Source organism: Slackia sp. CM382 (genome assembly GCF_000293015.1).
GTDB lineage: Bacteria > Actinomycetota > Coriobacteriia > Coriobacteriales > Eggerthellaceae > Slackia > Slackia exigua.
This window is the reverse complement of the sequence record NZ_ALNO01000001.1, coordinates 1-56855: the sequence shown is the minus strand read 5'-3', so window position 1 is coordinate 56855 and position 56855 is coordinate 1. Positions and strand designations below refer to the sequence as shown.

Below are 56855 nucleotides of genomic sequence, written 5' to 3'. Positions count from 1 at the left end.
GCCAGGCCGAAGAACAGGGAGAAAATCCCTGTGACCAGTATCTTGGCAACGAAGAGCTTCCGCAGGGAGACGGGCACCGCCAGAAGGGATTTCATCGTTCCTGCCTCGTATTCTCGGTTGACCAGATACCCGCCGAACAGCGTGAACGCGGCAGGGAAGACCAGCGTCGTATTGTTGAAGACCAGCACGTAGTTCAGCAGATCGAAATCCATGGCATCGTCGGCGCTATCGCCCAGATACATTTGGAAAACGGAATACCCTACGGAGATTAACACCGCGACGAGGCCGATCAGCAGGACCGGGTTCCTCTTGATCTTGGCGAATTCGCAACGAATCATCCTGATCATCATCGCACCGCCTCCTTACGTCCGTACAGAGCGGAGGCGACTGCCGCCATGACCGTGCCCATGCAGAAGAGGATCAGGAACGCTTCGCCGACCGGCAGGCCGGGAACGAGAAGCGATGCGGAATTCTGTTCCAAGGAAAAAAGATGCAGGAACCAGCGGAAGATCACGATGCGAGGCAGGAACGGCACGATCCCGATCGAAACGCTCATGCCCGAAGCATAGGAATTCACCAGAAGGAATCCCGCGATCGCGTAGAACAGGGACGAGAGCATGGCGAAAACCTTGGCTCGACGGAGCAAGCAGAACAGCAGAACCAACGGCAGCGCATCGAAGAACGACATGATTCCGGCCACCAGGCTGCAACGCAGATAGATCGAGATTCCCTGCCCGCCTCCGAGGACGATTCCGCCCAAGGCGGTTGCCAGCAGCTCGATGGCGGAGTAGGCGACGGACAGGCAAAGCAGTAAAAACAGCTTCGCATAGAAGAGCTTCCGTTTGGAAACCGGGATCGTCAGAATGTTCTTGAACGTGTCGCTATCCTGCTCCGCAGAAAGCAGCATCACACCCAATATGCCGAGGATGCAGGGCTTGAAAAGCAGGTCGCTATAGAGAAACACGAAGCGATAGAGCATCTCGAAGCCGTTTCCGTCGCTGAAAACATACGCAGTCAGAACGAAGGGGAACAAGACGGCCAGCGCCAGTGTCGCCTGTACGAACTTCAGCCGTTTCAGCTTCAAGAATTCGCATTGGATGAGCCTAAGCAATCCCCTCGCCTCCCGTCACCCGCTTGAAGTAATCTCCGAGCGTTTCCTCGCAGGTGTGGGCTTCGGACACCTCCAGCCCGCTTCCGACGTATGCGGAGACGATCTTTCCTACAGGCAGATCGAGGTTGTACAGTCGGAGGGCGTGGTCGTCCTGAACGGCAAAGCGCGTCTCGTGGAACACGTCTTCCAAGATCCGCGCTGCCTGCGCGGCGTCCGAAACGACGAAATGAACGTGTCGGCTGCTCTTTTGTTCCAGAGCTGCAAAGGTTTCCTCCTCCAGCAGCACGCCTTGATCGATGATTCCTATGTCGTCCGCAAGCAGCGCGACTTCAGAAAGGATATGGCTGGACAAAAGGATCGTCTTGCCCCTCTTGTCGCACAGCTCTCGGATGAACGCGCGTACTTCCGCGATTCCGATGGGGTCGAGACCGTTGATGGGTTCGTCCAAGATCAAAAGCTCCGGGTCGTGCATGACGGCCAGTGCGATTGCAAGGCGCTGTTTCATGCCGAGGGAGTATTGGGAGAACAGCTTCTTATCCTTATGCGGCAGGCCGACAAGATCGAGCGCATCCTGAATGGCATGGGCGTTGGGGACGCCTCGCAGCAATGCGAAGATGCGCAGGTTTTCCGTTCCGGTCAGATTCGGGTAAAAGCCGGGCGACTCGATCATGCTGCCGATGCGGGGAAGCGTCCGCTTTTCATTCCCGCGCAACGGCTTTCCCCACAGCAAGACTTCTCCCGAGGTAGGATCGGTCAGCCCGAGCAGCATTTTCATCGTCGTGGTCTTGCCTGCGCCGTTTCTTCCCAAAAGGCCGTAAATTCGGCCTTTCCGCACGTGGATATTCAAGTCCGCCACGCTTTTCTGCGCGCCGTACTGCTTCGTCAGGTGCTTCGTTTCGACGATGAATTCGCTCATGTGAACTCGCTTAGAAAGGGGATCTCTGCGTTCGTGCCACGCTTTATTACAGCAGTCCGACCTTGCATTAACCTTGCAGCAAGCTTGCACGAACCTTGCAATTTCAAGACCGGTCGATCGGAGACCGGCCGAAGGGGATGCTTATTTCGCAAGAAGGGGCAAGGTCAGGACGAACGTCGTGCCCCGACCCAAACTGCTTTCGGCATCGAGCCGGCCGTTCATGTTTTCCGCCAGATGATAGGCGATCGACAGACCAAGGCCGCTTCCTTTCCCGTTCCGGCTCCTGTCGCAGGTGTAGAGGCGGGAAAAGACCTGCTTCAAGTCTGTTTTCGCTATGCCGATACCGTTATCGGTCACGGAAAGCCGCATGGCATCGTCTTGTTTTGTCAGACGCACGCGCATGGCGCTTGCTTGACTGTGCGTGATGACGTTGTGCATCAGATTGTTGATGATTCGCATATAGCCGTCAGGGGCGACATCGACCATGACGGGCTCATCCGGTATATCCATCGAGTATTCGATGCGCTGATCCTCTAGAAGAGGAATCCAGTCGATCAGAATGCCGCGCGTCAGTTCCGTCGCCTCAACGTGCTGCATTTCCATGGTGAAGTCACCCGAATTGAGCTTGAACCAGTCGAACAGCACATCGACGTATCCTTTGAGGCCATAGGCTTTCCGTCGGGCCGTTTCGATGTATTCCTCCCGCTCGGTCCCGGTGACGATGCCTGCATGCACTGCGTCCAGATATCCGATCAGCGTCGTCAAAGGCGTCCTTACGTCATGGGAAAGGCTCGTCATGAGCTGCTTGCTCGCCTCCTCTGCATGTCGAAAGGTCGCGATGCGGTCCTCGTAGGCACTGATGATGTCGTTGATCTCGTAGACGAGCGGGGAGAGGAGCTGGCCGGAATCAGCGAGAAGGCGACGGTTCCCGTTCCCGCTCCTTACGTCGGCCAAGGCTTCGGCGATCTCTTCGATCTGCCGTCGTTCTTCATGCAGGGCAAGGACGGCAGACACGACGGACGTCGCGGCAACGGCCAAGAGGATGACGACGAGAGTTTCCATAGGAAGGATCACACCTCTTTGTTGAGGCGGTAGCCGATGCCCTTCACCGTCTGTATGTACTTCGGATTTCCAGGGTCGACTTCCAGCTTTTTACGCAGGCGGCTGATGACGGCCATGACGTTGCTATCGTCGTACGCGTACGGCTCGCCCCATACTTCTTCGTAGATCTGCTGTTTCGTCAAAATACGCCCTTGGTTTCTCGCGCAATGCAGCAGAATGCCGAATTCCTTCGGGGGAAGTTCGAACGTTCCGTTTTCTGTTGTGACGGAGCGGGCGTCAAGGTCGATCGTCAAGCCGTCGTAGAAAAGCGTCCGTGCATCTTCCTCGCCTTGGTTGAACCTTGTGTAGCGGCGGACGAGGGAGGTGATGCGCGCCAGCAGTTCTTCCATGATGAAAGGTTTCGTCAGGTAGTCGTCGGCACCGTTTCGCAAACCGCGCACTTTCGAGATGCTGTCATCTTTCGCCGTGAGCATCAGAACGGGAACGCTGCTTTCCTTCCTGATGCGTTCCAGCGTTTCGAATCCGTTGAAACCAGGCATCATCACGTCTAGAACGACGAGCTGATATTCGTTTTCCTTCAGCATTTCAAGCCCGGTGCGGCCTGAATGGCAGCAATCGGCGTCCATATCTTCCTGCGAAACGGCACGGCGAATCAGAGCGCAAAGCTCCCGGTCATCATCAACCACTAAAACCCTGTTCATTTCGTCGCCTCCGCTTGCGCCTTGCCTTGCCGCATATGATCGGGGCACGTGTCCGGGCGCGATTCGTCGTTGCCGACGACGAGCAGAGGATCGGCGCAGCCGCTTGCGTCCGCTCCGGCAGACATTCCTGCATCGCATTCAAGATTCACGACGCCGCCCTTGCCACGCAGCTTGAATGTCTGCTTGTTCAGCGCCGTCGGGGCGAGCAGCACCTCTTCCATCGTCGTGCCCATGCTATGGCTCCTGTCCGTCGATCTTGCAGCTGCATGGCATCATACTCGGCTGCATCCGTCATAAGCGCCACCAATTCCAGCTTGCAATTCTTATTCGTCTATCAGGCCCGAGGCGCCTCTCGTGATAAGCAGTCCCATCAAGTGCGTCATCTCGTCGATGTCGGCCTCGCACCCATGCGCCACCCAGCTGCAGATGAGCCCGATCACTCCCGAGGCGATATACGATTCGGCCAGGTGTCCCGCATCCTGCTTGAAAGAGCCGAGGTTTTTGGACAGGGCGGTAATGACATGCCGTCGGATGAGCTCGTCGGCTTTATCGACGAAACCGGGTTCTATGCAGTCGACAAGGAATATACGTACCTCGATCCTGTGTTGCACGATGAATTCGAGCGCGTCTCGCGCCATCGGGAATCGCAGAGGGTCTTCGCATGTGGCCAGCGCTTGGCTCAAGATCGCATCGAGCTGCGCGATAAGGTCGTTTCCGATGGACTCGGCGAGCTCGAAGACATCATGGTAGTGCGTGTAGAACGTGCCGCGGGAGACGCCGCTCTTTTCCGCGAGCTCGTTCACGGTGATCCGTCGCAGCGGCTTCGTCGTTGCAAGTTCTAAGAAGGACCGCTGCAATGCGGCTTTCGTTCGCTGCGCGCCTCTGTTGTTCCTATGATTCATCGTACTTTCCTGAACAATATATTCACATCTGTCAAAAATTTGACGGATGACAATCAAATGATCATTGCATGAACGGGGCTTGGTCGATACGGTTAATGGTATCTAACAATATACAGCTGTCAAATATATGAAACGAGCCGGAAGATATGGCTGAAACCAACGGCATCACGGAAATCGACGGACGACGTGCGGCGCTCACGATCGCGAAGGCGGTCGCCGTGGCGCTCGTCGTAGGGCTTTTCTCGGCGTTCTACTGCTGGGGCTTCTGGGATCCGGCAGGTGCCATGAAGCACGTTCCCGTCGGTATCGTCAATCTTGACGAAGGAGCCGTCGCAAACGGTGAAGACGTGAATCTCGGGGCGGATATCACGCGTCATGCCGTTGAAGGCGATGCGGCGAATTTCGTGGAGCTGGATGCGGACGCTCTCGATGAGGGCGTCGAGAACTCGGGCTGCCTGTTGGTATTCGAGATTCCGGAACGCTTCTCTCGGGATGTGATGTCAGGCACGGATGGGGTGCCGAAAGTCGCCGACCTGGAGGTCTATAAGAACGTCCGCTACAACTACATCTTCTCGCAGTTCTCATCCTCGGTGGAGAAGGAATTCGAGAACGAGATCGACGCCGCCATCGTGAACGCTTATGTGGGCGGGGCCTATGCCGGTCTCGAGCGGGCGCGCAACGGTTTCGAGGACGCGTCGGACGGCGCCGAACGGCTCGCATCCGGAGGGGATGGCCTCGGCATCGGCTTGTCGAGCCTGGAAGAGGGGGCAGGCTCGGCGGCCGAGGGCGCTGGAAGCGTCGCATCGGGCGTGCACGATCTCGCCGAAGGCGCCTCGGTTCTTGACGTAGGTGCGCAATCCCTTGCGGACGGCACGGAATACCTGGCGGACAGCACGCAGGCTATGCCGGGCAAAACGGATCGGCTTGCGTCCGGCGCATCTTCTGCCGCCCAGGCCGGTTTGGAAGATTTCGCGTCGGGGTCAAGGACGTTGGCGGATTCCAGCGACGTGCTCGTCTCTGGAATTCAGCAGGCGAACGATGGAGTGCAGTCCGTTGCGCAGGGCGCAGGCTCGATGAATCAGGGCGCATCGACGTTGAGCGGGGGTGCCGGTGCGCTTGCAGCTGCGCTTCCGCAGATACGCGATGGCGCGGCATCCGCCGAAGACGGTGCCGAGCGGCTTGCATCGGGCGCTTCCGAACTCGTCTCGGCAACCGCGGCCGGTGCGGACGGGCTTTCCGGCAGCCTTGCCGTGGATTCCAGCGACATGGGCGCCTACGTTGCCGATCCCACGAATGCGAGGGTGGAGAAATACGGTGCCCTTGATTACTACGGACAAGGCTTCGCGCCGTTATTCATGACGACCTCTCTTTGGCTCGGCGCGCTGATGATATTCTTCGTGATCGAACCGCTGTGTCCGAAGCAGAGGGGCGCCGGACGGCTCCGTACGGTCCTCGGCAGGATTCCTTCGTACCTCGCCGCCTGCGCCCTCGAGGCCGCAACCGTCACGGCGGCCGCCTTCCTCATCGGCGTTCCTTCCATGTATTCCACATCGCCGTTTCTGCTCTTCGGATACGCGCTGTCGGTAAGCGTCTGCTTCATGCTGATCATGCAGTTCCTCAACATGACGCTCGGCGTCGCCGGCAAGGCTCTTGCGGTGCTCGTCCTGATACTGCAGCTTGCGTGCTCGGGCGGCACGCTGCCGGTCGAGCTGGGACGCGGATTCCTTGCCTCGATGAAGCCGTTCATGCCGTTCACGTATGCGATCGACGGCTTTCGTGAAACGATAACCTATGCGAATCCGTCGGTTATCCTGGGTGACCTCGGGATTCTCGCCGCAGCGGGCATGATCTTCCTTATGCTTTCACTCGCGACATGGGATTTCGCCGAAAAGAGGCGTGTTGTCGAGACGGCGCAGTTCGTGGCATGGAACGCATGATCGCAGGTGCCCGTGCGGATACGTCCGCTACGTGCTTGGAAGAAACGAGGATGCCGCTCGCGCAGATGAAGGCATACGCCGACCTGCGCGAGCGGATCGACTATTCCTGATCCTTGCGGAACTCGCGGATCATCCTGGCAAGGCCGCTGAAGTCCAGGTGCACATGCTCCTTGTCGTTGTCGACATGGATGCCGTCCCAGCCCACGTGGACTTCTTCGCCCTTCTTGGAATCGCGGACGTGCACGCCTTGCGAGAAGCTGATGTCGACGTAATCCTGCTCGGGGTTTTCAGGGCGTTGCCAAGCGGGCTCCTTCTCCGCGGCATCGGGCGTCTCTTCGGCTTTTCGAGGATCACCGCCGGCAACGCCCGCGTTCTCGCCGCCGTCGGATCGGTCCTCGGTTTTTCCGGATGCTCCGTCGGTCGAATTCGTTTTCCCGGCGTCTTCCTCGGCGTCGTTCGTCCTTATAGTCCCTTTCGTCGTTTCAGCGGCCGTTTTCTCGGGATCGGCGAACAGCAGCTCGTCGACCGTCACTCCGTAGAGCATGGCGAGCGCGATAAGGTTGTCGGTGTCGGGGGATGATTCGGCGCATTCCCACTTCGACACCGCCTGGCGCGATACGCTGATCTTGGCGGCAACCTGCTCCTGGGAAAGCCCGGATGCGCGACGGTATTCGTAGAGCCTCTTCGCTATTTCGATCTTCATGAGGGGGACCTTTCTCTGTCATGGTCGGCATGAACCTTGCAGCTGCATGGCACCATGCTCGGTCTCGTCCATCGCGAGCGCCACCAATTCCAGCTTGCAATTCGTGTCCGCAACCGATAGTTGCGCTCAAGAATCGATAGAGCGCGCTTCCATTCGACCGGTCCCATGCGTTCGCCCGTGCGGTCGCCGCTTCTTGCCGTCGTCCGGCATTCGTTGGCGTTTCGCCTTGGCTTATGCCGTCTCCTTCGATTCGACATCGGTTTCGTCCATGACGGGCCGCGTCTTCCAGATGTCGGTGATGCGGGTGCCGTTTTTCTTGATCAGATATATGAGCGCCGCAATTGCGACCACCTGCACCAGGATGGCCATTATAGAGCCTTCGAGCCCGAAGCCCGTCGTATAGGCAAGACCATCGCGAGCCGAGGCCGCGTCCAGCTTGAAAATCGAGTAGGGGAGTACATTCCCGCTGTTGGGAAGCCCGAGGACGATGCTTTGAAGGTAATTCCACGCCGTATGGGCCGCCATGGACATCCAGATGCTGTCGAAGTAGTAGACCAGGAGGGAGAACAAGATCCCGCAGACCATGATGTCCACGATAGACAGTACGGTCACTCCTGGGTTCAGAAGGTGGAACGCCGCGAATATCGCTGCGTTCCCGACGATCGCGACCACCGGCCTCTTGTATTTGTTCAGCAGCTTCTGGTACAGGTATCCTCTGCAGACCAGCTCTTCCGCCGACGACTGGACGAACACGCATACGAGAAGGATCAGCGCGTAGGCTATGTTGAACGAGCTGAAGTCAAGAGAGATGCTTCCGAGCATGCACGCCGCGAACGCGCAGAATCCGTTGAGCGCCGCGCCGAGGGCGAAGCCGATCATCAGGTTCCTGAAGCTGTTTCCCGCCGATCTTCTGTCGATGGCTTTCCAGATCGGCTTGTTGGCCTTGCGCAGAAACCAGAGGAGCGCGACGAGCCATACTCCGATGGATGCCAGATACGCTTGTCCGGTTGCAAGCCAATCAGGAAGCAACCCCATCATGGTCGAAGCGATTTCCTGCGCGTCCGTCATTCCGACGATTTCGTCTCCATAGGCCAACCCGGCGTAGATTCCTACGAAAGCTCCCGTGAGCAGCCCGCCGATCAAGCCGCCGATCCCTGTCAGGAAGACGCTGCCGACCAGGTAGCCGAACCAGCTGTCCGCTATGCTCTTAAGCGCTTTTTTCATCAACGACCCTCCGTTGCGCATCTACTCCGATTCCCCCGCTTTCGTACCTGTCGCCTCGAGAGGTGTTTGGCGGTTGACGGTCGAACACTATGCGGCACCCTTTGGTGTTGATGGAGAACATCGAGCGAATGAACATAATTTCGCTTTTTCTCGGACTCTCCTCGCCGGAGAGCTTCGCATCATGCCAAGCATCTTGCATAGGCGAGGAAAGCTGCCGATATCATGGGCGCCGTGCTCGTTGGAAGAGATGGCTGGGCCGTCATCGAGGAGATTCTCCGCTCCATGGTATTTCCGGATATGTCAGGCGTGCGTTCGTGCCGTCGTACGTATCGCACATCCTCAACCCAGCGCAACGGGTTCGGCCTCAGAGCGATAGGAACATCCGGTGCACGCGAGCATCCTCGTCGAGTTCGGGATGGAAGGACGTTCCGATTTGATTGCGCCAGCGCACGCCGACGATGTTCCCGTCGACGCGGGCGAGCACGTCGCATCCGTCGCGCGTCTCCACGACGAACGGGGCTCGTATGAACGTCATCGGAATGGCGCCTGCATCGTCGAAATCGGCCCTGGTCCTGAAGCTTCCGAGCTGACGTCCGTATGCGTTGCGCCTGACCGTGACCGGAAGCGTCCCAAGCCAGGTAGCGTTGTGCTGGCCGTCCACGACGCTTCCATCCCCATTGATGCCGTCTATGCGCTCGGCCATGAGTATCAGGCCGGCGCAGGTTCCGAGCGTCGGCATGCCGGCCTCGATCATGTCGCGCAGAGGCTCCAGCATGCCGAGTTCTCGCAGCATCCGGCCCTGAGCCGTGCTCTCTCCTCCCGGCAATACCAGACGATCGAATCCTTTATGCAGGTCGGACGCTTGTCTGAGCTCGATGCATTCCACGCCGAGCTCAGACAGCATGCGTTCGTGCTCGGCGAAGGCGCCTTGCACCGCAAGGATCCCGACGCGTTCGGCACCCATCACCGGCCGCGTTCTTCCATGATGAGCTCTATTTCATCCGCATTGATGCCCACCATGGCCTCGCCGAGACCTGACGAGAGCTCCGCGATCAGCTTGGCGTCCTCGTAGTTCGCGACGGCTTTCACGATCGCATCGGCGCGCTTCGCAGGATCCCCGCTCTTGAAGATGCCGCTTCCGACGAAGACGCCTTCTGCACCGAGCTGCATCATCAGCGCGGCATCCGCAGGCGTGGCGACGCCGCCGGCCGCGAAGTTGACGACGGGAAGGCGGCCGCTTTCATGCACGCCGCGGATAAGCTCCACAGGTACTCCCAGGCGCTTGGCCTCTTCGAACAGCTCATCGTCACGCAACGACCGCACATGCCTGATCTGGGAGTTGATGAGCCTCATGTGACGTACGGCTTGCACGACGTCGCCTGTGCCCGGTTCTCCCTTCGTACGGATCATCGTCGCGCCCTCGGCTATGCGGCGCAGCGCCTCGCCGAGGTCGCGCGCCCCGCAGACGAACGGAACGTCGAATGCGGTCTTGTCGATGTGGTAGGCATCGTCGGCAGGCGAGAGGACCTCCGATTCGTCGATGTAGTCGATGTCGATGGCTTGGAGGATCTGCGCTTCCACGAAATGGCCGATGCGGACCTTGGCCATGACGGGAATGCTCACGGCCTTCTGGATTCCCTTGATCATCTCGGGATCGCTCATGCGCGAGACGCCGCCGGCCGCGCGGATGTCCGCGGGGATGCGTTCGAGCGCCATGACCGCGCACGCACCGGCCTTCTCCGCCACGCGCGCCTGTTCCGGCGTCGTCACATCCATGATGACGCCGCCTTTGAGCATCTGGGCGAGCTCTCTGTTGAGTTTGATCCTGTCGACGTTCATGAGGCATCTCCTTCGTCCGAGCCATGGTTTCGGCGAAGCATAGTGCTTCATTGAATATGGCGGAATATTCAATGAATGCAAAAATGATAATGTCAGAATATAGTCAGAACAGTTACTTCGATATGATCAGAAGGAGGGGCGTCGTGCGCATCTACGATCTTGCGGATCGCGGGAACTTGAGTCTGTACGAAAGTCTCTACCGCCATATCCGCGATGACATCCTTGCCGGGAATCTGTTGCCGGACGATCGCCTTCCTTCGAAACGAAGCCTGGCGGCCGACCTCGGCGTGAGCGTGATAACCGTCGAAGGCGCCTATCGCCAGCTGCAAGCCGAAGGATACATCGTATCTCGCGAACGCAGCGGATACTACGTGCGCAGCATCGCGACGCGCCCTCATGCGACAAGGCCCGCATCGTCGCGTGCCGTGACGTCCCGTCCGACCTTCGCCGTCGCGGATTTCTCGTCGGCGCCCGCATGCTCCGACCGATCGTTCGCCCGGCTTTGGGAGAAGACGCTTCGCGACGTCATCGCGCATGAATCCGAGCAGGACCTGTTCGCGCGACAGCCGCCCCAGGGATCGCAGAGGCTGAGGGAATGCATCGCGTCATGGCTCGCGCGTGCTCGTGGCATCACGACCGGTCCGGACAGGATCGTCGTCGCTGCCGGCGCTCCGATGCTCTACGGGCTTGTGGCGTTGATGCGGGGGCGGCGGGGACGCGCCGGGGCCGTTGCGCTCGAATCGCCCGGATACGGGATGATCAAGGGCATCTACGAAACGATGGGCTGGCGCGTTGCGCCGATGCCGCTCGATGCCGAGGGCATCGATTGCTCCATGCTCGAGAAGAGCGCGGCATCCCTGGTCCACGTCATGCCTTCGCACCAGTTCCCCACGGGGCGCGTGACCACGGTATCGCGGCGTTACGAGCTCTTAAGATGGGCATCGCAGGCAGGCGATCGGTACATCGTCGAAGATGACTACGACTGGGAGTTCAGGCTTTCGGGCAAACCGATCCCGTCGCTCAGCAGCATCGATGCCGAGGGCAAGGTCATCTATCTCAGCACGTTCTCGAAGAGCCTGAGTCCGTCGCTGCGCATCGCGTTCGGCGTGTTCCCCAGCGAGCTGGATGAGGATCTCGAACGCGTGCTGGGCTGTTTCGCATCGACGGTCGGGACCATCGACCAGATCGCGCTCGCCCGTCTCATGGAGTCGGGGGGATACGAACGTCATGTCGGCAGGTATCGCACCAAGGCCCGCGCGGCGCGCGATTGCCTGATCGGTGCGTTTCGCGAAAGCCCGATCGCAGGCCGGCTTTCGTACGAGGAATGCGATTCGGGCCTGCACTTCGTGCTCTGCGTGGACACGCCCGCCCGTGCCGAGGACATCGCGAGACGTGCGGCCGAGCGGGGTGTCGGATTGGCGCCGCTCGAACGGTATGATCTGGGAGGCATGATGGCTTCGGATGGCCGCGTCCGCTTCGTGATGCAGTATGACGGCATCGAGTGCGAAACGCTTATGCGCGCAGCCGTCATCGTTTGCGAATCGATAGAGCGCGCTGAACGGCGGCAGGCGAAATAGCAGCAGGTCGAGCAACGGCAGGCAAACCGATGGCAAGCAAGCCGATGGCAAGCAGGTCGATGTCAGGCAAACCGATGGCAGGCAAACCGATGGCAGGCAAACCAACGGAAAGCATGCCGGCGTCAAGCGGGCCAACGATAGGTCGAGTCGCTGAATGACGGTACGTCGGGCTGCCGAATCGGCCATCTCCGCCGAACCGCTTCGGCGGGCGCCGGCTCGCGGAATATCTCGTTGACAACCTGGGTTCGCTGAATATACTAGCGGTATATACTAGTGGTATATTCGAGGAAGAGCCTATGGAACGCACAGAAACCCAGATGAAGATCCTAGAGGTCGGGAAGCGGGAATTCCTTGAGAAAGGCTTCAAGGATGCGTCTCTGAACAGGATCGTCGCCGAAGCGGGGTTCACGAAGGGCGCATTCTACGGATATTACCCGGACAAAGCGGCCCTCTTCGAGGACATCGTCCGAGAGGCGGCGGATGGGCTCGTGGATCGATTCAAAGCCGCGCAGGACGCCCATTTCGACTTGATTCCCGAAGAGAGGACGAAAGAGAGCCTTGCCCTGTCCACGCAGTATCTGCGCTCGTTCGTGGAATACCTGTACGCCCACTTCGACGAGTTCAGGCTGATCCTGTGCTGCGCGGACGGTACGAAATACGCTTCCTTCCTCCATGACCTCGTAGATAGGGAGGTGGAGAAAACGGAGTCGTATTACAAGGCTCTTCGCGAAAAAGGGAAGCTGAGCGGACGGATGTCCCGGCAGCTGCACCATATGATCACGAGCGCCTACTTCGCGGCTGTGTGCGAACCCATCGTCCACGCCATGCCGAAGGATGAGGCCATGCAGTACATCGAGGAGCTCGCGAAATTCTTCAATGCCGGCTGGGAGGGCCTTCTTCGCTTGGAATAGGCATCCTCTGGAAGGGACGCTGCTCGAAAAGGGGAGTCTGCCGAAAGGTTTTCACCTAGGGCGAGGATCCCTCGAAGGAGTCCTCGACTAAAGCGGGATGGCTTCGACGGGAGCATCGTCCGATGGGGATATCCCTTCTTTTTTCACTACGAGTTAGCTGAATCTTACAAACCAACGTATCGTTTGGAGGCGAATCATGAGCAAGACGGGTTCGGAGAAGCTGGAGACGAGGGACTTCATTTCCGTCGGCATCTTCTCCCTGATCTATGCCGTGGTGGCGTTCGTGGTCGGCGGCGTGGCGCAGATGACGCCCGTCACGTTTCCGTTCATGCCGATGATCGTGGCCCTGTTCACGGGAACGGTCTTCATGCTGTATGTGGCCAAGATCCCGAAGAGGGGCGCGCTTTCCATCCTCGGCGTCATCGCCGCGATCCTGCTGTTCGTCACGGGCATGTTCTGGATGATGTCCGCGTTCTTCCTGGTATTCGGAATCGTGGCGGACGGAATCTGCGCATCGGGAGGCTTCAGGTCGTTCAGGAAGAACCTGGCTGCCTATTGCGTGATGGCGCTTGCGCCTCTCGGCGCGTATGTTCCCATGGTCGTCATGCCGGAGCAGTTCGATGCCTTCATGCGGAGCAAAGGGGATGTTGCCTCTTTCGAGGGAATCATCCATGCCATCGGGGGAACGTGGTGGATCCTTCCCGCGCTGGTCGTCGGGACCGTCGTCTGCGCGCTGATCGGAGGATTCATCGGAAAGAAGCTTTTGAGGAAGCATTTCGAGAAGGCGGGGATCGCATAGATGGGGCTCGATCCGCGCACGAAGCTCCTGATTCTGGCGATCACGAGCGTTTCCGTCTTTCTGAACAGGAGCATCGCCGTCGAATGCGCGTATGCAGGCATTCCTCTTCTGATGCTTGCGGCGTCGGGGCAGCCGAAGAAGGCTGTGCGGTACGGCTTGTTCTTCGTCCTGCTTCTAGCGGTGCAGCTGTGCGCGGTGCCCCATCTTCCGGTGGCGGCCGGCGGGATCGTCTACATGTTCGCCGTGTACATCCGAAAGCTTCTGCCCTGCTTCATGCTGGGAAGCTATCTGATCTCCACAACGCGCGTGAGCACGTTTTTGGCTGCTCTCGCGAAGCTTCGGCTGCCCGAAGGCCTGACGATCGCCCTTGCCGTCACGCTCCGGTTCCTTCCCACCCTGGCTGAGGAATGGGCCACCATCCGAGACGCCATGGCGCTTCGCGGCATATCGGCCTCGGTAGGCGGGGTGCTCCGTCATCCTGCGCAGACGACGGAGCACGTGTACGTTCCTCTGCTTGTGTCCGCATCGAGGATATCCGACGAGATCACGCAGGCCGCGATCACGCGCGGCATCGAGCATGCGCACGAGAGGACTTGTTTGGAAGAGCCTTCCTTTTCCGCCGTCGATGCGGCAGCGGTCCTTGTCTACGCGGCCTTGGTCGCAGGCATGGTCTTCGCGAACGTCAAGGGGGTGTTCTGATGATAGAGATGCAGGATGTCTCTTTCGAGTATCGGGCGGCCTTCTCCGAGGAAGGGAAAGAAGATGGCCTGGGCCGCGCGAAGGACGGCAGAGGCGGCGGAAGCGGCAAGAACGATGGAAGCGGCAGGGGCGGCGTGCGCGGATTGTCCCTTCGCATAGATCGTGGCGAATGCGTTTTGCTCTGCGGCGCATCGGGCTGCGGGAAGACGACGGTCGCCCGGCTCGTGAACGGGTTGATTCCCCATTTCTTCGAAGGAAAGATCGCGGGAACCGTATGCGTGGACGGCATGGATTCCCAAGAAACGGAGATCGCCACGCTCTCCGATGCGGTGGGAACCGTGTTCCAGAATCCCCGGACCCAGTTCTTCAACGCCGATGTCGACAGCGAGATCGTGTTCGGATTGGAAAACAGGGGAATCGCGCGGGCGCAGCTTTGCGCTCGACTGGATGATGTCACCGAAGAGCTGCACCTCCAGGCGCTGAGGGGAAGAAGCGTGTTCGAGCTTTCCGGCGGGGAGAAGCAGAAAGTCGCATTCTCCAGCGTCTATGCCTCCGATCCGGATGTGCTGGTCTTCGACGAACCGTCCTCCAACCTGGACATGAAGTCCATCGATGAGCTTGCCAAGCTCATGCGGACGGCGAAGGGGAAGGGAAAGACGATCCTTATCGCAGAGCATCGCATCTGGTATCTGATGGACATCGTGGATCGCGTGATCTATCTGCAGGATGGGGCGGTCGTTTCGGACATGCCCATCGAAGGCTTCAGGAGGCTTTCGGAACGCGACATGCGCAGCAGGGGTTTGCGTTCCCGGAACCTTGCCGCCTTGCAACCCGAGGCGACGGTGCGCCCGAGCGTTTCCGGCAATGTCCTTTCCCTTGAAAACGTGAGCATCCGGCTTGGCGGCAACGAGGTATTGAAAAGCATCTCGTTCCAGGCGAACGCCGGCGAGATCGTCGCGATCGCGGGGGCGAACGGAGCGGGGAAGACGACGCTTGCGCGGGCGATCTGCGGGCTTGCGAACGATGCTTCGGGAACCGTGCGGTGGAACGGGCGCCCCTTGAACCGTCGCGCGCGCCGCAAGAAGTCTTACCTGGTCATGCAGGACGTCGGTCACCAGCTCTTCTCCGACAGCGTGATGGAGGAATGCCGTCTGGGCATCAAGGATCCCGATAGAGACGGCATCGAATCGGCGCTTCGCAGGGTCGATCTGCTGGCGTGCAAGGATCGCCACCCTCTTTCCCTATCGGGGGGACAGATGCAGCGGCTCGCCGTCGCGGTCAGCGAGGTCTGCGGGAAGGATCTGCTGGTTTTCGATGAGCCTACCAGCGGCCTGGATCTTCGAAGCATGGAGGAGGTCGGCGGGCTGGTGCGGGTTCTTGCGGATCAAGGAAAGATTCTTCTGGTCATCACCCATGACATCGAATTCATGATGCGCATCTGCACCCGCATCCTCGTTCTTGAGAACGGACGCGTGGCCGCGGATCTGTCGGGTGGAAAACGAGCTCTGATCGTCGATCTGATGCGAGGTGGGAAACGATGAGCAATGCAGGACAGAGTGCGGCATCCATCCTGATGGGCTTCGCGCGGCCGTGCAAGGGGATGCTTGCGGGATCGGTCGTGCTGGCGGTGCTCGGGGCGCTGTGCAGCATGGTTCCGTACATCGCCGCGTCGCGGGGCATCATCATGGTCTGCAGCGAAGATTACGACTTCAGCGTATTCGCGCTGCTTGCGGGAATCGCGCTTGCCGGATATCTGGGACAGGTGTGGCTCGGCACGTTCTCTACGATGAAAAGCCACGAGGCCGCCTTCACGATTCTGGGGAATATCCGCACGGCGATCACGGGAAAGCTTTCCCGCGTTCCTATGGGGACGATCCTCGACACGCCTTCCGGCACGTTCAAGACCATTGCGGTCGATACCGTCGAGAAGCTCGAGCTGCCGCTGGCCCACATGGTGCCGGAATTGACCGCCAACACCCTGATCCCCGCCATGATGCTTGCGTACCTGTTCGTCCTCGATTGGAGGATAGCCCTGATATCCCTTGCGACCATCCCGGTCGGGATTTTCTGCTACATGGGAATGCTGAAGGACTACGAGCGCCGGTATGCGAGAGTGCTGACGGCGGGGAAGCGCATGGATGCCGCGACGGTGGAATACATCGGCGGCATCGAAGTGGTGAAGACCTTCAACCAGGGGGATCGTTCGTACAAGAAGTACGCGGACGCTGTGGCCGAGAACAGGGCGTCGAAGGAGACGTGGTTCAGGCAGACCAACGGTTACTACGTGGTGGGGCTTTCCATTCTGACGGCAACGCTCACGGGCGTCCTGCCGCTGGGAAGCTGGCTGTTCATGAACGGGAACATAGAGGCGGGAACGTTCATCACCTGCATCGTCCTTGCGCTCGGTCTGGTGAAGCCTCTGATCCAGGCGCTTCAGTACACCGATAGCCTTGCTATGGTGGATTCCACCGTGAAGGAGGTCAAGGCCCTGCTCGACCTTCCCGAGCTATCAAGGCCGGATGAAAAGGCACCGCTGGTCGATACGCACGTCTCCTTCGAAGACGTCACCTTCCGATACGAGGGCGCGCCTTCCGGCGATGGAGAAGGGGACGGCTCAAAGCACGACGGCACGGAGGTGCTGCACGGCGTTTCCTTCGATTGCCCCAAGGGCGGCATGACCGCGATCGTCGGGCCTTCCGGCTCCGGCAAATCCACGATCGCGCGACTGATCGCCTCGTTCTGGGAGGCGGAGCGCGGCTTCGTCCGCATCGGTGGCGTGGACGTGCGGAAGATGCCGCTGTCGCAGGTGATGGAGCTCGTTTCCTATGTGTCGCAGGACAACTTCCTGTTTCATCTTTCCGTTCGGGAGAACATCCGCATCGGCAAGCCGGATGCGACGGATGCGGAGGTCGAGGATGCGGCGCGAAAGGCGAGCTGCCATGATTTCATCCTCTCTCTTCCGAAGGGATACGACACGTTGGCGGGCGATGCGGGAAGCCATCTTTCCGGAGGCGAGCGCCAACGCATCGCGATCGCGCGGGCGATTTTGAAGAACAGCCCGATCGTCGTGCTCGATGAGGCGACCGCATTCACCGACCCGGAGAACGAGGCCGCGATACAGGCGTCCATCGCTAAGCTCGTGGCGGGAAAGACCTTGATCGTGATCGCCCACAGGCTTTCCACCATCGTCGATGCGGACAAGATCCTCGTGATCGATCGGGGCCGCGTCGCCGCCGAAGGGACGCATGAGGAGCTGGTTGCGGAAAGCCCGCTGTACGGGCAGCTCTGGAATGCCCACGTCGCGAGTCGCGATACCGCAGAGGAGGTGGCGTGATGATACGTCTGTTCCAAAGGCTGCTCGCGTTTGCGGGTAACCAGAAAGGCCGGCTCATACGATCGTTTCTCGCGTATCTCGTCAGCTCGTTTTTCGAGATGCTTCCCATCATGGCGATTCTCGTCGTGCTTTCAGGCATTTTGGCGTCGCTTGATGGCGGCGCTATGCCTGCAGACGCGATCTGGATCTCGCTCGGCATCATGCTGGTCTCTATCGCCGGCAGGATCGCGTTCGTAGGTCTGTCTGCGAACGCGAGGACGCTCGGCAGCTTCGCGTTCGGCGCCGAGAAACGCATGGAGATCGGCGAGCGTCTGAAGAAGGCGCCGATGGGGTATTTCAACGAGAACAGGCTGGGCGATATCACGGCGGCCGTGACCACCACGCTGGGCGACCTTGAGCAGCAGTCCGTCGCGATCATGGAACACATCGCCGGGGGATTCATCCATGCCGTCGTGATCGGCACGTGGCTTCTGGTCTACGAATGGCGCATCGGGCTTCTTTCCCTTGCAGGGCTTGCCGTGGCGCTCATCGTGTACGCCTTCATCGGCAAGGTCGGCACGAAATACGCGCCCCGCAGACAGGCGGCTCAGGCGGGCCTGGTCACGTCCATGCTCGAATACGTTCAGGGCATGGGGGTCGTGAAGGCTTTCGGCCTGGCAGGCAGGTCCGAGAAGGCCGTGGACGCCGCGATCGGAGAGAGCAGGGATGCGAATACCGTTTTGGAAAAGGCGTTCTCGAAGATGACGGCGCTCTATCAGACCGTGTTCAAGTTCGCCCGCGCGGCGATTCTCGTCTTTGCTCCCTACCTCCTGATCGGAGGGGAGATCACGGCTGAGAAGTGCCTTCTTCTGCTCGTGGCGAGCTTCATGATCTATGCCACCGTCGAAGTGGCGGGCAGCATGTCGTCCGTCGCCCGCGCGGTCGAGGCATCGCTTGACAGGTTGGATGTCGTGACCCATATGCCGTCTTTGGACGAGGGCGGCGCGAATTTGGATCCCGATACGTTCACCATTGAAGTCAAGGACGTTTCCTTCGGATACGACCGCACGGAGATCCTGCATCATATCGACCTGACCGTGCCGGAGAGAAGCACCTGCGCCATCGTCGGGCCGTCGGGTTCCGGCAAGACCACCCTGTGTTCTCTGATTGCTCGCTTCTGGGATGTGGATGCAGGAAAGATCCTGGTAGGCGGCAGGGACGTGCGGGAGTATACGAGTGATAGCCTCCTGAAGAACTTCGCCATCGTGTTCCAGAACGTCTATCTGTTCGAAGACACCGTTGCGAACAACATCTGCTTCGGACGGCCGGAGGCGACGGAAGAAGAGATGATCGCTGCCGCGAAGAAGGCCTGCTGCCATGATTTCATCATGGCGCTTCCCGACGGTTACCGGACGCATATCGGCGAAGGAGGGTCGAGCCTTTCAGGCGGCGAGCGTCAGCGCATCTCCATCGCTCGCGCCATTCTGAAGGACGCTCCTATCGTCATCCTGGACGAGGCGACGGCAAGCGTCGATCCGGAAAACGAACAGGAGCTTCAAAAGGCGATTGCCGAACTGACCAAGGACAAGACGATACTCATGATCGCGCATCGCCTGGCTACGGTGCGCATGGCGGACCAGATCGTCGTGCTCGACGGCGGCAGCATCGTGCAGCGGGGCACGCACGACGAGCTGATGGCGGAAGAAGGGATATACCGGCGATTCGTCGGCATGAGAAGCCGGGCCATCGGCTGGCGCCTCGCACGAGGGGGAGTGTGAGATCAAGGACTTCTGCCACACCATCGCGTTTCTCTGGCAGATTCATCCCTTTTACGAAGGCAATACCCGCACCGTCGCCGTGTTCTCGGAGCTCTACTTGAACAATCTGGGGTTCCAGGTAACCAACGATCCGTTTGCGAAGCATGCGCGCTACTATCGCGACGCGTTGGCGCGTGCGATGTACAGAAACGCGCCTGCGGGTGTTTTCCCTGACGAGCGCTTTCTTGTTTCATTTTATAAGAGGCTTATAGGGCGGGAGGCCGATGAGCTCGACCGCAAGAAGATGATCTGCACGCAGCTTTTCGAGAATCCTTCGTTGCTCAGGAACATCGATTCTGAAGAAGCGCTGCATTCGAAGAAGTGAGACACGCCGGGTTCTTCAACAGCGCGACATCTTCGACGCTTATCCTGGAAACGAGCACCCGCCATGCGATGGTCGCAGAGCGGGTGCTGCATCCGTGGGATGCACAGACGTCTTCCGAGCCGGAAAGGCACCGATGCGCGATATGCGGCTTGTCGGCTCAGCCCTGCACGTCCAATTCTTCTCCGGCGTGCATGACATATGTCTCGAACTTCACGTTCGGCATGCATGCTGCCAGGTCGTCCCGAATCCGCTCGAGCGCTTCCAGGCGGTATTCGGCGGATGTTTCGGCGTTGCCCTGGATGATGAAGATGGCGTTCTTCGTCGCATCGTCGAACTTGTAGTTCTCGCCGTCGCGAACGTCCAGCCATGCCATGATTCCTTTCGCGTCCCGATAGACGTAGTCCGTCTCGGCCACGTGCTTCTCGGTGGAAAGGATCGGAAGGAAGGAGTCTTCCTCTTTGTTGATGGTGAATTCTATTCGTTCGTCGACCTTGTCGAGGTCATGTCCGCCTATGGCTAGACGCGAGCGCAGCGATTCGACGTTGTAGATGTCGATGACGCTGTTGATGTGCGGAATGGAGCCGCGGTGTTGGATATTGCGGATGAGCGCGGGAACGGTGGGAGGGTTCTTCTTGACGCTTCGCTTCACGCGTTTCAGCAGGTCCGTGTAACCTCGGACGACCGGAAGGTCGAGCACGTCGTCCATGGTGCAGCCCAACGCCCAATCTTCCATGTCCTTCTGCTTTTTCAGGAACGAATCGGGCAGGGGAGCGTTCGGGTCCACGTCTCTCGCGATGCCGATCACGACGCTTTCGATGCCGAGTTTTGCGATGCTTTTGTCGACCAGCAGTTTCATGGCGACCTCCTTCATCGGTGTCTGCATTCAATGGTATCGAACGGTCGCGAATTTCGCCAGGGGCGCATGCCTCGCCGTAGTTCACGCAGGCATACGTCGCGTTCAGCTTCATCTCTGGATTTCCAGGCCGGAATCAACTCGGGATCCTTTCCCTCATGCGGTCTTGCATCCGCTGTTTTCTTGACGGCTTTCATTCTGCTCGCGATGGCGCAACGGGGAAAGCAGGCATAATACTGTGCCGCAGGTACCTTTCGATAACCTTCGTGCATCGTCTGGAGTGTAGAACTATGCGATGATATATCCGAATTCGGTACCGGCAGGCAGGTGGTTGGATGACCCTCGAAAACAGATTGGGCATAATGGACGACGTGAAGCTTGCCCACGAAGAAGAGCGCCTCTCTAAAACGGCAGCGCTGCTGATGTATCGCGACGGCGCGCTCGATACGCTGGAATCTGGTACGGTTCATGCGCTGACGAGCATTCATAGGGCTTTGTTCTGCACGATCTATGACTTTGCGGGCAAGATTCGTACCGTGAATCTTGCCAAAGGCAGCTTCCGTTTCGCCTCTGCTCTTTATCTCGGTTCGGCGTTGAAAAGCATTGAGAAGATGCCGCAGGATGGTTTCGAGCGCATTCTCGAAAAATACGTTGAGATGAACGTGGCGCACCCCTTTCGCGAGGGGAATGGGAGGTCGGGTCGTATATGGCTCGACCATATGCTGCGGCGCAACCTGGGATTCACCGTTGATTGGAGCAAAATCGATCGCGAAGACTACCTGCTTGCCATGGAACGCAGCCCGGTGCGCGATGTGGAGATAAAGGCACTGGTGCGCGAGGCCCTATCCGATCGGCTCGACAGCTTCACGTTGCTCGCACGCGGCATCGATGCGTCGTACGCATACGAGGGCTATGCCGCCTATCGCGCAGAGGATCTGGTGAAGGGCATTCGTCCGAGCGCCGATCGCGGTGCAAAGTGAATTCGAACACGTCTGCTGCCGTCAGCTCTTCCTCTGCAATTGTCTGAAATAGCCCGCGGTCTTCCGACCTTTAGCGTTTCTTTAGAAACCCCGTCCAGACTGAGAAGCAAGACGTTGGACGGCGGAAGAGAGGAAGCTCCATGGCGGAATGCGTTTTGGAAACGCGCGGGCTCGTCAAGCGGTTCGGGCGGGGCGGCAACGCCCAGACGGCGGTGGACCATGTGTCCCTCCATGTCGAAGAGGGAAAGGTCTACGGCCTGCTCGGCCCGAACGGTGCGGGCAAGTCGACCACGCTCAAGATGATCACGGGGATGCTGCATCCGACGGAGGGGCAGATGCTGTTCGAGGGGCGTCCGTGGACGCGAGACGACCTCTACCGCATCGGTTCGCTCGTCGAGCAGGCGCCTCTCTATCCGAATCTGACCGCACGAGAGAATCTGCGCGTGCGCACCACGCTGCTGGGGCTGTCGGAGGCACGCATAGACGAGGCGCTCGCGACGGTGGGTCTTGCGGATACGGGATCCAAGCGCGCCGGAAGGTTTTCGATGGGTATGAAGCAGCGTCTGGGCATTGCGCTGGCCTTGCTGGCCCATCCGCGTCTGCTGATTCTGGACGAGCCGACCAACGGGCTCGATCCCATCGGCATCGAAGATCTACGCGGTCTTATCCGAAGCTTTCCCGCACAGGGCATCACGGTGCTGCTGTCGAGCCATATCCTCGGCGAGGTGCAGCATACGGCCGATGTCGTCGGCATCATCGTCGGCGGCAGGCTCGCCTACGAGGATGCGCTGCATGAGGGCGAGGATCTGGAAGCGCTCTTCATGGACGTGTGCCGGAAGGAGGCCGGACGATGAAGGAGACGAAGCGCGCGGCCGAGGCGACGGCCATGTCAGGGGCGCAGCATGCGGCAGCGCTATCGTGCGGGATGACGCCGCGGCATGAACCGGCAATGCCATGTGCGACAGGGACCGACGAGAAACCCGTTCCCATGCGCGGATCCTTCGTTCGCGCTCTGCGCGCGGAAGCGTTGAAATCGAAGCATGCCGCACCGCTGCGCCTGGCTATCGTCTTGGCGCTGCCCTTTCCGCTGCTGGCGGTCCTCGGGGCTCTGCTCGCCCCGCAGGCGGGCCTTACGTATGCGCCGTGGAACTACTGGTATGCGCTGCTGATGCCGGTCGCGATCACGCTTGCCGCCGCATCGGTGGCGCGGGCCGATGCACGCTTAGGCAACCGCGCCTTGCTTTCGAGCGGCGTGCCGCTGCGCCAGGCGTGGGGCGCCAAGGTCGTCTGGTGTCTGATTCTCTCGGCGCTGTCGAACCTCGTCGTCTTCGCCGTGTATGCTGCAGCGTCGATCGCAGCGCCGCAGGGTGCGGCGAGCATGCCGGCGATGCTGGCCGCGGCGCTTGCGCTCGTCGTCGCAAGTTCGTGGATGGTCCCGACGACGCTCTTCCTCACGATGCGCGCAGGGATGCTCGCAGGCGTTTTCGTGCCGCTGGCGGTGCAGATCGCCTTGGCTTTCAGCTGGTCGGTCGTGCCGTTCTGGCCCGCATGCCCGCCTTCGGCCACCATCATGCTGCCGACGGCCTTCCTTCCGGTCCTGCCAAGCGGCGAGCCCGTCGGCGTCGGCATGGATATCGTCGAAACGGTATCCCAAGGAGATGCTATCGCGCTTGCGCTCGGCATCGCATGTGCGCTCACGGCAGTGCTCGTCGTTGCCGGCGCGTCATGGTTCGAGAAATCGGAGGAGCGGCGATGACGGGACGCGCGACGGATCATGCGGACGATATCCGTAACGCGAGCGGAGGCGAAGGCGAGGATGCGCGGGCATCTGGGCCGAGCATGACGTTTCCGCGTTCCTTGCGCGCAGAGACGCTGCGCCTGCGCCGGTCGTTCCTTGTGCCTCTGCATCTGATATGCGCCTTGGCGGCGGGGGCGGCGTGTGGGGCGTACTTCGCCACAGCTCCCTGGGATGCATCGATGGGTACCGACGCCTTCGTGCAGCTGCTGGGCGCCATGATGCCGCTTATGGCGGGCATCGTCTGCGGCTTAGACGTGGATGCCGAGTGGGAGGCGACCTGTTTTTCAGGCATGCTCGCCGTTCCGTCGAGGCGAAAGGCGATTGCTGCACGGCTCTGCACGCTCTGGCTTATGGGGACGTTCGCCCTCGTGCTTGCCGCAGCCGCGTTCGCCGTGCCCCTCATCCTGGTTGGGCGACAGGCATTGGGGCCGACCGCCTGGACGGGTGCCGTCGTCGGCCTCGCCTTCGGCAGCATCCCGCTCTATCTTGTCCTCTACGTCGCTGCGCTACGATGGGGCCGCAATGCGGCGATCGTTGCCGGCGCGGCAGGACTCATGCTCTCGTTCTTCTCGATGGGAGGGCTCGCGCACGGTCTCATGACCGGTGAGCTCACTGCCGCCGGTGCGAATGCGTTGTCGTATCTGCCGACCAGCTGGCCGGCGCTTCTGGGATCATTGCCTATCGAGCTTTCGATCGCTGGCGGATCTGCAGGTTCGTTGGATGCTGCGGCTCATGTCGCAGGCGCGATCTGGCCGCTCGCAGGCTTATGCGCTGTCGCGACCGTTCTGCTTGCAGGCGGGCTGGCGGCATGGATTTCCCGTTTCGAGCCTGCTCGGCATGGAGAATGAAAAGATGGCTGCCCGGGATCTGATATATCATGGCGACGCCTATGGAAACGATAGGATGCCTTGGAAGGGGTCTGCAAGACGCACGCGAGGAGGCGAAAGGCATGGCGCGGATTCTCGTGGTCGATGACGATGCGGCGATCACCGACCTGCTGTCCCGCGTGCTTGCGCGCGACGGACATGCCGTCGATGCCGCGAACGACCCGGTTTCCGTGCTTGGCCTCGCTTTGTCACGGTACGATCTTATTCTCTGCGATGTGATGATGCCCGGTATGGACGGCTTCGAGCTGGTAGGCCGCATCCGGCATCTGGTAGACGCTCCGATCCTCTTCCTCACTGCGAAGGTGGCTGAGGAAGATGCTGTGTTCGGATTGGGCCTCGGTGCCGACGACTATATCCGCAAACCGTTCGGCATCGTCGAGCTTCGTGCGAAGGTCGGCGCGCATGTGCGTCGGGAAGAAAGGGTGCGCACCCATATGCTCGCCTTGGGCGACGTTCGCGTCGATCTCGATGCACGCGAGCTTTCCGCGCATGGTTCGCCTGTGCCGCTCACGCCTACCGAGTATGCCGTGTGCGAGCTCCTCGCCATGCATCGCGGCCAGGTGCTTTCGCGTGAGCAGATTCGCGAGCGCGCGTTCGGCTGGGCTTCGGACGCGGGCGACGATGCGATTTCCATGCACGTGAGCAACGCCCGCGCGAAGCTCCGTCGGGCGAACGTCGATCCTATAGAGACCGTGCGTGGGATGGGGTATAAGTGGCAGGCGTAGGGCATGCGCGCCGACGCGTGAGGATCCCTCTGTTCCTGGTGGTGTCCCGCTACTTCCTCTACGTGCTCGTCGGCGCGCTTCTCGCCGTGGGCATTCCGACGGGCGCCTTCGCTTGGCAGATGGCTTCCGATGCCGTATCGGTCGCGAACTACGGCGACACCCACCTGGGCGAGGTGGAAGATATGCTCGCCGGCCAGGCTTCCTTCGACGCCGATGCCATTCCCTCGGCGTATCGCTACGCCCGCTTCGGCGCGGACGGCTCTCTTCTGGCAACCGACATGCCTGTCGGTCAGCTTGATACCGCGCATGCCGTCGCGGTTTCGCGCGAGGCGTTCGATGCCTCGTATCCTTCCTACGATGCGGTCGGTCTTGCAGATGGCGGGTGCTGCGTGCTTTCCTACGATATCGTGCCTCAGTGGGTCGACAAGGGCATGCGCGACGCCTTGCCGAATCCTCAGGACCTGTTTCTCTGGACCGTGCTGGTCGCGCTGGTCCTTGTGATCATGTTCATCGCCCTGCGTGCCGGACGCGTGCTCACGCGCAAGATGGATCCCTTGACCCGATCGGCCCAAGCCGTCGGCAGGCAGGATTTGGATACGCCTGCAGGTAGCAGCGATGTGGCCGAGATCGACGATGTGCTGCGCGCGATGGAAGCGATGCGGATTTCGTTGAAAGACGCGCGCGAGGCGCAGCAGGCGACCGAACGGCAGGCTCGGGAGCAGGTCGCCGCGCTTGCTCACGACCTCAAGACGCCCCTTACGGTGGCGATCGGCAACGCGGAGCTGCTTGCCGAGGATGCGGCTTCGGGTATGCTCGGTGCGGATCAAGCCGCGTGCGCGCAGGCGATACGGGAGGCCGCGCATTCCATGGATGGCTTCGTGACCAGAATTGTGGAAGCATCTCGCGGACGGGCGGACGAATTGCATCTCGAATCCGTGAATCCCTGGGTTCTTGCCGATAGCGTGGAACGCGCGGCGAAGAGGGTCGTCGCAGCGCGCGGCTTCGCCTTCGAAACCGCGAGGACACGCGCGTTCCACGATGCATGCATCGCGATGCGCGAAGGGGAGGGGGCGCTGCCGCTCTGGGATGCGGATGCCCTTGAGCGCGCCGCGCTCAATCTGGTAGGCAATGCCTGCGACCATGCATATGGCGGCCGCGTGGTCCTTGCGTTTTCGTACGACGTCGCATCGCAAACCGTCTACATCGCTATCGAGGACGACGGGGCCGGCCTTTCGTCTGAGGCTCTCGCGCACGGGACCGAGCGGTTCTTCCGCGGGGATGCATCGCGGGCAAATGTTGGCGGCGTCGGCGGTGGCGGCACTCATTTCGGGTTGGGACTTTCCATCGCCGCCGATATCGCCTCCGCGCATGGCGGCAGGCTGGAGCTTGCCAATCGTACGGACGATGCGGGCGATATCTTGGGGGCACGCGCGACGATCGCGCTTCCTCTCATTGCGCCGCCTGCATAGCATCGGCTGCACATCGGCAAGAGCTTAGAGACGGGAGATAGAGAGAGACATACTTCCAGGTGAATCAAGAAAAAGGCTCAATGCGTAGAGCGATCGTCATCCTTCGTAGATTGTGCTGCGGTGTCCGACGGAGAACACCTCGATGACGAGCCGGTCGTCTTGGATGACGCATAGGATGCGATAGCTCCCGACGCGGTAGCGCCATTCGCCCGCGCGATCGGCCGTGAGGCCTTTTCCATGGACGCGTGGGTCTTCGCATCCTTCAAGGTTCTTGTCGATCCAGGAAACGATGAGTCGCGCATCGAAACGATCCATCTTCTTCAGCTGCTTCAAGGCGGCTGACGTGTATTCAACGCGATAGGCCATTTACAGTCCCAGTTCGGAAAGAATCCGATCGTGGGCGTAGCGCGTTCCATCATCCTCGGCTATCGCCGAGCGAAGAGCCTTCAGGTCTTCCTGGTCCTCGATTTTCTCGAAGACGGCATCGCGGATGAAATCGGAAATGGTTTTGCCTTCGAACATGGCGTACTTGCGAACGACGGCGGCGTCGGCGTCATCTATGCGCATGGTTAATGTGGACATGGCATCCTCTTTCATTTCGTTGAATACAATGTATTCTAGCATGTGCCATGAGCGGGTTCAATCGCTTCAACCCGAACGCCGAGGTGCTCGATGGGAACGATGAGCCCATTCCCGGCCTGTTCGCCGCGAGCGAGGTTGCGGGTCATAAGATGGGAACGAACCGCCTGGGCTCCACGTCTATGGCCGATATCTACACCTTCGGACGCGTCGCCGGCGACAATGCGGCCGACTACGTCGGGTAGGAATCGGCTTCTGATATGAAATCCCCCGCATGCCGATTGCGGTTGCGCTTCGGTTCTTGACATCGGCTTTCGACGATGGTCGCGCCTCGGTGCCCTGGAATTCCTCCTCAGGGTTCGAGGCGCAATCCCGTCTCTCGAGCCGACTATCCTAGAAGGATGAAAGCACGCATGAAACGAGGGATGTCGTGAACCCTATCGCGAACGAAGCTGCATTGCATGCGAGGGAAAGGATATAAGGCCTGTCCGAAAGCCTGGCGTACCGGTAGATGCCGCCTTCTGCCACAACGGCCGCCGTCTCAAGGACGATGAGCATCGTGGCGAACGCGAATTCGGAATCGAAGGCGACGCCGGCGACGATCGTCGCAAGCACAAGGGGCGGATTCGTGACGACCTGCGCTAATGCGACCACGGCGATATGCCACGCGCCGCGCACGTGGAATACGGCGAGAGCGACGGCGAGCTCGACGACGATAGTCAGCGCAAGGCAGGAGAGGAACGTTGCCGCGATCGCCCACGAGGATCCTGTCATGCCCGAGCCTCTGCCTGGGGGGTCGCGGCCTGCGCGTCAGGCTCGTCCTGAATGCCGCGTGCGAGCCGAAGCGCAGGCAGGAGACAGGCGAGAGAGGCGATCGCGAGGACGCTCAAGGCCATCGGCCCGTCGACATCGAATCCGATCAATGCCGGCAGCGCGCCGATCGCAAGTGAGAACGATGCGATTCCGAAGGCGATTCCCTTGGAAGCGGGCATGAGATTCGCGAGAGAGATGAGCGTAATGGGCATGGTGAAATTGAAGAGGAACGCCGCAAGCATGCCGATAGCGGGGAATGCCGCTGCGAAGGGAAAGAGGGCTGCCGAACCCGTAAGAGATGCGATCGAGGCGGCGGCAAGCCCGCGGCGATCGGCCAGCACGCCTCCTGCCGCCTTTCCTGCGACAATGCCTGTGACCAGCCCGGCTGCGAGCGCGATGTCTACCTTCCAAGGGAACGCCATTTCCATGCCCGCATAGCTGCGAAGCGCAACGGTGGCGGCGAGCAGCGCGCAGGCGCCGATGAAGCGAACGGACGGCCGAGGGAGCCCGAACGGCTCGTTGCGCACGTTCCATATGCGTCGATTCATGCGATCGACGGAGGCGATCGCGAAGATGCATCCGACGGGCAGCGCGGCCAGCACGGGCGTGAGACTCGCGTGCGATACGGCCATGAGGCCTCCGAGGAAGACTCCTGCCGCCCCTGTCGAAACGAAGGCTCCGGGAAGCGTCGCCTTTCCTTGGGCGACGTTCAGCACGTCAAGGCCGCCTGCGCAGTGGAACAGCGCGTTTCCGACCGCGACGAGTGCCACCGCCGCCAAGGCCGCAGGTACGTGCGGCGCGGCCGAGACGAACGTGCCTGCTGCCACCAACCCGCAGGCGACCATGGCGGCGCGTGCATTGCGATCCGCGAGATCGACCAGCGCGCCGAAGGGGAGCTGAAGGCAGAAGGCGAGCAGATCGTAGGCGACGACGGCCGCAACCACGCCTTCCGCTCCCTCGATGCCGAGTGCGCGCGATACGGCGCCGAGCATGGTTGCTATGCAGGCGAGGTCGATGACGAAGTGGGAAACTCCGTAGACCGCGGTTATCGACACGCGTGCCGAATCGCTCGTCATTTTCGTTCGTTCAGAATGATCACGATCGCAACGAGCGCAACGATCGAGGCGATGACGACGGGCACGGCTATTCCCGCAATGAGCGCGATATCGAAGAATCCCGACGGCGTGGGATACGAGGGAATCGGCGCGATGTCGGCGAACGCATACGAAGGCATGGCGCACGCGCATGCGATCGCGGCAGCAAGGGCGAATCCGGTCTTCTTCGGGTCCATAATGCCTCCAATCTTCCTGGCGCGAGGATGCATTTGTGTCGCTCGGCGAAGCCGGTGTGCGACATGCACGCCATGGGGCTTTCGGCGGCTGCCGAGGCCAGTCGCGCAACGGACGGAACGTTCGTTCGCTGCGCGGGCTTCCTTCATGCGCGCGGGCACCGGCCCTTGGGTCGAGCTAGTAGAGCTTCGCGCCTGCGGGTATCGCATCGTCGACCATGAGCAGGTTCAGGCGTTCTTCGCCCTTCACCTCATGGATCGCCGAGAGCAGCATGCCGCACGAGTCGATGCCCATCATCGAGCGCGCAGGCAGGTTCACGATGGCGATGAGCGTCTTGCCGACGAGCTCTTCGGGTTCGTAGTACATGTGAATGCCCGAAAGGATCACACGGTCGGTGCCGGTGCCGTCGTCGAGCACGAACTTGAGGAGCTTCTTGCTCTTGCGGACGGCTTCGCATTCCTTCACCTTGACGGCGCGGAAGTCGGACCTGCTGAAGGTTTCGAAGTCGACCTCTTCGTCGGCGAGGGGTTCCGTCTCGACGGCCTCTGCGTTGTTCGCGGCCCCTGCATTCGTGACGGTGCCGACCTTGGATTCTGCCTCGGTATTCGTGGGCGCTTTGTCATGCATGACGCGGTCGGTTGCAGCGGTTGCGATTTCGTTGATCGGGGAATCGATGGGTTCTTCGGACATGGCGACGTCTCCAATCGTTGAATGCGGACATGTGTCTTGCCCTGATTCTACCTGATGGAATCGGCGGGCGCACCTCGATGCCGCTGGTTTTGCAAGAGCGACGGTCGATGCGGGCATCGCATGCGAGAGCTCCTGCGCATGGCGTTGCAGAACGGCTCAGCGATTCCGTAGCATCGCATGTTGGGCCTGCGTATTCGCGCACGATCATGAAATGCATGCCGCGCAGCTCGTCTAGACGCTTCCTCCGAAGGCTATCACGAGCGAGATGACGAGGGGAATCAGCGCGAGCCCGGCGATGAGCCCCTTCATCTCGAAGGCGTCGTTCAAAATCTCCCTCCAATTCGCCTTCTCGCCATCGGCCTTGACGCGTTTCGTCGTGCCGTCGGGCAGCACCCGGTAGAGGATAGGACGATCGTAGACTTCCATATGGAAGAACTTCATGATGAATGCGGGTGTGGTGGGGATGGAGATGCAGAGCCACACGACGATGCCGCCCAGCCACATGCCCGATGTATCGAAGCCTGCGAATAGGAACCCAAGGAGCAGCGGGAGCGTGTTCCAGAGCGCGATGAGCGCCACCCATTTCGCGATGCGTGCGGGCGGGTAGAAACGTATGCGCACGGGTTCTTCCAGGCCGCCGATGCGTTCGAAGAACAGGGGATCGGGATCGGGGCGTGATTCGCCCGCGCCCCAGACAAGCGTTCCCCCTTGTCGTTCAATTACTGAATCTTTGCTGGTGAACAGCAGGTTCCATTCGCTTTCGAGGCCGCGGTTCCGACTATACGCGGTGAGCGCCATGGCGGCTATGACGGCCGTGATGCCGGTCGCTATACTTGCCGTGTTCGCAGGATCCGAGGTGCCCGCAAGGAGAAAGGCGACCGCGAATGCGAGGATGCCGCAGATCGCGGTGGCGATTATCGGCGGGACGAACCAAGGCATGCTTCGACCTATGCGCTGCGAGAGCACCGCTACCTTCCCTGTTTGGCCGTTGATTGCGACATCGCATGCCTTGCTGTGCAGCACATAGGCCGGCAGCAGCGCCGGCATGATGAGCATACTGCTGATGTCGGCGTTCATGCTCACGGCCTTCGATTGCATGACCTTCTCTACCATGGGGCGGTACCCCTGCTCGACCTCTCGTTTGACGCGCCCTTCGAGCCGATCCTTCTGAAGATCTTGCAGTTTGACGCGCTGGCCGGCCACGTAGCCGAAGTCGAACGGGGCGCATTCCGTCCAGTCGAAAGGCTCCATGGCATCAAGCAGCTCGTTTTTCATCTGCTGCGATGTGTTGACGGCGATACCGTTGGCGAATCCGCGGCAGACGTAATCACGCGACGAATCGATCCTGTGCGCGGTACAGGATATACCGCCGCGCACAAGCTGGTAGGGGAGATAGTATCCGGCGAGCTTCTCGATGTTCTTCCTGATGCCGTCCGTTTCGGGTTTGCATCTTGCATTCTCTTCGCACCAGCGTTCGAGCCGTGCGCGTGCCTCGTCGAGCGTGATTTTGAAGCCGATGACGACCTCGGGGAAGCTGTCATCGTCGAGAAATTCGCTCCGTACGGGCTTGCCGCCGCAGAAACTGCAGGCGGCAAGGGCCTCGCCTTCGGGAACGACCACTTTGGCCGCGCAATTCGGGCAGGTGTAGGTCGCCTGCGCAAGATCTCGGGCATTTTCGCGGAACTGCACCTGACGAGCATCTCTCCATCCTTTGGCCTGCGCCTTCGCGCCTTTTACGCTCGTGGTGCCGCCGCAGTAGGGGCAGCGGTAGCTCTGGGTGACGATGTCGTAGTTCGCCGCGCCTCCGCACGACTCGCAATGCACGGTAAGCGGGTTTTCCTCGTAGGCAACAGCCATGGGGCACCTCGTTTCCTCGTAGGACGGCATGCGCTCGATCCGGTTCTGACCCCGCAAGTCGCAGACGATAGGGGTTCGGTTCGCGAGCGCGCGAGCGATAGTGTTCGCTTCCTCAGGTCCTGGCCGCCAACTTCGCTCGGTCCGCGAGCGCGCAGGCGATAGAGGATCGGTTCGTTTGCGGCCTTCGACTTGAGAGATCGTAGGGTAGACACGGATTCGGTTCGCTTTCAGACCGCACGACCGAGAAGCGACGTGAGCTCGGTTCGTTTTCGACCCAAAAGAACCATAGCAGAGCACGGAAGCGCAGGAAATACCCGCGCATCCTGTCATGGTCGGCCGCATGCGGGAAGCCTTGCTCATGTGCGTTGCCGTTGCGTTCAGGGGGGGGGTCGGGATGTTCGGATTAACCGCTTCTCAAACTGCAATGAGTTCTCCTGCTGTTTTTGCCAGAAATCGCGAGCTTTGCGAATTTACAAAGCTATTTCGTGTCCAACTGCCAGAAATTGTGAGCTTAGAGGGGTTTGAACGCGATTCGCGTTGGAAACTCTGTCGCGCTCCGTGAATGATGATGCAATATATAGTGTGTCAAGACGTAATAACACTATATAGTGAGCTCATCATGGCCTCTTTCATGGAAGGCGACTTGCAAAATGCCACTAAGCGTAGATATTTTGTCAGAAGAATCCGATTGGGCTTACAAGGAGGGTTCAATTGGTTTCCGCATTCGTCCTCGCGGGACTCCCATGAATGCCTTCGCGCGAAGAGCGAAGACCGAAGAACTAAAAGCGAAGGGCGAAGACCGGAGACTGGAGAATGAAGAGCGAAGGCCGGAGAGCGAAGAACGGAGAGCAAAGACCGAAGACCGAGAGCTAAAAGCAGAAGGTGAAGACCCAAGACCCGAGACCCAAGACCCGAGACCCAAGACCCGAGACCCAAGACCCGAGACCCAATACCCGAGACCTCCTGGAGGAGCATGCAGGCACTGAGGCCCTTACACCCGAAACCTCTATAATGCTGCCATGGGCGCATTCTCCGACAAGGCATTCGACATCGTGCGACGCATTCCGCGCGGACGCGTCATGTCCTACGGCGCTGTCGCGCGTGCGATCGGCGAGCCTCGCAAGTCCCGCTTCGTGGGCTACGCGATGCGCAACAATCCTGATCCGGATATCTATCCCTGCCACCGCGTCGTCTTCAAAGACGGCGCGATTTGCGATTCGTATGTCTTCGGCGGTCCCGAGGTGCAAAAACGCCTGCTCGAGCAGGAGGGCGTACCCTTTCTCGATGATACGCACGTCGATATGGCGAAGTGCGCCTGGACTCCTGGGGAAGACACCTTCGGCCGTCCGACCGATATCGACTGGGAACGCGAGATAGGGGACTGATTTCGTCGAGCCACGCATCCCATCATGTCGGCTTCGTCGTTTGGGCCGCGCGCTGGATGGCCGTGCTGCCGCATTCCAGGTGTCGGGTCGTTCGTGGCGAACCGCATCAATATCCTCCCTCTGGGGGGATGCCGTTTTCCTGCGAATCCGACCTGCGCTGCGATAGCCTCCACGTCGCCTGCGAGTCAGTCTATCTCCAAGAGCCGGCAAGGGACCGGCTGGAAAAGGGATAGAGGAGGAAACGATGGCGAAGCTATCTCGGAGAAGCTTTCTTTCAGGGAGCATGATCGCGGCGGCCGGAGGCGCAAGCCTGCTTCTGGGCGCGTGCGCATCGGACGGCGGCGCGGCCAAGACCCCGCAGAGCGGCCAGATCGCAGGATCGGGCTCGTCGACGGGCAAAGGCGGCGAGCTGAACGTCGAATGCGTGCTCGAAGACGGCAAGCTTCTGCATATCAACGTCTTGAAATCGCAAGAATCCGCCGGTGTCGGCACCGAGGCCATCGATGTGCTCAACAGTCTTATCGTGGACGATCAGACGCTCAACGTGGATGCCGTTTCGGGCGCGACGCTTTCGAGCCGCGCGTTCGTCCTGGCTACCGCCGATGCGCTCAAGCAGGCGGGCGAAGACGCCGACGAATGGAAGGCGCGTGCCAAAGCCGTGCCTGCCCTGCCCGACAGCATTCCGACCGATGTCGATGTCGTCGTGGTGGGCGCCGGCGGCGCCGGATATGCCGCAGCGCTGACGGCCGCCCGCAACGGATCGTCGGTCGTCATGATCGAGAAGCTCGGCATCACGGGCGGCGACACCATTCTTTCGGGCGGTGCCATTTCCGTTCCGAATAACTATTTCCAGCGCCGCGACGGCATCGAGGATAGCGTCGAAAAGCTGGCCGAAGACATGCTCGTGGGCGGCGACAACATCGGCGATCCCGAGCTCGTGCAGGTCATCGCCGAGGGCGCCTACGACGCCATGGAATGGCTCACCTTCGAGGCCGACGTGGCATGGCAGCCGTACCAGCAGTTCTTCGGCGGGCACTCCGTTGCTCGCTCCCTCGTGCCGTACGGCCAGGAGGGCAGCGAGATCATCGTGAAGCTCGACAAGCGCTGCAAGGAGGTCGACGGGCTGACCATCGTGCGCAATATGAAGGCCGAAGAGCTCGTCGTCGAAGGCGGCGCCGTGACCGGCGTCAAGGCGACGCACACGCTGTCCGGCGATCCGTATACGTTCAAAGCGAAGCACGTGATCCTGGCGACCGGCGGCTTCGGCTCGAATGTCGAGATGCGCGTGAAGTACAACCCCAAGATGGACGAGAGCATCCTGTCCACCGACAGCGTGGGCGCGACGGGCGACGGCATCTCGATGGCCGAGGCGATCGGCGCGAACCTCATCGACATGCAGTACATCCAGACGTATCCGACCTGCGATGTCGAGACCGGCGGCCTTCTGTACACAGGCAATATGCGCCTCAACCAGAACGCCATCTGCGTCAACAAGGAAGGCAAGCGCTACGTCGAGGAGCTCGAGCGCCGCGACGTCATATCCGAAGCCACGACGCAGCAGACCGACGGCGTCGGCTACATGGTCTTCACGCAGGAACAGGTCGACAAGACCGGCGTGTTCAATGCGAATAAGAGCGAGGTCGAAAACCTCCTGGCACGCGAGAAGATGGTCAAGGGAGACACGCTCGAGGAAGCTTGCAAGCCCTTCGGCATCGACGAGGCCGAGCTTCAGAAGACCATCGATACCTGGAACGGCTACTGCGCCGCCGGCAAGGACGACGACTTCAACTACCGCGGAACCCTCAATCCGATCAACGAAGGCCCTTACTACGTGATCGTCTTCAAGCCCTCGGTCCATTACACCATGGGCGGCCTGCACATCAATCCGCAGGCTCAGGTGCTCGACGACGCGGGCGAACCCATTTCCGGCTTGATGGCGATCGGCGAAGTGGCCGGCCATAAGATGGGCGACAACCGTCTCGGCTCGTGTTCGATCGCCGATGCGTTCGTCTTCGGCCGCCGCGCCGGCGAAGCCGTTTCGAAATAAGGCATCCTGCCGCGCATGGCTGTCGCAACCCCTCCTCCATGCGCGGCGTATGCTGCAGCCGTTCCTGCGCGTGCGTGCTCGGCATCGGTCGAGCCGGATCGGCCGCCTCGCCCGCCTTCATGCGATCCCCTCCCGCGTGAAGGCGGGTTTTTAGGTCTTGTTCCACCCCTCCGCATGAAGACGGGATTTTTTCAGGCTCTATTCCAAGCTCTCGAGAAGCTCGAGCAACGATTGGCGGTTCGATGTCTTCGTCTTCTCGTAGATATGCCCTAGATGGGTCTTCACCGTGCTCTTCGAGATGAAGAGCTTCTTTTCTATATAGGGGCTGGAATATCCGCCGGCCCAGTAGCCGAGGATCTCGGCCTCGCGCGGCGTGAGCCCGTAGCGCCTGACGGCGAGCGCGACGTGGTCGCGTGGTTTCGCCCGGTCTTGCACGGAAGCGTCCGGAGTTGAGAAGAATCCTCGGGAGGGGAGTCCTACGGCGAGGAGCAACGCCATCATGAGCGCGAGGAGCACCACGATGCTGAGCGTCTGGCCGGTAGGCGCGATCAGGGATGCGGATTGCCCGGCCACGCTGCCGAGCCATTGGGCGCAACGCAGCATGGCCAGAATGAACAGGGCGGATACCTGATCCTGCGCGAATGAGCGTACCAGCATGAACCACACCACGTACTTGATCGTCTCCGATCCGACGAGCGCGATGCAGAACGCGGCGCCCCCTGAGAACGGATCGAGCTCCGGAGGAATGAGCGCGGCTATGACCATGAGGGGAAATGCGACATAGAAGGTGAGGGAGGCATTCTTTTGATGCAGGCAGTAGGCGAGGAGCACGGCGACGAGGCTCGCAAGCGCGGGCACGCCGGCGGACAATGCCGAGGATAGAACGCCGCCTGTCGCGTATCCGCCGATCACGCCTGTCGTGCGCATGGCTCCGTATCCGAAGAAGGCGAGCGCGACGATGACGAGGTGCGTCGCGGGGAGCTGCTTTGCAAGCTCTTTGAGCGATGGCGGTCGGGTTGCGACCGGGCTTGTGCCGATATCCCGCGCAAAGAACGCGCCTGCGCGGCCGTTCCGCCCAAGAACCCCGCTCGCGTTCGCATCGCCGTGCGCGGCCGAACCCAGAGCGCTGCACTGTGCGGCATCGGGGCCGGCCTCTTTTCCGGAAGGCTTCGCCCGGCCACCGTCGCCCTTGCTTCTTTTCGGTATCGAATCGGCTGCAAAAAACAAGAGCATCCCGGCAATCGAAAGCACGATGGAGGCTGCGATGACGGCTTCGCTTGCGAGCAGCGCGCATGCGACGAAGAGCACGTAGCCGAGCACGTAGGCGGCTGTCACGGTGAGCGCCACCGTCCTCACGCCGCCCAGGCTGATGCGTTCTTCCCATAGGAGCCTCAGCGTGCTTCCCGCTCCGCTGAGAGCGAATGCGATGGAGAGCTGCTGGACCGACTCGTCGCCGCGCGAAAGCGCGAGCAGAACGACGGCGGAGATCGAAAGCCCGCAGAATAGGGCGAATGCGGCGAAACGGAGGAAAGCGCTGGGCGAGCGAAGGGCGATTCCCGCGATCAAGACGGATGCGACGACCGTCGCTATGCCTTGAACCACGAACGCGACGCTCGCGCCTGCAGCATCCCAGGGACCTATCATGAGCAGGGGGCCGTTCCAGAACAGGAAGCTCCAGGCGATGTAGCATGCAAGCCCGAACATGCTGAGAAGCCTCGCGCCGCGCACGCGCGACGCATCGCAGGCATGATTTCGCAACGCCTTCTCCTTGAACCGTGTGCCCGAAAGCGGGAATGCGCGATTGCGCGTCTCCCGCTCCGTTTTCGTCCTCCGCGCCGTGCGTCCGGCTTCGGCGGCAGGGAACGATCTTCGTTCGCTGAATGCGATTGATTCTAGCATGGTCGTCGGCCGAGCCGGCCGGCTGAGACGATCGGTTGCCGCATTGCATTCGGAGCTTGAGCACGAGCAAGGGATGAAGCCGCGACGGCAGGAGGGAAGCCGTCGCGGCATGGAGGGGAGAAGGAGGTCATCATCAATGCGGGAGGGGACTGCCTTCCGCATCGACAGGAGTGGGAACGCCGGAAGAGGTTCGTGAGACGTCCTGTTCCAGCGCGCGTCTTCCGGCCTACTTAGCTGCCAGAGCCTTGCCGAGCACGCGGCCGAGCGTCATGGCCATGCCGAGGGTCAGACCGGAAATCGCGGTCGAGTACTGCACGGCGAAGCGACCGCCGCTGTTGTTGCCCGATGCGTACAGCCCGAGGATAGGGTTGTAGTTCTTGTCGAGCACGCGCTGGTCGTCGTCGATGACCAGCCCGTTCAGGGCAACCGTACCGAGCATGGGCTTCTCTTCGACGCTGTACATGCCGAAGAACGGAGGCTCGCTCACGTCGAGGAGCAGTTTGGGGTCGCGCTCGAAGTCCTCGTCCTCGCCCTGGGCGCAGTATGCGTTGTACTGGTCGATCGATTCCGTGACGCTCTTCTTCATGGCGTCGTCGAAGCCCATGTATCCAAGCAGCTCGTCAAGAGAGTTCGCACCCCAGGCGCACACCGTGCTGCCGTCTTCGGTTTCCGCGCCTTCGGCGCCTCGGTCGACCCAGGACTGGAAGAGCTTGTCGTAGTCGGTGGCGTCGGCGATGCCGATAGGTTGGGAGAAATGCTCAGGCGGCATCTTCGACATCATCTTCTTCCACTTGTTGTCGAAGAAGTAGAAGTAGCGGCCCGGCTTGCGACGTTCGACCTGGTCGAGCGTTCCGAAGATACCGAGGAACGCCTCGTCGGTGAAGCGCTTGCCGTTCATGTAGAGGCAGACGGCATGTCCGCCATATATACGGGCGCCTCGACTTGAATTCACGCCAGCAGCTCCTGGCGCTCGCCGAATCCATCCCCCTTAAGGAAACGGATGGGCAGGAGGGCTTCCCGGTTTCATGACCGTGCCTGCTTTTCGCCTTATGGGAAGGGATTGAGGGACGTTCGGGATTCAGGGAGCGACTGGGTTCGAGACGATGTCGTCAGGCGGTTCGAAGGCCGTGCAATCGCCTCCATACGTTGTGATTCCAACGGTCATGCGCTCGTTCTCGGAGTAAGCTTGCGCGATGTGCCGTCCTTCTTGCGAGCGCGGCAGTTCCGTCAGCTCTTTTCGCCCGCATCCGGGCAACGCATGTGGAGGTGCGCATGGTTCCCTTTGTTCCTGCCGTCGTTCCCAATATTCTGCAGGCGCTTGTCCTCGTCATCGTGTTCTCGCTCGTGCTCGCACCGTATATGAGGAAGCATGCAGGCGCGTTCTATCTCGGCTTCCTGGCATTCTCGCTCGCGAGCTTCCTGCCTGCGATGGATGCGAATCCGGCGTTCAAGACCGTCGTGGACCTGTTCGCAAGCTGCTATACGGGCGTCGCCTTCTACCTCGTCGTCATGTTCATCGGTGCATTGCCCAAGCGCTGGCAGGCCGTGCGCAGGCTTCTGGCTGCGCGTTCCGAGCTCAGCGTCATCGGCGGCATCGTCATCTGCGCGCACGTTGTCAAGGTCGTGTTCATGGTGCCTCTGTCGCTCACCTTTTATTGGGGCTATATCTGGGGCGATGCGGCGCCGTACATGCTTTTGGCCTGCACGGTGATCGGCGCGCCGCTGCTCGTCTGCTTTCTCGTGCCCTGGATCACGTCGTTCAAAGCCGTACGGAAGAAGATGAGGCCTGCAACCTGGAAGAAGGTGCAGAGGCTCGCGTATCCGTTCATGGCGCTGCTTGTCGCGCAGGGCATCCTGCTCGGGATGGGGCATGCGGTTTACGTTGGAACCGATGCCTCGGAATTTCCCACGTATGTGGCGACATCGGTGACGTATGCGGTCATGGGCATCGCGTATCTCGCGCTGAAGCTCCATATGCGCTTCTCGTCGAGTCATGCGAAAGACTGAAAAATTTTTTCGAATTCCCGGTTGACCCTGACGTTACGTCAGGGGGTATACCTGTTTCTGCAGGAAAGGACAGGAGGTTGCGCATGGGCCATTCGATCAAGGAAGTAGCGGACATCGCGAAGGTGTCCGTCCGGACGCTTCACCACTACGACCGAATCGGCCTGCTTTCGCCGCGCAAGCTCGACAACGGGTACCGCATCTACGACGATGCGGACCTCAAGACTCTGCAGAGCATCCTTTTCTACAAGTATCTAGGGTTTTCTCTGAAGGAGATCGCCGGGCTCATGCAGGGCGATATCGACAGGATATCGCTGCTCGAGCGTCAGTTGCGGCTGATCGAACAGGAGCAACGGCGCATGGAAGAGCTCGTGCGAACGCTGAAGAGAAGCATCGAAGAGGAGAAAGGCGGGCCGATCATGACCGCAGAAGAGAAGTTCAAGGGTTTGACTTGGAACGACAGCAAGGAATATGAGAACGAGGCGCGAAAGCGCTACGGAAACGACGTCATCGATGCCGGCATCGCGCGGCAGAAAGGAAAGGAAGACGAGGCGACCGATGCGTTCAACGACGTGTTCTTCGCGTTCGCGCGCAATCTGGAGCAGGGGATCGCGCCTGACGCTGCGGAGAGCATCGCCATCGCGCAGCGTCTCTTGAACGTGCTGAGGACCTATTCGTTCGATTGTTCGATCGAGGTGTTCGGGCATATCGGCAAGGGGTATGCGGCCGATCCGCGTTTCAAGGCGAATATCGACAAGTTCGGAGAGGGTACGGCGCAGTACGCGAGCGACGCCATCGCGGCCTTCGTGAAGGCGAGCGCATAGACGCTCGTCGAAGCAGAGCATGGCTTCGGACATCGGATATGCGCGGCTTCGGATGAACGAACGCGCGTCCTCAGATGGGACGAAGCATCTTCGAAGCCGGCACGTGCGTATGTCGATACGATCGACGGCCATGACTTGCAAAACGAGGCAGCCTCTGGTCGCGCAAGCTTCCAGGGGCTGCCTCGTTGTATGCCGCATCTTGAAGGAGGGGTGGATGCGGCGGGATAGGAGCGATCCATGCGTCGCAAGGCCTTTCCTCCGAAATCCTCACTCCCGCGCATAAAGCGATAAAAAGCATCGATTAAGAAGAATATATATATAGCGTACGTCCTATCTCATCTGGTATATAGAGAGCTAGCCTTAGCTACACATCGCCATACCCATCGTGTTGGCGCGTGTGCGGGGACATCGCGTATGGCGGGCGGCAGGGTACCGTCAGCGCGACGGTTCAGGGGAGAGGGATCCATGATATCCAAGAGGTTGTGCGGCTGGGCGCTCGCGCTTGCGGCGCTCGCCATCTGCATTCCCGGCGGCCTTGCGTTCGCCGACGACGCGACGAGCGTCGAAGAGATCCAGGCTGCCATCGCCGCTGCGCCCGACGGGGAGCAGACGAACGTTGCCGTCTCGGGCGATATATCCGCGGCGACGCAGGTCGTCGTGCCGTCGGGGAAGAATATCAGGCTCACGGTCGCCGGCGGGGGATCGGGTTCCCTCACCGCCGCGACGAGTTCCATCAATTACTTGGTCAAAGTCGAATCCGGTGCAACGCTTTCCATCGACGGCGGGCTCGTGCTCGATGGTGACGGCAAGGCGTATTACGTGACGAACGAAGGATCGTTCACGCTCGAGGACGGCGATCTTAAGAACGGAAAGCGCGATCACGCAAGCAACGGCGGCGGCGTGTATTCCAAGGGTGCCGATGCCACGTTCACGATGAACGGGGGAACCATTTCGAACACGACCGCGCTGTATTCCGGACAGGGTGCGGTTTGCCTGGATAAAGGCGCTGTCGGCTTCATGAACGGCGGCACGGTCGAATCCACGGCGGTGCAGAACCAGCTGTCGTCTTCGGTGCTCGTGAACGCTTCCGCGTTCACGATGGACGGCGGCACGATCACCGGCGGAAATGCAGGGCATCAGCTGCAAACCTCGGGAGGCGTCCTCGTCTTCGCATGCGAGAACAACACCGATACCGGTGTGACGTCTCGTTTCACGATGAACGGCGGCACGATATCGAATTGCAAGTCGCCCTTCGGCGGCGGCGTGTACGTGTACGGCGGCAGCCCCAACTATCGCGACTTCCGCTCGAAGGCGTACTTCACGATGAACGGCGGCACGATCACCGGCAATGAAGCCACGGGCGTCGTATCCGCGAGCGGCGATTTCATTTCCGGCGGCGGTGGCGGCGTCTACGTGGAAAACGGCAGCACGTTCGATATGAATGACGGCGTCATCTCCAACAACAAGGCCGCCGGCATGGGCGGCGGCGTCGCTGCCTTCGATAACTTCGTGACATTCTTCGGGAAGGTGCCGTACTCCAGCGCAACGGGCCAGTATTACGAAGCGATATTCAGCAAGTGGCCCGAATTCTATCCTGCCGCGTTCACGATGAACGGCGGCTCCATCGTCGGCAATAAGGCCGAAGGAGACGGTGTGGTCAACGATGGCGGGTGCGGCGGCGGCGTGTATTCCGCATCTTCCCTAGTCACGCTTAATGCCGGTCTGATCGACGGAAATACGGCCGACCGCCAGGGCGGCGGCGCATATGTCGGGTCCGTCCCGTATGTGCTCAATGCCTACGACGTCGTCGTGACGAGCAATCACGCAAGCGTCATCGGCGGCGGCGCCTGGTTCTGCCCGACGGGCAAGGCGGCCTTCTCCGTGAATAACGGCGCAGCCGTCTACGGCAACGACGCCCAAGGCGCTGCGGACGACGTGGCCGCCGTCCGCATGGCGGGCGAAGAAGCCACCACGACCATTTCCGACCGCATGCTCGGCGGCGGCGCGGCCAACTGGTATAAGGACGGCGGAATCCTCGTGCCGCACGTCTTGGGCGAGCCCGACCCCGATGCTCCGCGCTACGATCCTGCGTCGAGCAGCAACGTTCCGGTTTCCGGCATCTCAGAGAGCACCGACATCTTCGCGCTCAAGGCGACGCCGACCCCGGCGGCGATCGACCTGGCCCAGTCCAAGGCGAAGCTGACCATCACGAACAACTCGGCTGCCCGGGGCGGCGGCATCGGCTCGAACGGCGCTTCGACGCTCGGCAAAGTCAATGTCCACACCAAGAAGGTCGTCGTCAAGAAGGTTTGGGACACCTCTGCGAATCCCGATGCGGCCATTCCCGGTTCGATCAAAGTCTGGCTCTTGATCGACGGCAAACGCATCGAAAGCGTCGAGCTCACCAAGGATTCCGGATGGACGCATACCTTCGAGGGCCTTCCTCTGAATGCGGATGTCAGCATCGAGGAAGATGAGGCGGTCGAAGGCTGGACCGCGAAGGTGACGAGCGAAGAGGTGAGCGAAACCGAGATCGCTTTCACGATCACGAACACGCCCGATGCGAAGTCCACGTCGGTTTCGGTGAAGAAGGCGTGGGACGACGCCGATAACAAGGATGGATCGCGTCCGGCATCCGTCAAGGTGCAGCTCTACGCGAATGGCGAGGCATATGGGGATCCCGTCGTTTTGAACAGCGATTCGAACTGGGCATATACATGGACCGGGCTTCCTGTCATGAAAGACGGCTCAGCCGTGGAATACACCGTCGCCGAGGTCGATGTGCCGAAGGGATATAAGGCACGCATTGCGGGCAGCGCTTCGGAGGGCTTCACGATCACCAACGTGAAGGAACCGACGAAGCCGCCGGCGAAGGAGCAGCCCAAGAAGCCGCGGATTTCCAAGATTCCTGCAACGGGCGACGATCTGGGTGCGATGACGTTTGCGCTCGCAGGTGCGTCGGTTGCATCGATCGCCTGCATCGCTGCGGCTAGGAGGAAGATGCGCGGGTAAGTCCGCGCCTCGAGGACGGGTGCATTGTGCGCGATTGCGCGATGCGCAAACAGATCAGATCTGATGAGCGCGGTCGGACGCGTCGTGCATGACGCGGGCCTGCCGCGGATACGTTCGAGATTTCGGGGCCCGTTGCACGCGACGGGCCCCGGTTCTTTCGGCGGCATGCCGCTTTCAGGATAGGTTGATTGCCGGGCTGCTGTCTGGTCAGCGCATCCGAGCTTCCTGCTGCTCTATAAGGTCGATGAGTTCCTGGTTGGAATGCACGCCGAGCTTCGCATAGGCGTTCTTCGCATGCGTGCGCACGGTATTGTCCGCTATGAACAGGTGTTCGGCTATGTAGATCTTGCTGCGTCCCATCGCGATGAGCGCGGCGACCTGGGCTTCCCGCTTCGAAAGCCCGAAATGCGCGCGCAGCCATGCTTCGGTGCGCTCGAGAGAGCCATCCGACGCGTCGAGGGCATTGTCGACTGCAGGATTCCGATCCTCCTTCCGTCTGGACGGCAAAGCAGGGGAGGCCGGCACCTCGTCGTCCCACGTGAGCAGCGGACGCGTGCGCGGTATCTCGCTCGTCAGCAGCATGACCATGCTAAGCGCCAGTGCGAAGGACATGGCGCCGACGATGGCGCTCGCGGCGTAGGCGGCCGCGCCCATCGATGCCACGAAGACGAGGAGCACGCGAGCCGCATCGCGTGCAAGGACACGTGCGGCCCAGGCCAGCCCGTATATAACGTATGCATCGCGGCTCGTGTGCCGTGCGACGTCCTGAAGCGTGACCCACATGATGCCGAGCATGAGCGTATCGGCCGCGTTGATGACCGCGACGGCGAGCGGAAGGGCGTCGTCGGGGAAAAGCGACAGCGCCAACGTGCCGAACGCGACCAAGGTGATTTCGATGCGCCAGAGAAACGAGAATCCGAGCCGCCGATTCTTCACGAGCGACCACCAGATGATGAAGAGGCTGACGGCGATGACGCCGAGCTGATGGACCATACGTTCGGGGACGTCCAGCTGCACGGGCTGGCCGAGGGGAAAACCTCGGGCGACGCCGAGGGCGAAGCCGAATGCGGCGAGCCCTCCGACGATGATGAGCGCCGTCGAAATCGGCTCGGCGTCGAAGACGGGTTTCGGCTCCGGCGGGGTTCCGATGTCGATGCGCACGGCGCGCTGGTGGCAGAGGAGCGAAAGGGCGGGCATGAGCATGCCTGCGGCAAGCATCGTGGTGACGGGCGCGAAGCTCAAGACGAGTCCGCCGAACGATCCCAGAGCAAGCGAGAGAAAGGCGTAGAGAATGCAACGTCTCAGGTCGAGCCTGATGTAGGCTTCGATCCACATGGCGCCTCCGAGTGCTCCGCCGATGCCGGCGAGGATGCAGGCGGCCAGGAGGATACCCATGTTCGAAGAGGACGAGCCCAGAAGGATGAGGATCGATCCTACCGTCATGAGGAAGGTTCCCGCGAACGAGACGGCGCGCCGTGCTCCCGGCGTCGCAGGATGCTTCAAGGCGATAAGCGCGCCGATGAGCATGGCAAGGCCGTAGAACAGTTGATTGACGATCGTGAGCGTGCCTGCATCGCTTTGCGCGTATGCGCCGAAGAACGTGCATTGCATCCAGACGCGCGTCGCGGCAAGGCCGAGGAACGGTGCGAAAAACGGCGTCGCCCACGGCGCCTTCCATGCATGCGCCCGGTTCCGCGCATCGATATCGTCGGTCATGCATCCCCCTCTTCCACGCATCGTCAGATTGTACGATTCGCACCCGTGCTGCGTCCATCGCTTCACACCTTTAGTGTGAGCTTTACGGAAATCGCTGGTTATTCACACCTTTAGTGGCTTTCTCAGTATGCGTGCGGGGCCATAGGATGCCTTCAGGCAACGCGCGTCGCGCGCACTCGGCTCAGCGGCTGTTGGAACCTTCGATGTCACCTTCGGCACCTCGGCTGCGCCTGCGCGATCGGATCCGGTCGAGTGCGGGTCGGCCCGGTCAAGTCGAGGCATCAGCGTCTCGCCATGCGCTGCGCGTGCGGTTCAGCAAGAAGACGGGGTCGCTCGTGCGGCCCGACCGAAAGGGGAGGTTCGAAGATGGCAGGAGAGGGCATGACGATATCGCGTCGCCGGTTCGCGGGTCTTATGGCAGGAAGCATGGCGGTCGCTGCCATGGGCGGACTCTTCGGATGCGCGCCCGAATCCGCAGCGACGTCCGAGGCGAAGAAGAGCTTCGACTACGATGTCGTCGTGCTCGGCGGCGGCGGGGCGGGCATGTCCGCAGCCGGCAAGGCGGCCGAGGCGGGCGCGAAGACCATCCTGCTCGAGAAGAAGGACTGGCTTGCCGGGTCGAGTTCCATCTGCCTCGGCGGCTTCTATGGCGCGAACAGCGTCATTCAAAGGAATTACGGCATCACCGACGACACGCCCGAATCGCTCCTCGAGTACTTCATGAGGCGCAACGGCGACAAGCTCGATTACGACGTCCAGGAATTCTGCGCCTATCACTTCGGCGAGACCATCGATTGGCTTGCCGAGGACCTGAACGTTCCCTTTCAGGAAAAGCCGTTGCTCAAGGGTTCCGATACCGTTCCGCGTCAGGCGCGCTGCCTGAACAGCGGCATGGATGCGCTGTCCGCCGTGCATGAATGGGCGCTGGATCAGGGTGCCGAGGTGAAATACGGTATTGCCGGCGAATCCCTTATCGTCGAAGACGACGGCTCGGTTTCCGGCGTCATCGCGCGCACGAACATCGGGGAGGCCATCCGCTATAACGCGAAGAGCGTCATCGTCGCGACCGGCGGGTTCTGCCGCAACCACGAGATGATTTCCGAATACATGCCCGATTTCGCCTCTATCTCGACAGAGGTCGGCGTCGGCAGCACGGGCGAGGGTCTGAGGATGGGTCTGGATATCGGTGCGGACTACATCGGCCACGGCGGCGTGAACGGAATTCTGTGGTGCCCCGCGGCGGCGGGCCAATCGAAGCTCATCGACAAGAAGGCCCTATGGGTCGCACCCGACGGCAAACGCTTCGAGAACGAGGCCGGGCAAACGCACGACATCTTCTACAAGGTCGCGAAGTTCGACGGCACGAAGTTCTATGCGGTCTACGACCAGGCCATGGTCGACAAGCTGGAAGGCGTGCCTGCGAACGATTTCAAGATCGGCATGGAGAAGGGCATGTTCGCCCAAGGCGACACCGTCGCCGAAGCGGCGGAGAAGCTCGGTCTCGATGGCGCCGCGGTCCAGGCGACTCTCGACGCCTACAACGCCATGGCCGAGGCCGGCGAAGACACCGAGTTCGGCAAGAAGGCCGAGAATCTCCTGCCCATCACGCAGGCTCCGTTCTACGTCCTCACGATGAGCGTGACGAGCCACGGCAGCTTCGGCGGCTATCGCGTGAATACCGACTTTCAGGTTCTCGATACCGACGGCGTGCCCATTCCGAACCTGTATTCAGCGGGCGAAGTCTGCTCCGGCACCTTCATCTATGACGAGTATCCCGCGGGCGGATGCGGTCTTAACTGGGCGTATACATCCGGTCGCTTCTCCGGCGAGAACGCTGCGAAGGCGGCGGTCTGATCTATACGCCGGCAGCCCCGGTTCATATGCCGGCCGTCTTTCGGCCGTCTACGGTTTGGCCGATGGCATGCCTCATGGGCACGGAAGATGCACGGAGATCTTTCGGCCGCCTACGGCTGGGCCGGTGCGTCGGGGGTCCATAATGCGTGCGTCGTTCGGCGGCGTGCTGGATCGTGCGGAGGGGTTGAGGCGGACGGTTTCGGGATGTAAGCGGCCGGCGGCTTCCGAGTGTCGCTTTGAGGGAGTTGCCGGCTCAAGCATCTCGACGGAATATAGTCGGGAAACGCGACGTGGGCGGTGTCTGCCGTTTTGTCGCTTCGTCCCTCGTATTGCCAGAAAATCGGTGCTTAGTGGCATTTTGCATGTCATTGTTGCGATGTGTTTTGCGAACTGATGTTGCCGCATGACAGCGAACTGGTGTTTCGATATTGAGGCGATGAGCGCGGAAGCCAATTGGATTTCCCGGTCGCTTCGGATACCCCCTAAGCTTAATTATTTTGACAGTTGCGCGAGAAAGAGATGCGATTTTTCGCAAAGCACCGAGTTTTTGACAGATGCAGCGAGACCTTCAAGTCGGTCTTCAACGAAAGATGCGGTCAATGACTCAAGCAGGACATGAACCAGGGAACGCTCGATCGAACGTATGATTTCCCGAATGCAGGCTCCGTCTAAGTGCGATGTCGCATGCACGCCGTTTCTACACCGCCGATGCATATCCCCGTTTGACGCACATTCCCCGTCCTGGCGACATTGCACACGTCCATCCGCTGTCTAGATGCAGGTGCGCGACCCCGCATGATGCGCCGCCGCGCACCTGCCGTTCCTATAGATGGATTCGAGCGGGAATCTCGGCCTCGGGCGTCTGGGCGAGCAGCTCGGTGAGAAGCCCCATCGTGTGCGCGAGGTTCGAGCGCGGGTGGCGCAGGCAAAACTCAAGCGGCATGCCCGTGCGGTTGATGCAGCACAGATGCGCGATGCCGAGCTCCTGCGCGGCGGGGACCACGGTGTCGTCGATGACGCCCGCCACGGCGACGAGCGGCTTGTTCGCCGCCTTGCAGCGTCCGGCAACGCCGACGACGACCTTGCCGTGCAGAGACTGCCCGTCGAAGCACCCTTCGCCGGAAAATACCAGGTCCGCTTCTTGAACAAGTTCGTCGAACCGAGCGGTGTCGAGCACCGTCTGGATGCCCATCTGCAAGGGTGATCCGAAGAACGCCGCCATGCCCGCGCCCATGCCGCCCGCCGCGCCCCCGCCGGGAAGTTCTACGACGTCGATTCCCAGATCGCGCTTGAACAGCTCTTCAAGATGGGCGAGCCCCGCGTCGAGCATGTCGACCTGCGCGGGGCTCGCGCCCTTCTGCGGAGCGAAGATCGCCGCGGCGCCCGTCGGCCCGCATAGCGGATTGTCGATGTCGCACATCGTGACGATGGGAATCTCGCGCACGCGCTCGTCAAGCCCCGTCGTATCGATGCGCGCGATGTCCGCGAGCGTTCCGCCGACCGGAACGAACGTCTCGCCGTCCTCGTTGAGGAACCGCACGCCGCAGGCTGCGGCCATGCCGCAGGCGCCGTCGTTGGTGGCGCTCCCGCCCAGTCCCATGATGACACGGGTCGCACCTGCGTCGATGGCGTCCACGAGCAGCTCTCCCACGCCGTAGGTGGTGGTCGCTTCGACGCGGCGGTCATCTCCGACGAGCGGCAGGCCGGCCGCGGCGGCCATCTCTATGACCGCCGTGCCGTCTTCGAGAAGCCCGTAATATCCCTCGATTCGCTCTCCGTACGGACCGGAGCAGACACAGGTGCGCTTGATGCCCGGCATGGCGGCGAGGAACGCGTCGACCGATCCTTCGCCGCCATCCGCTACGGGGATGCTTTTGATCTTCGCCTCGGGAAAGCGCTCGTGCAGCGTCTCCTCCATGATGCGGCAGACGTCGATCGCGCTCATCGTGCCTTTGAACGAATCGGGAACGATGAGAAAGCTCTTGTAGTCGGTAGTGTGCATGCCTGACCTCGTGCGATTCCTATCCTAGAGGGTGAGTCCGTGACAATCGAATGCGAGAACCCGTGCGAATCCGTACGGTTCGAACGATCCGCGCCGCGCAGCATCGAGATTCGGATGCTCGAGTCCGATACGGCGGCCGGCGTGGACGGCGACAGCCGTATGGCGCGTGTGGCCCACATGAGCCGCGCGGCCTGCATGGCGCGCGGCCCGAACGCTAGATGCCGAAAACGAGGGAAAGAACGAATACACCGATGATGCCGGCGACGCCCATGAGTCCCGTGACCGCGGACTGCGTCTTGTAGCCTTGCTCAGGCTCCATGCCGCCGAAGCTCGTGACGACCCAGAAATAGGAGTCGTTCGCGTGCGAGACCGTCATGGCGCCGCAACCGATGGCGGCGACGACGAGCGCGGCACCGACCGGGGTGGTGTAGCCGAGGGTCGCCATCAAGGGGCCGAGGATGCCGGCGGTCGTCGTGATGGCGACGGTGGAAGAACCTTGGGCGGTCTTCAGGATGGCGGCCAGCAGGAACGGGAAGAAGATGCCGAGCGCATCGAACGCGTTGGCGTGGTCGCTGATGAACTGGACCATATCGGTGCTTGCGATGACCTTGCCCAGCACGCCGCCGGCAGCGGTGATGAACAGGATGGGACCGACCGTCTTGAGCGTATCCTGAACCAGATCGTAGAATGAATCGAGCTTATGCATCTGGGAAAGCGTGAGCACGGCGAAGACGACGCCGATGGACAGGGCGATGATCGGCGTGCCGAAGAACGTGCAGAGGCTCTTGAGCATGCCGGTCCAGCCGGCCATGTTGGCGATCGAGCCCAGGGCCATGAGCAGGATGGGGACGATGATCGGGGCCAGCGTGGAAAGGCCGCTCGGAAGCTTGCCGACCTCCTTCATGATCTGCTCGTACAGCTCATGCGCGAGCTCGGGGTCGGTCTCGTCCTTGGCTTTCACGCGCGCGCCGATATAGCGTGCGTAGGCGATTCCCGCGATGAGCGGGAGGATCGACACGAGGATGCCGATGCCGATGACCAGCAGCAGGTTGTCCTCAAGGCCGAGGGCACCTGCCGCGGCGATGGGGCCGGGCGTGGGCGGAACCAGATTATGAGAGATGAACAGGCCTGCCGAAAGCGCGACCGTGAGCATGACGCTCGATGCGGCGGTGCGCTGGACGATGGCCTTGCGGATGGGGTTCAGGATGACGAAGCCCGAGTCGCAGAACACGGGGATGGACACGACCCAGCCCATGATCGCCATCGCGATCTCGGGGTGCTTCTCGCCCACGAGCTTGATGACCATGTCGGCGAGCTTGAACGCGCCGCCCGTCGCCTCGAGGATGGCGCCGACGAGCGCGCCCAGGATGATGACGATGCCGATGCTTGTGAAGGTTCCGGAGAAGCCCTGCCCGATAACCGTGGCGATGCCGTTGATGGCGGTGCCGTCTTCGGCGGTGGCGTTGACGAGCGGGATGCCTCCCACGAGGCCGAGCGCCAGCGATACCAGCATGATCGAGATGAATGGGTGGATCTTAAGCTTCGAAATCATCACGATCATCAATACGATCGCGCAGACGAACGCGATGATGAGCGGTATACCTGTCATGGATCCAGCCTCCTTTTGGCGAAAAAACGGACGGACACATAGTATTTCAAGTGCGTTTCCCTGACGACCGTCGAAATCGCCGAATCGAGCGATTCGGCGAACGGTGTAAGGCTTTCTTCGCCATTCCCGCACGCCCGTGCTCCAGCCGCATCGGATTACGCTACGGTTCTGGCAGAGTTCGTCATCCCGCACGCGTGCGCTCCAAGGAACGTCCATATTCACGAATCCTTCGCTTGCGCGATTCTCGTTCGATGCTAGTATTCCTAATTGTTTAGACAGTCTAAATATTTAATAATCAAATAAAAATGATTGCGCGATGCGGCTATCGGGATCGGTTGCAAACGAGTCCGGCGAAGCGCATCGATCCGGCGAATACGGTGCAACCCCGATGGGGGCGCCGGAAACACCGCTTCGAATGCATCGCAGATACGTAAGAAAGAGGCTCTATGGGCTTTGCCATCATGAGCGATTCGACCGTCGACTGGACGCTGGAAGAATGCGTCGCACGCCAGGTGGTCCTCGCTCCTTTGAACATCGAGATCGATGGGGAGGTGCTGCGCGACCAGACCGAGATCTCCACCGAGGATTTCTACGACCGCATGCTCGCCGCCGAGCATCTGCCCAAGACGTCCCAGCCTTCGCCCCATGAGTTCGCGGAAGCGTTCGGTACGCTGGCAAAGGAGGGGTACGGTCGGGTCGTCGTGCTCACCATCGCGAGCGTGCTCTCGGGAACGTACCAGTCCGCGTGTCTGGCCGCCGCGGATGCCGGCATCGAGGTGCGCGTCGTCGACACGCATAGCGCAAGCGCGGGCATGGGGCTCGTGCTCCGTCGCGCCTGCGACCTGCGTGATTCGGGGGCATCCTTCGACGAGGTCTGCGCGGAGATCGAACGAACCATCGGGAACGTGCGGTTCTTCATCGCCTGCGATCAGCTGAACAACCTGATCAAGGGCGGACGTCTGTCCGAGGGCGACGCTTTCGCGGCATCCCTTCTCAATGTGAAGCCCGTCTTCGCGTTCGACGAGGTCGGCGCCCTTAAGCCCCACGATAAGGCCAAGGGCATGAAGGGGGTGGTCAAGGGTTACGTCGATCTCATCGCCGAACGCACGCGCTCGGAAGGCACGCAGATCGTGCGCTTCTGCCATACGCGCAATCCCGACGGAGTGGAACGCGTGAGACGGGAGCTCGCGGATGCAGGCATCGCCTTCGTGGATGCGGGCTGCGCCTCGTGCGGCGCGACCGTGGCGACGCACCTCGGCATCGGGGCTCTGGGCGTCGGTGTATGCAAAGCCTGGTAGAATGACCGTCCGTGCATTTCCCGCTTTGCGGGCGCAACGGGCGCGCGCAGCGACGTCGATCGGAAGGGCTGGCAACGAGATGGAACCACGTACGGCTGAGCAGGAGCATCGAGCGCTTGTCAATGATCTTCTCACCTCGACCTTCAATTCCATCATGAGCATCGAGGAACGTTCGATCGAGCTTCGGCTGACGGCGGGTCTCACGATGTCCGAGCTGCATACCCTCGTTGCGGTCGGCATGTACGACAAGACGCCCGTGACCGTGGTCGCCCAGCGCCTGAGCGTGACGGCGGCGACCGTCACCGCAGCCGTGAACAGGCTGGTGCGCAAGGGATACGTCGAGCGCGTTCCGAGCCAGGAGGATCGTCGCAAGGTGCTGCTGCACCTCACGAAGAGCGGTCGCAAGGCCGTGCGCGCGCACGATCTGTTCCATGCGCGGATGATCGATTCCATTCTCGACGGCATGGATGCCGACGAGGAGGCCGCGCTTCTGCGCTCGGTTCGCCGCATCAAGGAATTCTTCGACAAGGAGAACGAGATGCTGCGCACCGCTCCGGCAGCGCACCGCGTCGATGCTGCGGACGTCGCCTGCTAGCGTTTCGCCCATGAAGGACGTGCGCCGTCCGATGCGTGTCTTCGAAACCCGCGCCGCTTGGCGCGTTGCCCGGCCCCAGCGTTCTGCACGACCTCGTTTCCGCTCCCCATAGAGCTGCAGCACCGAACTGCAGCACCGAAACCGCATCCATTCACCGCCCGGCCGCAGCCTGAATCCCGCCGTGCGCCGAGGCTTGGATGCGCATGTCTTCAAAATCATGAAAGGAGGCCTTCATGGCCACTCTCGACACTCTCAAGACCGTTTTCAGCGACACCCTCGACATCGATCCCGAGAAGGTGACCGAAGATGCCACGCTCGATGCGCTCGGCATCGATTCCCTGGACATGACTGAGGTCGTCTGCGCCATCGAAGACGAGCTCGGCATCGAGTTCGGCGAGCCTGACGGCATCGATACGGTCGGCCAGCTGGTCGGCTACATCGACGGCTTGAACGCGTAGGAGGCTCATGCGATGCGTACGCGCGTGACCGAGCTTCTCGGCATCGAACGACCGATCGTCCAAGGAGCCATGGCCCGTATCGCCGACGCCCGCTTGGCCGCGGCGGTCAGCAACGCGGGCGGGCTCGGCATCATCGCCTGCGGCGGCGCGCCTCTCGATTGGGTGCGTGCGCAGATCGAGCTCGCGCGGACCCTGACCAAGCGTCCTTTCGGCGTGAACGTGATGCTCATGGATCCGCATGCCGACGACGTGGCGCGCCTGGTCTGCGACATGGAGGTTCCCGTGGTCACGACGGGCGCCGGCAGCCCGTCTGCCTATATGGGCATGTGGCACGAGGCCGGCATCAAAGTGATTCCCGTGGTGGCCTCGTGCGCGCTCGCGCGGCGCATGGAGCGTCTGGGCGCCGATGCCGTCGTGGCCGAAGGCTGCGAGGCCGGCGGGCATATCGGCGAGCTTACGACCATGGTGCTCACGCCTGCGGTTTGCGAGGCCGTATCCATTCCCGTCATCGCGGCGGGCGGCATCGCGGACGGCCGCGGCATGGTCGCCGCCTTCGCGCTCGGAGCCGAAGGGGTGCAGGTCGCGACCCGGTTCCTCTGCGCCGAGGAATGCCTCGTCGCAGATGCCTACAAGGACCGCGTCCTCGCGGCGAAGGATTCGGACACGATCGTGACCGGTCGCGGGGGAGGCCATCCCGTGCGCCAGCTCAAGAACCGGTGGGCGCGCGAGGTGCGTGCGCTCGAGCTCGATCGCGCTGCGACCGATGCCGACGTCGAGCTTCGCCTCGCGGGATCGCTCAAGCGCGCCGTGGACGGCGATGTCGACGATGGATCGATGATGGCTGGGCAGTCGGCCTGTCTGGTGAAGGCGCGGCAGAGCGCCGCGGCGATCATGGATGACCTGATGGCAGGATGCGAAGCATGGGGTGCGTGCGCGCTCGGCATCCGTCTGGAACGCAATGCGACGCGCTCGTGGCGCGGATAGGGGGCGGCGAGAAGTGGCAGCGATCATGTGTTCGGGCCAAGGGGCCCAGAAGCCGGGCATGGGAACCGACTTGCTCGACGAGCCCGAAGTGAAGGAGGCTTTCGCCTGCGCCTCCGACGCGTTCGGCCTCGACCTCGCGGCCGTCGTGCAGAGCGACGACGCCGCACGCATCGACGAGGCGCGCGCATCACAGGCGGCGACCGTCGCCCTGTCCGTCGGCGTCGGACGCGTCCTTATGGCGCGCGGGCTCGACGTCGCAGGCGCCATCGGATTCTCGCTCGGCCAGATAAGTGCGCTTTGCCTTGCGGATGCGCTGTCGCTTGAGCAGACGTTCTCTCTCTTGAAAGTGCGCGCGGATGCCATGGCGCGCGCATGCGCGGCGCAGCCGGGCGCCATGCTCGCGCTTCTCGGTGCCGACGAACAGGCGGTTCGTGCCCTCTGCGCCGCCTGCGCGGAAGACGGCGTGCTCGTGCCTGCCAACTACAACTGTCCGGGCCAGATCGTCGTTTCGGGCGACGTGGCGGCCATAGGCCGGGCCGAGGCGCGGGCGCGGGAGTTCGGCATGCGTGCGCGGCGGCTCAATACCGCGGGCGCCTTTCACAGCCCGCTTATGGCTCAGGCGGCCGATGAGCTGCGCGCCTGGTGCGAGAAAACGTCCTTCGCCGAGCCGCGCTTCCCCGTCATATGCAACACCGATGCGACCCCTTTCGTCGTCGGCGAGGCGGCCGACCGGCTTTCCCGCCATCTGGTCTCTCCGGTGCGCTTCGACGACGGCATCCGCACGCTCAGAGCGCGCGGCCAGACGCGCTTTATCGAGGCAGGCTTCGGCGGTGTGTTGTTCAACCTGGTGAAACGTATAGATGCGACGCTCATGCGCGAACGCATAGGCACGCGGGACGAACTCGACGCCTTCGTGGCGTGAGCGACGCGAGGAAGGAAGCATCCATGGAAGAGACGCTGAATGTCCGCTCGACCCTTGCAGACGCGCCCGCCGCATCGCGCGGTCACGGCGAAACGTCGGGCGCGACGGCTCTCGTCACCGGCGGCAGTCGCGGCATCGGAGCGGCGATCGCCCATGCGTTGGCGCGAACGGGCATGAACGTCGCCGTCAATCATTCGGGGGCTTCGAGCGCCGCGGCCGCCCGGACGCTCTGCGACGAGCTCGAAGGCGCGTACGGCATTTCGGCCGAGCCTTTCGCTGCCGATGTGGCGGGCTTCGATGAGGCGCGCGAGCTCGTCGAGGCCGTGCGCGCCCGTTTCGGACGCCTTGACGTCCTGGTCAACAACGCCGGCATCACGCGCGATGGTTTGATCATGCGCATGAAGGAGGATGATTTCGACCGCGTGGTCGACGTCAATCTCAAAGGCGCGTTCAACTGCATGCGCCATGCGGCGCCGATCATGGCACGTCAACGTTCGGGGCGCATCGTCAACGTGTCGAGCGTCGTGGGGATTGCGGGAAACGCCGGGCAGATCAACTACGCCGCGTCCAAAGCCGGCGTCATCGGCATGACGAAAAGCCTGGCCAAAGAGCTGGGAAGCCGTCATGTGACGGTGAACGCGGTCGCTCCGGGATTCATCGAGACCGACATGACGGCGCATCTGGGCGAGAAGATCCGCGAAAGCGCGGTCTCGCGCATCGCGCTCGGCTCGTTCGGCCGTCCCGAGGATGTCGCGGCCGCGGTCGCCTTCCTTGCAAGCGAGGCGGCGGGATACATAACCGGCCAGGTCATTCGTGTGGATGGCGGCATGGCAGTCTAACGTTTCCATCGAACGTTTCCATCGAACGTCCTTCTTTGAGAGAAAGAGAATCGCCCATGAGCGAAACGAACATTCCCGCCTCCGAGGCGCCGAACGCCGCAAGCGGCGCCGAGATCATGGCCCGTGCGCGGCGCGACCAGGAATCCATCGCGCGCCATCTGACGAATCCCCGTCGCGTGGTCGTGACCGGTATGGGAGCCGTCTCTCCTGCAGGATTCGGCGTCGATGCCCTTTGGGATCGCGTGATGTCGGGCGAAACCGCCATCACCGCGCTTCCGGGCGATATGGCCGAGGAATACCGTGTCGCCGTCGCCGGGCGCATCCCCGGCTACGACCCGATCGAGGCGGGATTTTCCAAGAAGGAGGCGCGCCGGCTCGCGCCCTTCGTCCAGTATGCGATCATCGCCGCGGACGAGGCCATGGCGGCATCGGGGATCGACCTCGAGGCCGAGGACCTGACGCGCTTCGCCTGCACGTTCGGCAGCGGCATCGGCGGCCTGCATATCTTCCAAGAGCAGTCGGCCGTGCTTGCCGAACAGGGTGCACGCAAGGTGAACCCCCTGTTCATCCCCATTATGATCGAGAATATGGCCGCCGGGCACCTGTCCATCCGCTACGGCCTGCGCGGTTCCTGCACATCCACGGTGACGGCGTGCGCGACCGGCACCCATAACATAGGCGACGCGTTTCGCCTGATCCAGTCCGGTCGCGCCGACATGGTCCTGGCAGGCGGTTCCGAGGAATCCATCGCGCCGATGGCGCTTGCGGGCTTCATGAACCTCGGGGCCATCACCAAGGAGACCGACCCGCGCATCGCTTCGCGTCCCTTCGATGCGAACCGCTCGGGCTTCGTGCCCGGCGAAGGCGCCGGTGCCCTGGTCCTCGAAGACCTCGATCATGCCCGCGCGCGCGGGGCGCGGATCGTCTGCGAGGTCACGGGCTTCGGTTCGACGGGCGATGCCCACCACATGACGGCTCCCGACCCTTCGGGCGAAGGCGTTGCCCGTTCGATGGCCCAGGCGCTCGCCGAGGGCGGGTTCGGCATCGAGGATCTAGGTCATCTGAACGCGCACGGCACGTCGACCCATGCGAACGATCTGACCGAGGCGACGGCGCTCTGCCTGCTGGCGGGCGATCGCGCGTCCGAGATCCCCGTCATGTCGGTCAAGGGCGCGCTGGGGCATATGCTCGGTGGCACGGGCGCCGTCGAAGCCGTCGTCATGGCGTGCGCGCTCGAGCACGACGTCGTGCCGCCGACGGCCGGCTTTTGCGACGCCGACCCCGCATGTCCTGTGCGCGTGTCGAATGCGCCGGTCACGGGCTATCGCCAAAAGGTCGCGCTTTCGAATTCGCTCGGCTTCGGCGGGCATAACGCCACCTTGGCCCTGTCTCCGTACGTTGCATGACCGGTCAAGGAGGCCTATCGATGGAAGAGAACCGCTTGAGAGATGAAATGCCGGATCGGGAGGCGAAGGGTGCGCCCTCCGAATCCTCGGTGCGCGTCGAGGCTCGCGAACGCACCGCGTCTCGAGAGTCCGGCTCGGAACCCGCTTCGGAACCCGCTTCGGAACCCGCTTCGGAACCCGCTTCGGAACCCGCTTCGGAACCCGCTTCGGAACCCGCTTCGGAAC

The 56855-nt window shown here is 61.4% G+C and carries 53 protein-coding genes and 2 pseudogenes (1 of these 55 running past the window's edge); 30 read left to right on the top strand and 25 right to left on the bottom strand.

The annotated features are described in order from the left end of the window. The 7 genes from HMPREF1155_RS00270 to HMPREF1155_RS00240 form a co-directional block, all read right to left on the bottom strand. Positions 1-350, bottom strand: the start of a protein-coding gene (locus HMPREF1155_RS00270; protein ID WP_009076036.1) for an ABC transporter permease. It extends 391 nt beyond the left edge of the window; only the first 350 of its 741 coding nucleotides appear in the window; the start codon lies at positions 348-350; the stop codon falls past the left edge of the window. Further along, the gene (locus HMPREF1155_RS00265) at positions 347-1111 is read right to left on the bottom strand and encodes an ABC transporter permease (RefSeq protein ID WP_039993049.1); all 765 of its coding nucleotides are present in this window, start codon (positions 1109-1111) and stop codon (positions 347-349) included. Before HMPREF1155_RS00265 ends, HMPREF1155_RS00270 begins: the two co-directional genes overlap by 4 nt. Further along, positions 1104-2027 carry an ABC transporter ATP-binding protein gene (locus HMPREF1155_RS00260; RefSeq protein ID WP_009076485.1) on the bottom strand — a complete coding sequence of 308 codons (924 nt, stop codon included), beginning with the start codon at positions 2025-2027 and terminating at the stop codon, positions 1104-1106. Before HMPREF1155_RS00260 ends, HMPREF1155_RS00265 begins: the two co-directional genes overlap by 8 nt. Before the next feature lie 141 nt (positions 2028-2168). Then, positions 2169-3089: a sensor histidine kinase KdpD gene (locus HMPREF1155_RS00255; protein WP_039993048.1), complete on the bottom strand. Its 921-nt coding sequence runs from the start codon at positions 3087-3089 to the stop codon at positions 2169-2171. An 8-nt stretch (positions 3090-3097) separates the two neighbouring features. Further along, the gene (locus tag HMPREF1155_RS00250; protein WP_039993047.1) at positions 3098-3790 is read right to left on the bottom strand and encodes a response regulator transcription factor; all 693 of its coding nucleotides are present in this window, start codon (positions 3788-3790) and stop codon (positions 3098-3100) included. Beyond that, entirely contained in the window at positions 3787-4023 is a 237-nt protein-coding gene (locus HMPREF1155_RS09045) for a hypothetical protein (RefSeq protein ID WP_009076063.1), read from the bottom strand. The genes HMPREF1155_RS00250 and HMPREF1155_RS09045 overlap by 4 nt, the downstream gene beginning before the upstream one ends. A 90-nt stretch (positions 4024-4113) precedes the next feature. Further along, positions 4114-4593, bottom strand: a complete 480-nt coding sequence (locus HMPREF1155_RS00240) for a TetR/AcrR family transcriptional regulator (RefSeq protein WP_162130803.1) — start codon at positions 4591-4593, stop codon at positions 4114-4116. A 245-nt stretch (positions 4594-4838) separates the two neighbouring features. On the opposite strand from HMPREF1155_RS00240, the gene HMPREF1155_RS00235 reads away from it, so the two are divergent. After that, entirely contained in the window at positions 4839-6629 is a 1791-nt protein-coding gene (locus HMPREF1155_RS00235) for a YhgE/Pip domain-containing protein (protein ID WP_009076174.1), read from the top strand. Between the two features lie 100 nt (positions 6630-6729). On the opposite strand, the gene HMPREF1155_RS00230 is transcribed toward HMPREF1155_RS00235, so the two are convergent. From HMPREF1155_RS00230 to pdxS, 4 genes are all read right to left on the bottom strand, one after another. Further along, complete coding sequence (locus tag HMPREF1155_RS00230) at positions 6730-7332, bottom strand: helix-turn-helix transcriptional regulator (RefSeq protein WP_006362790.1); 603 nt, start codon at positions 7330-7332, stop codon at positions 6730-6732. Between the two features lie 231 nt (positions 7333-7563). Then, positions 7564-8556 carry a CPBP family intramembrane glutamic endopeptidase gene (locus HMPREF1155_RS00225; protein WP_009076438.1) on the bottom strand — a complete coding sequence of 331 codons (993 nt, stop codon included), beginning with the start codon at positions 8554-8556 and terminating at the stop codon, positions 7564-7566. Between the two features lie 364 nt (positions 8557-8920). After that, positions 8921-9520 (bottom strand): pyridoxal 5'-phosphate synthase glutaminase subunit PdxT, encoded by a 600-nt coding sequence (pdxT, locus tag HMPREF1155_RS00220; protein ID WP_039993041.1) that lies wholly within the window; start codon positions 9518-9520, stop codon positions 8921-8923. Further along, positions 9520-10395 carry a pyridoxal 5'-phosphate synthase lyase subunit PdxS gene (gene pdxS / locus HMPREF1155_RS00215; RefSeq protein WP_009076059.1) on the bottom strand — a complete coding sequence of 292 codons (876 nt, stop codon included), beginning with the start codon at positions 10393-10395 and terminating at the stop codon, positions 9520-9522. The genes pdxT and pdxS overlap by 1 nt, the downstream gene beginning before the upstream one ends. Positions 10396-10538: 143 nt before the next feature. Between pdxS and HMPREF1155_RS00210 the strand changes: the two genes are divergently transcribed. The 9 genes and pseudogenes from HMPREF1155_RS00210 to HMPREF1155_RS00175 all read left to right on the top strand — a co-directional run bounded on the left by HMPREF1155_RS00210 (position 10539) and on the right by HMPREF1155_RS00175 (position 19836). Beyond that, complete coding sequence (locus HMPREF1155_RS00210) at positions 10539-11972, top strand: PLP-dependent aminotransferase family protein (protein ID WP_009076449.1); 1434 nt, start codon at positions 10539-10541, stop codon at positions 11970-11972. Between the two features lie 296 nt (positions 11973-12268). Further along, positions 12269-12883, top strand: coding sequence for a TetR/AcrR family transcriptional regulator (locus HMPREF1155_RS00205; RefSeq protein ID WP_009076230.1), 615 nt, complete (start codon positions 12269-12271; stop codon positions 12881-12883). 196 nt (positions 12884-13079) lie between these two features. Beyond that, entirely contained in the window at positions 13080-13682 is a 603-nt protein-coding gene (locus HMPREF1155_RS00200) for an MptD family putative ECF transporter S component (RefSeq protein ID WP_009076460.1), read from the top strand. Next, positions 13683-14381 (top strand): energy-coupling factor transporter transmembrane component T, encoded by a 699-nt coding sequence (locus tag HMPREF1155_RS00195; RefSeq protein ID WP_009076554.1) that lies wholly within the window; start codon positions 13683-13685, stop codon positions 14379-14381. Continuing rightward, positions 14381-15922 carry an ABC transporter ATP-binding protein gene (locus HMPREF1155_RS00190; RefSeq protein ID WP_009076106.1) on the top strand — a complete coding sequence of 514 codons (1542 nt, stop codon included), beginning with the start codon at positions 14381-14383 and terminating at the stop codon, positions 15920-15922. The genes HMPREF1155_RS00195 and HMPREF1155_RS00190 overlap by 1 nt, the downstream gene beginning before the upstream one ends. Continuing rightward, positions 15919-17715: an ABC transporter ATP-binding protein gene (locus tag HMPREF1155_RS00185; RefSeq protein ID WP_009076202.1), complete on the top strand. Its 1797-nt coding sequence runs from the start codon at positions 15919-15921 to the stop codon at positions 17713-17715. The genes HMPREF1155_RS00190 and HMPREF1155_RS00185 overlap by 4 nt, the downstream gene beginning before the upstream one ends. Next, positions 17715-19472 (top strand): ABC transporter ATP-binding protein, encoded by a 1758-nt coding sequence (locus HMPREF1155_RS00180; protein WP_009076406.1) that lies wholly within the window; start codon positions 17715-17717, stop codon positions 19470-19472. The genes HMPREF1155_RS00185 and HMPREF1155_RS00180 overlap by 1 nt, the downstream gene beginning before the upstream one ends. Before the next feature lies 1 nt (position 19473). Beyond that, positions 19474-19560: pseudogene (locus HMPREF1155_RS09145) on the top strand (Fic family protein); the annotation flags it as partial. 9 nt (positions 19561-19569) lie between these two features. Then, complete coding sequence (locus tag HMPREF1155_RS00175; protein WP_238319020.1) at positions 19570-19836, top strand: hypothetical protein; 267 nt, start codon at positions 19570-19572, stop codon at positions 19834-19836. A gap of 157 nt (positions 19837-19993) precedes the next feature. Here the strand turns inward: HMPREF1155_RS00175 and HMPREF1155_RS00170 are convergent, their stop codons facing one another. After that, complete coding sequence (locus tag HMPREF1155_RS00170; protein ID WP_039993038.1) at positions 19994-20692, bottom strand: B3/4 domain-containing protein; 699 nt, start codon at positions 20690-20692, stop codon at positions 19994-19996. Between the two features lie 332 nt (positions 20693-21024). Here HMPREF1155_RS00170 and fic point away from each other — a divergent pair, with 332 nt between their 5' ends. The 6 genes from fic to HMPREF1155_RS00140 all read left to right on the top strand — a co-directional run bounded on the left by fic (position 21025) and on the right by HMPREF1155_RS00140 (position 26548). Beyond that, a complete protein-coding gene (gene fic / locus HMPREF1155_RS00165; protein ID WP_006362774.1) occupies positions 21025-21669 on the top strand; it encodes a protein adenylyltransferase Fic in 645 nt (214 codons plus the stop codon). Positions 21670-21809: 140 nt separating this feature from the next. Then, positions 21810-22523, top strand: coding sequence for a lantibiotic protection ABC transporter ATP-binding protein (locus HMPREF1155_RS00160; RefSeq protein ID WP_009076340.1), 714 nt, complete (start codon positions 21810-21812; stop codon positions 22521-22523). After that, positions 22520-23425, top strand: a complete 906-nt coding sequence (locus HMPREF1155_RS00155) for a bacteriocin ABC transporter permease (RefSeq protein ID WP_009076271.1) — start codon at positions 22520-22522, stop codon at positions 23423-23425. The genes HMPREF1155_RS00160 and HMPREF1155_RS00155 overlap by 4 nt, the downstream gene beginning before the upstream one ends. After that, positions 23422-24315 (top strand): ABC transporter permease, encoded by an 894-nt coding sequence (locus HMPREF1155_RS00150; protein WP_009076128.1) that lies wholly within the window; start codon positions 23422-23424, stop codon positions 24313-24315. The genes HMPREF1155_RS00155 and HMPREF1155_RS00150 overlap by 4 nt, the downstream gene beginning before the upstream one ends. A 101-nt stretch (positions 24316-24416) precedes the next feature. Beyond that, on the top strand, positions 24417-25079 hold the full coding sequence (locus HMPREF1155_RS00145; RefSeq protein ID WP_039993098.1) for a response regulator transcription factor: 663 nt from the start codon (positions 24417-24419) through the stop codon (positions 25077-25079). Beyond that, positions 25067-26548 carry a HAMP domain-containing sensor histidine kinase gene (locus tag HMPREF1155_RS00140; protein ID WP_009076437.1) on the top strand — a complete coding sequence of 494 codons (1482 nt, stop codon included), beginning with the start codon at positions 25067-25069 and terminating at the stop codon, positions 26546-26548. The genes HMPREF1155_RS00145 and HMPREF1155_RS00140 overlap by 13 nt, the downstream gene beginning before the upstream one ends. A gap of 96 nt (positions 26549-26644) precedes the next feature. Here the strand turns inward: HMPREF1155_RS00140 and HMPREF1155_RS00135 are convergent, their stop codons facing one another. Both HMPREF1155_RS00135 and relB read right to left on the bottom strand, forming a co-directional pair. After that, complete coding sequence (locus tag HMPREF1155_RS00135; protein ID WP_009076254.1) at positions 26645-26914, bottom strand: type II toxin-antitoxin system RelE/ParE family toxin; 270 nt, start codon at positions 26912-26914, stop codon at positions 26645-26647. After that, positions 26915-27130: a type II toxin-antitoxin system RelB family antitoxin gene (relB, locus tag HMPREF1155_RS00130; protein WP_009076098.1), complete on the bottom strand. Its 216-nt coding sequence runs from the start codon at positions 27128-27130 to the stop codon at positions 26915-26917. It lies immediately after the preceding gene. 68 nt (positions 27131-27198) lie between these two features. Here relB and HMPREF1155_RS00125 point away from each other — a divergent pair. Further along, positions 27199-27372 (top strand): annotated as a pseudogene (locus HMPREF1155_RS00125) (FAD-binding protein); the annotation flags it as partial. Between the two features lie 148 nt (positions 27373-27520). Here HMPREF1155_RS00125 and HMPREF1155_RS00120 read toward each other — a convergent pair. The 5 genes from HMPREF1155_RS00120 to HMPREF1155_RS00100 all read right to left on the bottom strand — a co-directional run bounded on the left by HMPREF1155_RS00120 (position 27521) and on the right by HMPREF1155_RS00100 (position 31776). Continuing rightward, on the bottom strand, positions 27521-27901 hold the full coding sequence (locus tag HMPREF1155_RS00120) for a hypothetical protein (protein ID WP_009076521.1): 381 nt from the start codon (positions 27899-27901) through the stop codon (positions 27521-27523). After that, positions 27898-29016 (bottom strand): hypothetical protein, encoded by a 1119-nt coding sequence (locus HMPREF1155_RS00115; protein ID WP_009076519.1) that lies wholly within the window; start codon positions 29014-29016, stop codon positions 27898-27900. Before HMPREF1155_RS00115 ends, HMPREF1155_RS00120 begins: the two co-directional genes overlap by 4 nt. Then, positions 29013-29231: a hypothetical protein gene (locus HMPREF1155_RS00110; RefSeq protein ID WP_009076127.1), complete on the bottom strand. Its 219-nt coding sequence runs from the start codon at positions 29229-29231 to the stop codon at positions 29013-29015. The genes HMPREF1155_RS00115 and HMPREF1155_RS00110 overlap by 4 nt, the downstream gene beginning before the upstream one ends. 175 nt (positions 29232-29406) lie before the next feature. Further along, positions 29407-29919, bottom strand: a complete 513-nt coding sequence (locus HMPREF1155_RS00105; protein ID WP_009076558.1) for a methionyl-tRNA formyltransferase — start codon at positions 29917-29919, stop codon at positions 29407-29409. Between the two features lie 231 nt (positions 29920-30150). Beyond that, positions 30151-31776, bottom strand: a complete 1626-nt coding sequence (locus HMPREF1155_RS00100; protein WP_009076330.1) for a hypothetical protein — start codon at positions 31774-31776, stop codon at positions 30151-30153. A 1019-nt stretch (positions 31777-32795) separates the two neighbouring features. On the opposite strand from HMPREF1155_RS00100, the gene HMPREF1155_RS00095 reads away from it, so the two are divergent. Continuing rightward, entirely contained in the window at positions 32796-33161 is a 366-nt protein-coding gene (locus HMPREF1155_RS00095) for an MGMT family protein (RefSeq protein ID WP_006362754.1), read from the top strand. Positions 33162-33405: 244 nt separating this feature from the next. Continuing rightward, positions 33406-35208, top strand: a complete 1803-nt coding sequence (locus HMPREF1155_RS00090; RefSeq protein ID WP_009076222.1) for a flavocytochrome c — start codon at positions 33406-33408, stop codon at positions 35206-35208. A 198-nt stretch (positions 35209-35406) separates the two neighbouring features. Here HMPREF1155_RS00090 and HMPREF1155_RS00085 read toward each other — a convergent pair whose 3' ends face one another. After that, positions 35407-36966, bottom strand: a complete 1560-nt coding sequence (locus tag HMPREF1155_RS00085; protein WP_238319019.1) for a helix-turn-helix transcriptional regulator — start codon at positions 36964-36966, stop codon at positions 35407-35409. A 367-nt stretch (positions 36967-37333) separates the two neighbouring features. After that, positions 37334-38059, bottom strand: a complete 726-nt coding sequence (locus HMPREF1155_RS00080; RefSeq protein ID WP_009076583.1) for an FAD-binding protein — start codon at positions 38057-38059, stop codon at positions 37334-37336. A gap of 320 nt (positions 38060-38379) precedes the next feature. Here HMPREF1155_RS00080 and HMPREF1155_RS00075 point away from each other — a divergent pair, with 320 nt between their 5' ends. The 3 genes from HMPREF1155_RS00075 (at position 38380) to HMPREF1155_RS00065 (ending at position 42947) form a co-directional block, all read left to right on the top strand. Next, complete coding sequence (locus tag HMPREF1155_RS00075; RefSeq protein ID WP_039993029.1) at positions 38380-39114, top strand: membrane protein; 735 nt, start codon at positions 38380-38382, stop codon at positions 39112-39114. An 83-nt stretch (positions 39115-39197) separates the two neighbouring features. After that, positions 39198-39935 carry a MerR family transcriptional regulator gene (locus HMPREF1155_RS00070; protein ID WP_039993027.1) on the top strand — a complete coding sequence of 246 codons (738 nt, stop codon included), beginning with the start codon at positions 39198-39200 and terminating at the stop codon, positions 39933-39935. A 465-nt stretch (positions 39936-40400) separates the two neighbouring features. After that, positions 40401-42947, top strand: a complete 2547-nt coding sequence (locus HMPREF1155_RS00065; RefSeq protein ID WP_009075975.1) for a Cna B-type domain-containing protein — start codon at positions 40401-40403, stop codon at positions 42945-42947. Positions 42948-43154: 207 nt separating this feature from the next. On the opposite strand, the gene HMPREF1155_RS00060 is transcribed toward HMPREF1155_RS00065, so the two are convergent. Continuing rightward, the gene (locus HMPREF1155_RS00060) at positions 43155-44663 is read right to left on the bottom strand and encodes a helix-turn-helix transcriptional regulator (protein WP_009076056.1); all 1509 of its coding nucleotides are present in this window, start codon (positions 44661-44663) and stop codon (positions 43155-43157) included. A 366-nt stretch (positions 44664-45029) separates the two neighbouring features. On the opposite strand from HMPREF1155_RS00060, the gene HMPREF1155_RS00055 reads away from it, so the two are divergent. Further along, on the top strand, positions 45030-46517 hold the full coding sequence (locus tag HMPREF1155_RS00055; RefSeq protein ID WP_009076501.1) for an FAD-dependent oxidoreductase: 1488 nt from the start codon (positions 45030-45032) through the stop codon (positions 46515-46517). Positions 46518-47340: 823 nt separating this feature from the next. Here the strand turns inward: HMPREF1155_RS00055 and HMPREF1155_RS00050 are convergent. After that, positions 47341-48519 carry a glycerate kinase gene (locus tag HMPREF1155_RS00050; RefSeq protein WP_009076421.1) on the bottom strand — a complete coding sequence of 393 codons (1179 nt, stop codon included), beginning with the start codon at positions 48517-48519 and terminating at the stop codon, positions 47341-47343. Positions 48520-48733: 214 nt separating this feature from the next. Beyond that, entirely contained in the window at positions 48734-50128 is a 1395-nt protein-coding gene (locus HMPREF1155_RS00045; RefSeq protein ID WP_006362734.1) for a GntP family permease, read from the bottom strand. A gap of 446 nt (positions 50129-50574) precedes the next feature. Here HMPREF1155_RS00045 and HMPREF1155_RS00040 point away from each other — a divergent pair, with 446 nt between their 5' ends. The 7 genes from HMPREF1155_RS00040 to HMPREF1155_RS00010 all read left to right on the top strand — a co-directional run bounded on the left by HMPREF1155_RS00040 (position 50575) and on the right by HMPREF1155_RS00010 (position 56630). Beyond that, positions 50575-51426 carry a DegV family protein gene (locus HMPREF1155_RS00040; RefSeq protein WP_009075973.1) on the top strand — a complete coding sequence of 284 codons (852 nt, stop codon included), beginning with the start codon at positions 50575-50577 and terminating at the stop codon, positions 51424-51426. A gap of 79 nt (positions 51427-51505) precedes the next feature. Continuing rightward, positions 51506-52021 (top strand): MarR family winged helix-turn-helix transcriptional regulator, encoded by a 516-nt coding sequence (locus HMPREF1155_RS00035; protein ID WP_009076150.1) that lies wholly within the window; start codon positions 51506-51508, stop codon positions 52019-52021. Between the two features lie 233 nt (positions 52022-52254). Further along, positions 52255-52479: an acyl carrier protein gene (locus HMPREF1155_RS00030; RefSeq protein ID WP_006362729.1), complete on the top strand. Its 225-nt coding sequence runs from the start codon at positions 52255-52257 to the stop codon at positions 52477-52479. Positions 52480-52491: 12 nt separating this feature from the next. Beyond that, a complete protein-coding gene (locus HMPREF1155_RS00025) occupies positions 52492-53463 on the top strand; it encodes a nitronate monooxygenase (protein WP_009075967.1) in 972 nt (323 codons plus the stop codon). Next, positions 53438-54385: an ACP S-malonyltransferase gene (locus HMPREF1155_RS00020; RefSeq protein ID WP_314921628.1), complete on the top strand. Its 948-nt coding sequence runs from the start codon at positions 53438-53440 to the stop codon at positions 54383-54385. Before HMPREF1155_RS00025 ends, HMPREF1155_RS00020 begins: the two co-directional genes overlap by 26 nt. Positions 54386-54408: 23 nt before the next feature. Then, the gene (fabG, locus tag HMPREF1155_RS00015; RefSeq protein WP_009076544.1) at positions 54409-55224 is read left to right on the top strand and encodes a 3-oxoacyl-[acyl-carrier-protein] reductase; all 816 of its coding nucleotides are present in this window, start codon (positions 54409-54411) and stop codon (positions 55222-55224) included. A gap of 56 nt (positions 55225-55280) precedes the next feature. Continuing rightward, positions 55281-56630: a beta-ketoacyl synthase gene (locus HMPREF1155_RS00010; RefSeq protein ID WP_009075993.1), complete on the top strand. Its 1350-nt coding sequence runs from the start codon at positions 55281-55283 to the stop codon at positions 56628-56630. Between the two features lie 4 nt (positions 56631-56634). On the opposite strand, the gene HMPREF1155_RS09080 is transcribed toward HMPREF1155_RS00010, so the two are convergent. After that, on the bottom strand, positions 56635-56855 hold a 221-nt coding region (locus HMPREF1155_RS09080; protein ID WP_009075995.1), incomplete at its 5' end, for a hypothetical protein.

Bases quoted from the DNA above. Each gene is read 5' to 3' on its own strand.
- HMPREF1155_RS00260 (WP_009076485.1), bottom strand. From the start codon at position 2,027: ATGAGCGAATTCATCGTCGAAACGAAGCACCTGACGAAGCAGTACGGC.
- HMPREF1155_RS00255 (WP_039993048.1), bottom strand. From the start codon at position 3,089: ATGGAAACTCTCGTCGTCATCCTCTTGGCCGTTGCCGCGACGTCCGTC.
- HMPREF1155_RS00250 (WP_039993047.1), bottom strand. From the start codon at position 3,790: ATGAACAGGGTTTTAGTGGTTGATGATGACCGGGAGCTTTGCGCTCTG.
- HMPREF1155_RS09045 (WP_009076063.1), bottom strand. From the start codon at position 4,023: ATGGGCACGACGATGGAAGAGGTGCTGCTCGCCCCGACGGCGCTGAAC.
- HMPREF1155_RS00235 (WP_009076174.1), top strand. From the start codon at position 4,839: ATGGCTGAAACCAACGGCATCACGGAAATCGACGGACGACGTGCGGCG.
- HMPREF1155_RS00230 (WP_006362790.1), bottom strand. From the start codon at position 7,332: ATGAAGATCGAAATAGCGAAGAGGCTCTACGAATACCGTCGCGCATCC.
- HMPREF1155_RS00225 (WP_009076438.1), bottom strand. From the start codon at position 8,556: ATGAAAAAAGCGCTTAAGAGCATAGCGGACAGCTGGTTCGGCTACCTG.
- pdxT (WP_039993041.1), bottom strand. From the start codon at position 9,520: ATGGGTGCCGAACGCGTCGGGATCCTTGCGGTGCAAGGCGCCTTCGCC.
- pdxS (WP_009076059.1), bottom strand. From the start codon at position 10,395: ATGAACGTCGACAGGATCAAACTCAACAGAGAGCTCGCCCAGATGCTC.
- HMPREF1155_RS00205 (WP_009076230.1), top strand. From the start codon at position 12,269: ATGGAACGCACAGAAACCCAGATGAAGATCCTAGAGGTCGGGAAGCGG.
- HMPREF1155_RS00200 (WP_009076460.1), top strand. From the start codon at position 13,080: ATGAGCAAGACGGGTTCGGAGAAGCTGGAGACGAGGGACTTCATTTCC.
- HMPREF1155_RS00195 (WP_009076554.1), top strand. From the start codon at position 13,683: ATGGGGCTCGATCCGCGCACGAAGCTCCTGATTCTGGCGATCACGAGC.
- HMPREF1155_RS00190 (WP_009076106.1), top strand. From the start codon at position 14,381: ATGATAGAGATGCAGGATGTCTCTTTCGAGTATCGGGCGGCCTTCTCC.
- HMPREF1155_RS00185 (WP_009076202.1), top strand. From the start codon at position 15,919: ATGAGCAATGCAGGACAGAGTGCGGCATCCATCCTGATGGGCTTCGCG.
- HMPREF1155_RS00180 (WP_009076406.1), top strand. From the start codon at position 17,715: ATGATACGTCTGTTCCAAAGGCTGCTCGCGTTTGCGGGTAACCAGAAA.
- HMPREF1155_RS00170 (WP_039993038.1), bottom strand. From the start codon at position 20,692: ATGAAACTGCTGGTCGACAAAAGCATCGCAAAACTCGGCATCGAAAGC.
- fic (WP_006362774.1), top strand. From the start codon at position 21,025: ATGACCCTCGAAAACAGATTGGGCATAATGGACGACGTGAAGCTTGCC.
- HMPREF1155_RS00160 (WP_009076340.1), top strand. From the start codon at position 21,810: ATGGCGGAATGCGTTTTGGAAACGCGCGGGCTCGTCAAGCGGTTCGGG.
- HMPREF1155_RS00155 (WP_009076271.1), top strand. From the start codon at position 22,520: ATGAAGGAGACGAAGCGCGCGGCCGAGGCGACGGCCATGTCAGGGGCG.
- HMPREF1155_RS00150 (WP_009076128.1), top strand. From the start codon at position 23,422: ATGACGGGACGCGCGACGGATCATGCGGACGATATCCGTAACGCGAGC.
- HMPREF1155_RS00145 (WP_039993098.1), top strand. From the start codon at position 24,417: ATGGCGCGGATTCTCGTGGTCGATGACGATGCGGCGATCACCGACCTG.
- HMPREF1155_RS00135 (WP_009076254.1), bottom strand. From the start codon at position 26,914: ATGGCCTATCGCGTTGAATACACGTCAGCCGCCTTGAAGCAGCTGAAG.
- relB (WP_009076098.1), bottom strand. From the start codon at position 27,130: ATGTCCACATTAACCATGCGCATAGATGACGCCGACGCCGCCGTCGTT.
- HMPREF1155_RS00120 (WP_009076521.1), bottom strand. From the start codon at position 27,901: ATGACAGGATCCTCGTGGGCGATCGCGGCAACGTTCCTCTCCTGCCTT.
- HMPREF1155_RS00115 (WP_009076519.1), bottom strand. From the start codon at position 29,016: ATGACGAGCGATTCGGCACGCGTGTCGATAACCGCGGTCTACGGAGTT.
- HMPREF1155_RS00110 (WP_009076127.1), bottom strand. From the start codon at position 29,231: ATGGACCCGAAGAAGACCGGATTCGCCCTTGCTGCCGCGATCGCATGC.
- HMPREF1155_RS00105 (WP_009076558.1), bottom strand. From the start codon at position 29,919: ATGTCCGAAGAACCCATCGATTCCCCGATCAACGAAATCGCAACCGCT.
- HMPREF1155_RS00100 (WP_009076330.1), bottom strand. From the start codon at position 31,776: ATGGCTGTTGCCTACGAGGAAAACCCGCTTACCGTGCATTGCGAGTCG.
- HMPREF1155_RS00095 (WP_006362754.1), top strand. From the start codon at position 32,796: ATGGGCGCATTCTCCGACAAGGCATTCGACATCGTGCGACGCATTCCG.
- HMPREF1155_RS00090 (WP_009076222.1), top strand. From the start codon at position 33,406: ATGGCGAAGCTATCTCGGAGAAGCTTTCTTTCAGGGAGCATGATCGCG.
- HMPREF1155_RS00075 (WP_039993029.1), top strand. From the start codon at position 38,380: ATGGTTCCCTTTGTTCCTGCCGTCGTTCCCAATATTCTGCAGGCGCTT.
- HMPREF1155_RS00070 (WP_039993027.1), top strand. From the start codon at position 39,198: ATGGGCCATTCGATCAAGGAAGTAGCGGACATCGCGAAGGTGTCCGTC.
- HMPREF1155_RS00065 (WP_009075975.1), top strand. From the start codon at position 40,401: ATGATATCCAAGAGGTTGTGCGGCTGGGCGCTCGCGCTTGCGGCGCTC.
- HMPREF1155_RS00060 (WP_009076056.1), bottom strand. From the start codon at position 44,663: ATGACCGACGATATCGATGCGCGGAACCGGGCGCATGCATGGAAGGCG.
- HMPREF1155_RS00055 (WP_009076501.1), top strand. From the start codon at position 45,030: ATGGCAGGAGAGGGCATGACGATATCGCGTCGCCGGTTCGCGGGTCTT.
- HMPREF1155_RS00050 (WP_009076421.1), bottom strand. From the start codon at position 48,519: ATGCACACTACCGACTACAAGAGCTTTCTCATCGTTCCCGATTCGTTC.
- HMPREF1155_RS00045 (WP_006362734.1), bottom strand. From the start codon at position 50,128: ATGACAGGTATACCGCTCATCATCGCGTTCGTCTGCGCGATCGTATTG.
- HMPREF1155_RS00040 (WP_009075973.1), top strand. From the start codon at position 50,575: ATGGGCTTTGCCATCATGAGCGATTCGACCGTCGACTGGACGCTGGAA.
- HMPREF1155_RS00035 (WP_009076150.1), top strand. From the start codon at position 51,506: ATGGAACCACGTACGGCTGAGCAGGAGCATCGAGCGCTTGTCAATGAT.
- HMPREF1155_RS00030 (WP_006362729.1), top strand. From the start codon at position 52,255: ATGGCCACTCTCGACACTCTCAAGACCGTTTTCAGCGACACCCTCGAC.
- HMPREF1155_RS00025 (WP_009075967.1), top strand. From the start codon at position 52,492: ATGCGTACGCGCGTGACCGAGCTTCTCGGCATCGAACGACCGATCGTC.
- HMPREF1155_RS00020 (WP_314921628.1), top strand. From the start codon at position 53,438: ATGCGACGCGCTCGTGGCGCGGATAGGGGGCGGCGAGAAGTGGCAGCG.
- fabG (WP_009076544.1), top strand. From the start codon at position 54,409: ATGGAAGAGACGCTGAATGTCCGCTCGACCCTTGCAGACGCGCCCGCC.
- HMPREF1155_RS00010 (WP_009075993.1), top strand. From the start codon at position 55,281: ATGAGCGAAACGAACATTCCCGCCTCCGAGGCGCCGAACGCCGCAAGC.